The 57,671-nt window shown below is 73.1% G+C and carries 47 protein-coding genes, 1 tRNA gene and 2 pseudogenes (2 of these 50 running past the window's edge); 34 read left to right on the plus strand and 16 right to left on the minus strand.

From position 1 onward, the window contains the following. The 6 genes from ABZ956_RS02385 to fxsT all read left to right on the plus strand — a co-directional run. A protein-coding gene (locus tag ABZ956_RS02385; RefSeq protein ID WP_361885664.1) for a trypsin-like peptidase domain-containing protein crosses the window boundary here: on the plus strand, positions 1–691 show its 3' portion. 1,472 nt of this gene lie to the left of the window's left edge; 691 of the gene's 2,163 nt are visible here — the last part of the coding sequence; its start codon lies off the left edge, out of view; the stop codon is at positions 689–691. A gap of 164 nt (positions 692–855) precedes the next feature. After that, entirely contained in the window at positions 856–1,860 is a 1,005-nt protein-coding gene (locus ABZ956_RS02390) for a MoxR family ATPase (RefSeq protein WP_361885667.1), read from the plus strand. 6 nt (positions 1,861–1,866) lie between these two features. Further along, complete coding sequence (locus tag ABZ956_RS02395) at positions 1,867–4,998, plus strand: SAV_2336 N-terminal domain-related protein (RefSeq protein WP_361885670.1); 3,132 nt, start codon at positions 1,867–1,869, stop codon at positions 4,996–4,998. A 109-nt stretch (positions 4,999–5,107) separates the two neighbouring features. Next, the gene (locus ABZ956_RS02400) at positions 5,108–5,419 is read left to right on the plus strand and encodes a hypothetical protein (RefSeq protein ID WP_361885673.1); all 312 of its coding nucleotides are present in this window, start codon (positions 5,108–5,110) and stop codon (positions 5,417–5,419) included. 116 nt (positions 5,420–5,535) lie between these two features. Beyond that, complete coding sequence (locus ABZ956_RS02405; RefSeq protein WP_361885676.1) at positions 5,536–6,945, plus strand: HEXXH motif-containing putative peptide modification protein; 1,410 nt, start codon at positions 5,536–5,538, stop codon at positions 6,943–6,945. A 59-nt stretch (positions 6,946–7,004) separates the two neighbouring features. After that, entirely contained in the window at positions 7,005–10,022 is a 3,018-nt protein-coding gene (gene fxsT / locus ABZ956_RS02410; protein ID WP_361885678.1) for an FxSxx-COOH system tetratricopeptide repeat protein, read from the plus strand. Positions 10,023–10,102: 80 nt separating this feature from the next. Here fxsT and ABZ956_RS02415 read toward each other — a convergent pair whose 3' ends face one another. The 4 genes from ABZ956_RS02415 to ABZ956_RS02430 form a co-directional block, all read right to left on the minus strand. Beyond that, on the minus strand, positions 10,103–13,903 hold the full coding sequence (locus tag ABZ956_RS02415) for a multifunctional oxoglutarate decarboxylase/oxoglutarate dehydrogenase thiamine pyrophosphate-binding subunit/dihydrolipoyllysine-residue succinyltransferase subunit (protein WP_361885681.1): 3,801 nt from the start codon (positions 13,901–13,903) through the stop codon (positions 10,103–10,105). Between the two features lie 240 nt (positions 13,904–14,143). Continuing rightward, a complete protein-coding gene (locus ABZ956_RS02420) occupies positions 14,144–15,256 on the minus strand; it encodes a HAMP domain-containing sensor histidine kinase (protein ID WP_361885683.1) in 1,113 nt (370 codons plus the stop codon). Further along, the gene (locus ABZ956_RS02425; protein WP_361885686.1) at positions 15,253–15,990 is read right to left on the minus strand and encodes a response regulator transcription factor; all 738 of its coding nucleotides are present in this window, start codon (positions 15,988–15,990) and stop codon (positions 15,253–15,255) included. The genes ABZ956_RS02420 and ABZ956_RS02425 overlap by 4 nt, the downstream gene beginning before the upstream one ends. Before the next feature lie 89 nt (positions 15,991–16,079). Continuing rightward, positions 16,080–16,823, minus strand: a complete 744-nt coding sequence (locus ABZ956_RS02430; protein ID WP_361885689.1) for a spermidine synthase — start codon at positions 16,821–16,823, stop codon at positions 16,080–16,082. A gap of 211 nt (positions 16,824–17,034) precedes the next feature. On the opposite strand from ABZ956_RS02430, the pseudogene ABZ956_RS02435 reads away from it, so the two are divergent. After that, positions 17,035–17,688 (plus strand): annotated as a pseudogene (locus ABZ956_RS02435) (rhomboid-like protein); the annotation flags it as partial. 108 nt (positions 17,689–17,796) lie between these two features. Here the strand turns inward: ABZ956_RS02435 and ABZ956_RS02440 are convergent. Both ABZ956_RS02440 and ABZ956_RS02445 read right to left on the minus strand, forming a co-directional pair. After that, complete coding sequence (locus ABZ956_RS02440) at positions 17,797–18,423, minus strand: maleylpyruvate isomerase N-terminal domain-containing protein (RefSeq protein ID WP_361885692.1); 627 nt, start codon at positions 18,421–18,423, stop codon at positions 17,797–17,799. Further along, positions 18,420–19,289, minus strand: a complete 870-nt coding sequence (locus ABZ956_RS02445) for an NAD(P)-binding domain-containing protein (RefSeq protein ID WP_361885694.1) — start codon at positions 19,287–19,289, stop codon at positions 18,420–18,422. Before ABZ956_RS02445 ends, ABZ956_RS02440 begins: the two co-directional genes overlap by 4 nt. 107 nt (positions 19,290–19,396) lie before the next feature. Here ABZ956_RS02445 and ABZ956_RS02450 point away from each other — a divergent pair, with 107 nt between their 5' ends. Continuing rightward, positions 19,397–20,407: a helix-turn-helix domain-containing protein gene (locus tag ABZ956_RS02450; RefSeq protein ID WP_361885697.1), complete on the plus strand. Its 1,011-nt coding sequence runs from the start codon at positions 19,397–19,399 to the stop codon at positions 20,405–20,407. Positions 20,408–20,496: 89 nt separating this feature from the next. Further along, a complete protein-coding gene (lon, locus tag ABZ956_RS02455; protein WP_361885699.1) occupies positions 20,497–22,905 on the plus strand; it encodes an endopeptidase La in 2,409 nt (802 codons plus the stop codon). Between the two features lie 85 nt (positions 22,906–22,990). On the opposite strand, the pseudogene ABZ956_RS02460 reads toward lon, so the two are convergent. After that, positions 22,991–23,437 (minus strand): annotated as a pseudogene (locus ABZ956_RS02460) (hypothetical protein); the annotation flags it as partial. Here ABZ956_RS02460 and ABZ956_RS02465 point away from each other — a divergent pair. After that, positions 23,343–26,090, plus strand: a complete 2,748-nt coding sequence (locus ABZ956_RS02465; RefSeq protein WP_361885702.1) for a M4 family metallopeptidase — start codon at positions 23,343–23,345, stop codon at positions 26,088–26,090. The pseudogene ABZ956_RS02460 and the gene ABZ956_RS02465 overlap by 95 nt on opposite strands. Before the next feature lie 74 nt (positions 26,091–26,164). Here the strand turns inward: ABZ956_RS02465 and ABZ956_RS02470 are convergent, their stop codons facing one another. Continuing rightward, a complete protein-coding gene (locus ABZ956_RS02470) occupies positions 26,165–27,079 on the minus strand; it encodes a lysozyme (RefSeq protein WP_361885705.1) in 915 nt (304 codons plus the stop codon). 224 nt (positions 27,080–27,303) lie between these two features. On the opposite strand from ABZ956_RS02470, the gene ABZ956_RS02475 reads away from it, so the two are divergent. Next, entirely contained in the window at positions 27,304–27,798 is a 495-nt protein-coding gene (locus ABZ956_RS02475; RefSeq protein WP_361885708.1) for a MarR family transcriptional regulator, read from the plus strand. 79 nt (positions 27,799–27,877) lie between these two features. On the opposite strand, the gene ABZ956_RS02480 is transcribed toward ABZ956_RS02475, so the two are convergent. Beyond that, complete coding sequence (locus tag ABZ956_RS02480) at positions 27,878–28,651, minus strand: hypothetical protein (protein ID WP_361885710.1); 774 nt, start codon at positions 28,649–28,651, stop codon at positions 27,878–27,880. Between the two features lie 152 nt (positions 28,652–28,803). On the opposite strand from ABZ956_RS02480, the gene ABZ956_RS02485 reads away from it, so the two are divergent. From ABZ956_RS02485 to ABZ956_RS02505, 5 genes are all read left to right on the plus strand, one after another. Then, positions 28,804–31,437, plus strand: coding sequence for a nitrate- and nitrite sensing domain-containing protein (locus ABZ956_RS02485; protein WP_361885713.1), 2,634 nt, complete (start codon positions 28,804–28,806; stop codon positions 31,435–31,437). Between the two features lie 65 nt (positions 31,438–31,502). Then, a complete protein-coding gene (locus ABZ956_RS02490; protein ID WP_361885716.1) occupies positions 31,503–31,982 on the plus strand; it encodes a roadblock/LC7 domain-containing protein in 480 nt (159 codons plus the stop codon). Next, the gene (locus ABZ956_RS02495; protein WP_361885719.1) at positions 31,979–32,401 is read left to right on the plus strand and encodes a DUF742 domain-containing protein; all 423 of its coding nucleotides are present in this window, start codon (positions 31,979–31,981) and stop codon (positions 32,399–32,401) included. The genes ABZ956_RS02490 and ABZ956_RS02495 overlap by 4 nt, the downstream gene beginning before the upstream one ends. A gap of 7 nt (positions 32,402–32,408) precedes the next feature. Continuing rightward, the gene (locus ABZ956_RS02500; RefSeq protein ID WP_361886654.1) at positions 32,409–33,011 is read left to right on the plus strand and encodes an ATP/GTP-binding protein; all 603 of its coding nucleotides are present in this window, start codon (positions 32,409–32,411) and stop codon (positions 33,009–33,011) included. 25 nt (positions 33,012–33,036) lie between these two features. Continuing rightward, positions 33,037–34,293, plus strand: a complete 1,257-nt coding sequence (locus ABZ956_RS02505) for a styrene monooxygenase/indole monooxygenase family protein (RefSeq protein ID WP_361885722.1) — start codon at positions 33,037–33,039, stop codon at positions 34,291–34,293. A 25-nt stretch (positions 34,294–34,318) separates the two neighbouring features. Here the strand turns inward: ABZ956_RS02505 and ABZ956_RS02510 are convergent, their stop codons facing one another. The 4 genes from ABZ956_RS02510 to ABZ956_RS02525 all read right to left on the minus strand — a co-directional run bounded on the left by ABZ956_RS02510 (position 34,319) and on the right by ABZ956_RS02525 (position 37,652). Further along, on the minus strand, positions 34,319–35,464 hold the full coding sequence (locus ABZ956_RS02510) for an NlpC/P60 family protein (protein WP_361885725.1): 1,146 nt from the start codon (positions 35,462–35,464) through the stop codon (positions 34,319–34,321). Between the two features lie 138 nt (positions 35,465–35,602). Next, positions 35,603–35,893: a hypothetical protein gene (locus ABZ956_RS02515; protein WP_361885728.1), complete on the minus strand. Its 291-nt coding sequence runs from the start codon at positions 35,891–35,893 to the stop codon at positions 35,603–35,605. A gap of 38 nt (positions 35,894–35,931) precedes the next feature. Continuing rightward, positions 35,932–36,690 (minus strand): TetR/AcrR family transcriptional regulator, encoded by a 759-nt coding sequence (locus ABZ956_RS02520; RefSeq protein WP_361885730.1) that lies wholly within the window; start codon positions 36,688–36,690, stop codon positions 35,932–35,934. Between the two features lie 26 nt (positions 36,691–36,716). Further along, positions 36,717–37,652: a diiron oxygenase gene (locus ABZ956_RS02525; protein WP_361885732.1), complete on the minus strand. Its 936-nt coding sequence runs from the start codon at positions 37,650–37,652 to the stop codon at positions 36,717–36,719. A gap of 178 nt (positions 37,653–37,830) precedes the next feature. On the opposite strand from ABZ956_RS02525, the gene ABZ956_RS02530 reads away from it, so the two are divergent. Both ABZ956_RS02530 and ABZ956_RS02535 read left to right on the plus strand, forming a co-directional pair. Beyond that, positions 37,831–38,940 carry a ferritin-like domain-containing protein gene (locus tag ABZ956_RS02530; RefSeq protein ID WP_361885735.1) on the plus strand — a complete coding sequence of 370 codons (1,110 nt, stop codon included), beginning with the start codon at positions 37,831–37,833 and terminating at the stop codon, positions 38,938–38,940. A 151-nt stretch (positions 38,941–39,091) separates the two neighbouring features. After that, positions 39,092–39,922, plus strand: coding sequence for a polysaccharide deacetylase family protein (locus ABZ956_RS02535; RefSeq protein ID WP_361885738.1), 831 nt, complete (start codon positions 39,092–39,094; stop codon positions 39,920–39,922). Here ABZ956_RS02535 and ABZ956_RS02540 read toward each other — a convergent pair. Then, entirely contained in the window at positions 39,882–40,490 is a 609-nt protein-coding gene (locus tag ABZ956_RS02540; RefSeq protein WP_361885741.1) for a hypothetical protein, read from the minus strand. The genes ABZ956_RS02535 and ABZ956_RS02540 overlap by 41 nt on opposite strands. A gap of 93 nt (positions 40,491–40,583) precedes the next feature. Beyond that, the gene (locus ABZ956_RS02545; protein WP_361885744.1) at positions 40,584–41,708 is read right to left on the minus strand and encodes a helix-turn-helix transcriptional regulator; all 1,125 of its coding nucleotides are present in this window, start codon (positions 41,706–41,708) and stop codon (positions 40,584–40,586) included. Positions 41,709–41,916: 208 nt separating this feature from the next. On the opposite strand from ABZ956_RS02545, the gene ABZ956_RS02550 reads away from it, so the two are divergent. The 3 genes from ABZ956_RS02550 (at position 41,917) to ABZ956_RS02560 (ending at position 43,274) form a co-directional block, all read left to right on the plus strand. After that, positions 41,917–42,219 (plus strand): helix-turn-helix transcriptional regulator, encoded by a 303-nt coding sequence (locus ABZ956_RS02550; protein ID WP_361885747.1) that lies wholly within the window; start codon positions 41,917–41,919, stop codon positions 42,217–42,219. Between the two features lie 106 nt (positions 42,220–42,325). Next, complete coding sequence (locus ABZ956_RS02555; protein ID WP_361885750.1) at positions 42,326–42,910, plus strand: DUF6875 domain-containing protein; 585 nt, start codon at positions 42,326–42,328, stop codon at positions 42,908–42,910. Between the two features lie 169 nt (positions 42,911–43,079). Continuing rightward, entirely contained in the window at positions 43,080–43,274 is a 195-nt protein-coding gene (locus ABZ956_RS02560) for a hypothetical protein (protein WP_361885753.1), read from the plus strand. 193 nt (positions 43,275–43,467) lie between these two features. On the opposite strand, the gene ABZ956_RS02565 is transcribed toward ABZ956_RS02560, so the two are convergent. Then, a tRNA-Arg gene (locus ABZ956_RS02565) sits at positions 43,468–43,539 on the minus strand. Positions 43,540–43,712: 173 nt separating this feature from the next. Here ABZ956_RS02565 and ABZ956_RS02570 point away from each other — a divergent pair. The 13 genes from ABZ956_RS02570 to ABZ956_RS02630 all read left to right on the plus strand — a co-directional run. Beyond that, a complete protein-coding gene (locus ABZ956_RS02570; RefSeq protein ID WP_361886657.1) occupies positions 43,713–44,156 on the plus strand; it encodes a response regulator in 444 nt (147 codons plus the stop codon). Between the two features lie 44 nt (positions 44,157–44,200). Beyond that, positions 44,201–45,022: an ArgS-related anticodon-binding protein NrtL gene (gene nrtL / locus ABZ956_RS02575; protein WP_361885755.1), complete on the plus strand. Its 822-nt coding sequence runs from the start codon at positions 44,201–44,203 to the stop codon at positions 45,020–45,022. A gap of 15 nt (positions 45,023–45,037) precedes the next feature. Further along, positions 45,038–46,429 (plus strand): diaminopimelate decarboxylase, encoded by a 1,392-nt coding sequence (lysA, locus tag ABZ956_RS02580; RefSeq protein ID WP_361885757.1) that lies wholly within the window; start codon positions 45,038–45,040, stop codon positions 46,427–46,429. 104 nt (positions 46,430–46,533) lie between these two features. Continuing rightward, positions 46,534–47,826, plus strand: a complete 1,293-nt coding sequence (locus ABZ956_RS02585; protein ID WP_361885759.1) for a homoserine dehydrogenase — start codon at positions 46,534–46,536, stop codon at positions 47,824–47,826. A 44-nt stretch (positions 47,827–47,870) separates the two neighbouring features. After that, a complete protein-coding gene (gene thrC, locus ABZ956_RS02590; RefSeq protein ID WP_361885762.1) occupies positions 47,871–48,962 on the plus strand; it encodes a threonine synthase in 1,092 nt (363 codons plus the stop codon). Positions 48,963–49,236: 274 nt separating this feature from the next. Continuing rightward, the gene (gene thrB, locus ABZ956_RS02595; RefSeq protein WP_361885765.1) at positions 49,237–50,151 is read left to right on the plus strand and encodes a homoserine kinase; all 915 of its coding nucleotides are present in this window, start codon (positions 49,237–49,239) and stop codon (positions 50,149–50,151) included. Positions 50,152–50,565: 414 nt separating this feature from the next. Continuing rightward, positions 50,566–52,623, plus strand: a complete 2,058-nt coding sequence (gene rho / locus ABZ956_RS02600) for a transcription termination factor Rho (RefSeq protein WP_361885768.1) — start codon at positions 50,566–50,568, stop codon at positions 52,621–52,623. Positions 52,624–52,950: 327 nt separating this feature from the next. After that, on the plus strand, positions 52,951–54,069 hold the full coding sequence (locus tag ABZ956_RS02605; RefSeq protein ID WP_361885771.1) for an LCP family protein: 1,119 nt from the start codon (positions 52,951–52,953) through the stop codon (positions 54,067–54,069). Positions 54,070–54,204: 135 nt separating this feature from the next. Then, a complete protein-coding gene (rpmE, locus tag ABZ956_RS02610) occupies positions 54,205–54,429 on the plus strand; it encodes a 50S ribosomal protein L31 (protein WP_058046284.1) in 225 nt (74 codons plus the stop codon). Between the two features lie 111 nt (positions 54,430–54,540). After that, positions 54,541–55,620, plus strand: a complete 1,080-nt coding sequence (gene prfA, locus ABZ956_RS02615) for a peptide chain release factor 1 (protein WP_361885774.1) — start codon at positions 54,541–54,543, stop codon at positions 55,618–55,620. Positions 55,621–55,696: 76 nt separating this feature from the next. Continuing rightward, the gene (gene prmC / locus ABZ956_RS02620) at positions 55,697–56,542 is read left to right on the plus strand and encodes a peptide chain release factor N(5)-glutamine methyltransferase (protein ID WP_361885777.1); all 846 of its coding nucleotides are present in this window, start codon (positions 55,697–55,699) and stop codon (positions 56,540–56,542) included. 65 nt (positions 56,543–56,607) lie between these two features. Next, positions 56,608–57,255 carry an L-threonylcarbamoyladenylate synthase gene (locus ABZ956_RS02625; RefSeq protein ID WP_361885779.1) on the plus strand — a complete coding sequence of 216 codons (648 nt, stop codon included), beginning with the start codon at positions 56,608–56,610 and terminating at the stop codon, positions 57,253–57,255. After that, on the plus strand, positions 57,252–57,671 hold the 5' portion of the coding sequence (locus ABZ956_RS02630) for a protein-tyrosine-phosphatase (protein WP_361885782.1). Its footprint extends 234 nt past the window's final position; 420 of the gene's 654 nt are visible here — the first part of the coding sequence; the start codon lies at positions 57,252–57,254; its stop codon lies off the right edge, out of view. Before ABZ956_RS02625 ends, ABZ956_RS02630 begins: the two co-directional genes overlap by 4 nt.

A 57,671-nucleotide genomic window follows, 5' to 3' on the forward strand; every position in this document is an offset into this window, starting at 1 on the left:
CGACGTGGGCGAATACCTGGCCGCCGTGCACGTGATGCTGCCGCGCGAGCTGTTCGACGAGCCGCTGGACGGCTGGCAGTTGTCGCCGCCCGGCGCCGCCGCCGAGGGCTTCGACCCGCACACGATGCCGCTGGGGCAGCGCCGCGTGGTGGTCGTACGGGACCGCCGGCGCCGTGACCGCCCGGCGATCCCGGAGTGGCGCCGCCGCTGGAGCGGTACGAACCGGGGTCCGCTGACCGCCGTACCGCTGCGGCGCGAGGCACCGGTGAAGGGGCACGACGGGGCGGGCCGCGAGAGCGGGCACGCGGCGTACGGGCGGCTGTCCGACGCCCCCGATACGGCCGTGCCGGTGTACTGCGGCGAGGTGGCCGCGGGCGCCGGTGCCCTGGCCATGGACGCGGCGCTCGCCGCCGGGCACGCCGTCGTGATCTGGCGCAGTTGCGCCACGGGCCATGCGGATTGCGCCGAATTCCATCGGGAAGTTTCCCGACTTGTGTGCGAGGCCAGGACCGCAGAGGGACTTCACCGGCGCATACGCAACCTCCGTATCCGCTGTGCCGACCCCGACGCCCCCGACCCCGAGGCGCTGTGGGCGCGCTCGATTGCCCTGCTCTTCGACTCACCGGCCCATCCGCCGCTGCCCGACGCGCCGTTGTACGCCCCCGGAGCCCGCCCCGACGGCCCGCCATGACGGCCCGCCCGACGCGGACGAGGGCAGTGCGGCAGGGGTCGGCAGGCCACCGGCTGGGCCGGTACCTTCGACCGGGGACCCGCAGCGGGGGGCGGGGGCCGCGGTCGAAGGTACAGCACCGGCACGGCAGGCCCAGGGGCATCACCAGCTACAAGGAGCCCAGTGTGAACGATTGGCGCATCTATCGGGGAGCCGGCCTGCCGCACGACGGAGTACGCCGGCTGCCGCCGCCCCCGCCCTGGCGGGACTTCGCCTCCTCGGGCCCCGACGCCGGGGCGGGCACCGACCCCAGCGCCGCGCGCAGGCTCGGAGTGCTGCGCCGCCTGGTGGAGAACCACCATCCCCGCCCCGAGGAGGTGGAGGCGGTCAACGCCGCCCTCTACCTGCGCCGCCCCCTCCTGGTCACCGGAAACCCCGGAACCGGCAAGTCCACTCTGGCCCACGCCGTCGCCTACGAGCTGGGGCTGGGCCGGGTGCTGCGCTGGCCCATCGTCAGCCGCTCCACCCTCCACGACGGGCTCTACCACTACGACGCCATCGCCCGCCTCCAGGACGTCCAGCTCGAACGGGCGGGCGGCACCGCCGGACAGCGCCGCTCGATCGGCTCCTACGTACGGCTCGGCCCGCTCGGCACGGCCCTGCTGCCCGCCGCGCAGCCCCGGGTCCTGCTGGTCGACGAGCTGGACAAGGGCGACCTCGATCTGCCCAACGACCTCCTCAACGTCCTGGAGGAAGGGGAGTTCCGCCTCCCCGAGCTCGAGCGGATCGCCGACCTCGAACCGGAGGTCGACGTGCTCACCGACGACGGCGAGCGGGCCGCGATCCACGGCGGCCGGGTGCGCTGCACCACCTTCCCGCTGATCGTGCTCACCTCCAACGGCGAGCGCGACTTCCCCGCCGCCCTGCTGCGCCGCTGCATCCAGCTCGACCTCGAACCGCCCGGCGAGGAGCAGCTGACGGCCATGGTCAGAGCCCACCTCGGGGACGACGCGGTGACCGACGGGGACGCGCTCATCCAACGGTTCCTCGACCGGGAACCCGGCGAGGTGATCGCCGCGGACCAGTTGCTCAACGCCCTCTTCCTCACCCAGCACGCGCCCCGCACCGAGCGCGTCACACGCGACCGGCTCGCGGACATGCTCATGCAACCCCTGGACCGTCCGAGGTGATGAGAGATGACGGCGCCCCCGGACCAGCGGCTGGGACGACTGGTCGCCCGGCTGCGGGCCGCCGACTGGGAGGTGTCGGCCGAAGAACTGGCCGACGCCCTCTGGCTGGCGCAGTGGGTCGGCCCCGGCACGGCGGCGGATCCGCCCCGGGCCCAGGACACCGCCGCCGGTGAGAGCCCCGGGCCCGCCGACCGCACCACCGACCGCACCGGCCCCGCGTCCCCCGGGCCCCGCGAGCGGCCCGGCCGGCCCCCCGCGGCCGACGCCCGGCGCCAGGAGGCGGGCGGCGAGCCCACGGCGGTGCGGCGCGCGGAGCGCTCGGCACCGGTGTCCGTGTACGTTCCGCGCGGCGGACCCGCCGCGCCCGTGGACGCCTTCCCGATACGCGTCCCCATGGCCTCGTCCCTGCCCGGCCTGCTCGGCCTCCAGCGCGCCCTGCGCCCCCTGCGCGGCTACCGCTCGCCCGCCGCGCCCACCCCGGGCCCCCTCGACGAGGACGCCACCGCCGACTCCGCCGCCCGCACCGGCATCCTCGCCCCCGTTCACCGCCCGGACACCCGGCGGGCGGTCTCCATGCAGCTGCTGATGGACACGGCCCCCTCCATGGCCGTCTGGGAGCGCATGCTGGAGGAACTCCGCCAGACCTGTGCCCAGCTGGGCGTCTTCCGCGACGTCCAGGTGCGCTACCTGCACCGGGGCGACGACGGCACGCCACTGGTCGGCACCACCGCCTCGCCCGGCGCCCCCGGAGAGGCCCGCCACCTGCGGCCGCGCCCCGCCGACCAGTTCCGCGACCCCACCGGGCGCCGCCTCACCCTGGTGATCAGCGACTGCGTGGGCGCCCTCTGGCAGGAAGGCCGGGCCCAACGCCTCCTCCACCACTGGGCGCTGACCTCACCCCTGGCGGTCGTCCAGCCCCTGCCGCCGCGCCTGTGGCCGCGCACCGCCCTGCCCGCCGACGCCGGGTGGCTCACCCGCGACGCCGCCACCGGCGGCCGGCTGCGCTTCGACCCCGAGGGCTACGGACCACCGCCCGGCCCCGGCGCCCTGCCCGTACCCGTCCTGCTGCCCACCCGCGACGCGCTGGGCACCTGGGCCCGGCTGCTGTCCGGGCCCGGCCGCACCGGCGTGCACGGCGCCGCCGGATGGCTGCTGCCCCGGCACCCCGCCCGTGCCGTGCCCGCGCCCGGCGAACGCGCCGCGCGCGGCGCCGACGACCTCCTCAGGTCCTTCCGCGCGGCCGCCTCGCCGGGCGCGCTGCGCCTCGCCGTGCACCTGGCGGCCGTACCCCTGACCCTGCCGGTCATGCAGGTCGTCCAGCGGGCGATGCTGCCCGACACCGGGCCCATGGAACTGGCCGAGGTGCTGCTGAGCGGACTGCTGTGGCGGCTGCCCGGCACGGGCCCCGACCCCGGGGCCGGACAGGGGTACGAATTCGCCGACGGGGTACGGGAGATGCTGCTGCAGTCGCTCGACCAGAGCGCCGCCGCCCTCGTGCTCAAGCACTGCTCCGACTACGTCGAACGCCACTTCGGCAAGAGCGCCCGCAACTTCTCCGCCCTCGCCGCCGCCCAGCTCTCCGGCCGCCCCCCGCGGGACGCCGGCGCCGGGCCCGCCGCCCCCGAGCCGGCCGCGGACGTCCGTACAGAGCTCGCCGCACCGGCCGAGCCGGAGCTGTTCGCCGAGGTGCCCGCCCGCGTGGTCCGCTGGTACCAGCCCGTACCCGTCGAGAGCGGCCCCGTGGGCGAGGCGGAGCGGCTGCTGCGCCTGTGGCACGTCCAGGCCGACCCCACCCTGCTCCACGAGGCCCGCGCCCACGCCGCCCCGGCCGCCGCCGCCTTGCCGGAGGCGGGCGGGGCCGCCGAGGGCATACGGGCCCGCCTCGTCCTCGGCGAAGTACTGCGCGCCCTGGCCGGCACCGAGTCCGTACGCCACGACCCCGCCCAGCGGCACGCGATCCTGACGGAGGCAGTCGCCCTGCTCACCGAGGCCCACGACCACACCGAGCCCGGCACCGGCCGGCACACCGCGGCCGCCCTGGAACTGGCGGCCGCCCACCACGACCGCTGGCGCGCCGACGGCGACCGCGAACACCTGCTCGCCGCCGAACGGACCCTGCGCGCCCTACCTCCCGGCACCCCGGCGCGCCACCTGCGCCTGGGCCGGGTGCTGCTCGCGCTGGCCCGCTCCGGCCCCGACCCCGTGCCCCCGGCCACCGAGGCCGCCGCCGAACTGCGCGTCGCCTGCGAGCTGCTGGAGTCCGCCGAGGCACCGGACATCCAGCGCTGCGCCGCCCTCCTCGACCTCGCCCGGGCGCTGCGGCACTCCGGCGCGCCCGCCGCCGAGGCCCTCACCGCCCTGGCCCGCGCCCGGGAGACGGCCGCCGACGACGTCCAGGAGCTGTACTGCCGCATCGAACAGGCCCGCGCCCACGCGGCGGCCGGAAGCCGGCCGGAGGCCGACGACGCCTACACCGCGGCGGTCTCCCTCGCCGGCCGCGACAGCGTCCGGCGGGGCGAACTGCTCCTGGAGTGGGGCGAGTCGCTGCTGAGCCGCGCCCAGGAGGACGACGGACCACCGGACCCCGGCGGCCTCGCCCCCGACCCGGTCGCCCGCGCCGAGGCGGTGCTGCGCGAGGCGTTCGCGGTGAGCCCCGGCAGGTCGCCGCTGCGGCCGCGGACCCAGCTCCTGCTCGGCCGCGCCCTGGTCCTGCGGTTCGCACGGCACGGGTTCCCGCCCGACCTCTACGAAAGCTGTCACCTGCTGGAACAGGCGGCCCGCCGCGCCGAGGACGGCGCCGTGCGCGCCGAGGCGTGGCTGGAGCTGGGCATCGCCCGGCTGGCGCTGCGCGAGCGCCAGGGCACCGTACCCCTGGCCGACGCCGCCGCGGCCTTCGACGCGGCGGCCAAGGAAGCCGCCCGCCTGCCCACGCCCGACGGCCCGGGCTCGGTCACCGCGGCCCGCGCCCTGCACCGCTACGCCGACGCCCTGGAGCGCATGGGCCTGCGCCGGACCGCGCTGGCCGCCTACCGCGACGCCCAGCGCCACTGGCGCGACCTGACGGCCCGGCTGGCCCCCGTGCCGTGGGCGGAGGTAGCGGCGACCCGGGAGAGCGTGGCACGCCTCACCGACACCTGACCCGGATGTCCGGTCCCGATCCGAACGTGTTTCCGCCCTACGGGCCTTGGGAAGAACCGTGCAGCCGCGGGGGCCGCTCCCGGCGGATGGCGGCAGGGAGGAGCGAGAGGTGCCTGAGCACAAGTACGCCGCTACGGCCCAACGGAACGGCTGCACGGAGGTGCCGTCCCTGCCCGACCTCACGGGCGTGGGCCTACGGGCCCTGCGCACGGACAGAACCCCCGACCTGTCGGCCGCGGTGGAGCGCGCCCTGTCGTTCCCGGCCGAATTCGGCGAGACCTGGTACTCCGACAGCACCGAAGCCGGCCTGTGGCGCGCCACAACGGAAGCGACCGACCGGCCGGCCCCCGGCCCGGGAAGGCCCCCGCGCCGCCGCGCCGCACCACCGCCGCCGCGCGGCGGGGCGGATGCCGGGCTGTGACGGGCGGCGAGGGAAGCGGCCAAGCCGCCTGGGGCGCGGCGGGCGATGCCCGGAACGGGGAAGAGCCCGCGCCGCCGGGGCGCGCCGCCGTCCCGCCGCAGGGCGGATGCCCGCCCGTGACGGGCGACGACGGAAACCGCCGAGCGTCCCCGGGCGCTCCGGCCGGGGCCCGGGGCGACGGAGCGTCCGTACCGCCGGAGGGCACAGCGGTGCCGCCGCGGGGCCCGCGTGCCGCCGCTCTCGCGCTGCTGGCCCGGACGCGGTCCGCGTCCGGGGATCTCGGGCTGCTTCTCGACGGGGCCCACAGCCGGCGGCTGGTGCTGCTCAAGTCCCTGCTGACGCGGCTCGAACGGCGCCCCGGCGCCGTGCCGGGCCCCGTCCTCGAACGCTTCGAGGCGCACTGGCGGCTGCTGGAGCGCGCCGAGGCCCGTTATCCGCGCGCGGTGCGCGACACGCTCGGCTACCCCTCGGTGGGCACCTGGCTGACCCGTACGCTGACCGCCCCCGACGGGGACGTTCTCGCCGACTGCCTCGAGCACTTCGGCTCCGTCGCCGCGGCCGCCGCCCTGCGGGCGGGCGACCGCTTCACCCTGGAGCTGCCGGCCCCCGGCGGCCGCCTCGCCCTGCCGGGCACCGGGCTCCTGGAGGCCGGCGCCCCCACCGTGCGGCTGACCTGCCACGGCCGTACCGCCCACCTGACGCCCGGGGGCCGGCGCGGCGGGCCCGTGCTGCTGCGGCTCCCGGGCCGGACCGCCGGTACGGGCGCGGGCTGGCGGGGCCTCGCGCGGCTGCCCGGCAGCGGCGCGTTCCTCGACGACCTCGACCCCTACCGGGCCCCGGCCGAAGGCGTCGGCAGCGCCGCCCTGCTCGCCGCCGGCCCGGACCGGACCGCCGGCGAGCCCTGGGTCCGGCGCTGGAGAGCGGCGCTCGCCCTGCTGCGGGCCGTCGACCGGGCCCGGGCCGCGGAGGTCACGGCGCTGCTGCGCTGTGTGGTGCCGCTCGCCCGCCCGGCCTCCCACGGGCGCGGCGGCCCGAAGGTGAGCGCGACGTTCCGGGCGGCGCCCGGCGCCGTGTTCGCCACCCTCCCCGACTCCGCGGCCGACCTCGCCGAGGTCCTCGTCCACGAGACGCAGCACAGCAAACTGTCCGTCCTCCACGACCTCCTGCCGCTGCACGAGGCCGGCCCGCGCGAGGTCTACCGCGTGGCGTGGCGCGCCGACCCGCGCCCCTTCGCCGGCGTCCTCCAGGGCACGTACGCGCACTTGGCCCTGGCCGACTTCTGGACCCGCGCGGCGCTCCGCCACCCCCTCGCGCCCGGCGCCCCGCGTGGCGCGCACGCGCGCCGCGATTCCTACCTCCGGCAGGTCGCGGAAGCCCTCCCCATCCTGCTTGAATCGGCTGAACTGACAGAGGCCGGGCGGCAGTTCGCGACCGGCATGGACCGGCACCTCGCGGCCCTCGCGCGGGCGGCCGGCAAGCGCGCCACAGCTTTTGGCGCTATGTCACCATTTGGTGACGTACGGTAATCTTGCGTCCGTGTCGGCTCCGGGCCGGCACAGTGCGAAGGAACAAGGGAGACGTGCGGATGGCCACGCAGCGGCAAGCGGCCGGCACCGGCGCGCAAGGGCGAGTCGGCGAGCACTTCGTCGTCGTCTTCGCCGGGTTCCACCGGCCCTGGGCCACCTGGATCGCCCACCGGCTGGAGAGCCACGGCCACCGCGTGACCCTCCACCGCTGGGACCCGCCCCGCGAAGTGCCCCTGGAGAGCGCCCTCGGCGACCTGCTGCTGGCCTCCGGCCGCATACTGCTGGTCCTCAGCGACTGGTTCTTCCAGCTCGGCCCCCGCCCCGAGGCCGAGTGGAACGAGGCGCTGCGCGGCGTGGTCCACGCCCACTCCGAGCGGTTCGCCGCCGTCAACCTCACCAACCGCGCGCTGCTGCCCGCCACGGCCGTCCTCGAGCCCGTCGACCTGTGGAGCGTGGGCGCCCAGGAGGCCGAGCGCCGCCTGCTGGGCCGGCTGGGCCTGCCGCCCGCCCCCGCCCGCCGCCCGCTGCCCGCCGGCCCCGGCTCCCGCTACCCCAACGACCCCCCGGCCGTATGGGGCGAGGTGCCCCGCCGCAACGTCCGCTTCACCGGCCGCGACGACCTCCTCAACCGGCTCCAGCAGCGGCTGATGGACGCCGACCAGGGCACAGCCGTCGTCACCCTCGTGGGCATGGCCGGCATCGGCAAGACCCAGATGGCCGCCGAATACGCCCACCGCTTCAGCTCCGACTACGACGTCGTGTGGTGGGTCAACTCCGACACCCGCGGCACCCTGCGCGAACGCCTGGGCGAACTCGCCCCCGAACTGGGCCTGGCCGCCGGCTCCGAACCCGGCGAGCGCATCCGGGCCGTCCAGGAGGCGCTGCGCCGCGGCGACCCGTACGGCCGCTGGCTGCTGATCTTCGACGGCTGGGACGACATCGACACCGCCGGGGAGCTGCTCCCCGAGGGCCCCGGCCACGTCCTGATCACCTCCCGCAACCGCAGCTGGAGCGAGAGCCGGACGAACCTGGTCGAGATCCCCGGGTTCGAACGCCACGAGTCCACCGGCTACCTCATGCGCCGCGCGCCCCGCATCACCGCCGCCCAGGCCGACGAGGTCGCCGCCGAGCTCGGCGACATCCCGCTCGCCCTCGTCCAGGCCGCCGCCTGGCTCGGCGAGTCGGACATGGACGTCCCCGACTACCTGCGCATGGTCCGCGACGGCGAGCTGTCCGAACTGGCCGACCAGGGCGGCTTCGACGGCGTACCGCGCTCCTCCCTCACCTCCTGGTCGATACTGATCAACCGGCTCCGGGACTCCCAGCCGCACGCGGTCGAGCTGCTCTCGCTGTGCGCCGCCTTCGCCCCCGGCCGCATCCCCATCGGTCTCGTCCGCCACCTGCGGCCCGCCGAGCTGCCCGAGTCCCTCGCCTGGCTCACCAGCGACCTCACCGGCTGGACCCGGGCCCTGGACACCCTCGTCAACTACTCCGTCCTCACCCGGGACACCCGCAGCGCCCTCGCCGGCGAGGAACCGGGCCCGGAGCAGGAGTCGGTGCACATGCACCGCATCGTCCACGACATCGTCGCCCGCCTCACCTCGCCCGAGGACCGCAGGCTGTACCGCAAGGTCGTGTGCCGCACCCTCGCCGCGGCCGACCCCGGCAACGCCCAGGACTCCCGGCTGTGGCCCCGCTACGCCGAGCTGCTGCCCCACCTCGAGCCCTCCGGCGCCCTGAGCAGCCGCAACGAACGCGTCCAGGAGACGGTGCTGAACCTGCTGCGCTACTGCTACCGCAGCGGCGAGTTCCGCACCGGCGTCGAGCTGGCCGAGCAGGTGCGCGAGCACTGGTCGGAGCTCTGCCCGCCGGAGCACCCGCGCATGATCGAGCTCAGCACCCAGCAGGGCAACATCCTGCGTGCCAACGGCGCCTTCCGCGCCGCCTACGAACTCGACCGCGAGATGCTGGACCGGCTGCGCGCCACCCCCGGCCACGACGGCGCCGGCCTGATGACCGCCACCAGCTGCCTCGCCGCCGACCAGCGCTACCTCGGCCAGTACACCGAGGCCCTCCAGACCCAGCGCGAGGTCCTGGAGACCGCCCTCGAACTCTTCGGCCCCGACGACTACCTGACCCTCCTCGCCCAGCACAACCTCGGCGCCGGTCTGCGGCTGCTCGGCCGCTACAGCGAGGCCTACGACATCGACCTGGAGACGCTGCGCAAACGCGAGTCCCTGCTGCGCGCCCGGCACGCCGCCACCCTGGTCTCCGGCATCGCCTGCGCCCGCGACCTGCGGCTGATGGGCCGCTACCGCGACGCCCTGGCCCGCCAGGAGCTCGGCATGCGCCTGCACATCCAGACGCTGGGCCCCCAGCATCCGCAGACCCTGCGCGCCCGGCACAACCTGGTGCTGTGCGAGCGCCGCGCCGGCTCCCCGCAGGACGTCGGCGGCGCCATGGCCAGCCTGCTCGAACAGACCGAGCAGGTGCACGGCCGCGGTCACTACGCCACCCTCGGCCTCCTCGTCGACTACGGCAACTACGCCCGCGAACACGGCGACCTCCAGCAGGCCAGGGACCTCAACGCCGAGGGCGAGCACGGCTTCCGCGAACTCCTCGGCCCCGCCCACCCCATCAGCACCGGCATGCTCTCCAACACCGGCCTCATCCTGCAGGCGGCCGGCGACCGCGCCGAGGCCCTGACCATGTTCGAATCCGCTCTCGCCGGCCTGACCGCCACCCTCGGCCCCGACCACCCCTGGGTCCTGGGCTGCGCCCTCAACACCGCCGGCGGCCGCAACTTCACCGGCCGCCTCGACAGCGCCCAGGAACTCAGCCGCAGCACCCTCCGCCGAGCCCGCCACTCCCTGGGCGCGGACCACCCCCTCACCCTCTCCTGCGAGGTCGCCCTGGCCATGGACCTCCGCGGCCTGCGCGAACACGAGGAGGCCGGCAAGGTCGAGGAGGACGCCCTCCAACGCCTGACCCGGACCCTGGGCGCCCAGCACCCGCACACGCTGTCGGCGCGGCAACGGGTCCGGCCCTACTGGGACTTCGAGCCGTATCTGGGGTGAGCGCGAACGGCACCGGGCCCCCACCGCCGAAGCGGTGGGGGCCCGGTGCCGTACTACCGGCCGGTCGACGGTCGACGACGTCAGGCGTCGAAGACCTCGGCGACCAGAGCCTGCTGCTCCGCCTGGTGGCGCTTGGCCGAGCCGACCGCCGGGGAGGAGGAGTGCGGCCGGGAGATCCGGCGCAGTCGCTCGCGGGCCGGAACGTCGGCGCCCACGGCCAGGTCCAGGTGGTCGATCAGGTTCAGCGCGATGAACGGCCACGCACCCTGGTTCGCCGGCTCCTCCTGCGCCCAGATGTACTTCTCGGCGTTCGGGAACTTGGCGATCTCGGCCTGGAGCTCCGCACCCGGCAGCGGGTAGAGGCGCTCGAGCCGGATGAGGGCGGTGTCGGTCACGCCGCGCTTCTCCCGCTCGGCGACCAGGTCGTAGTAGACCTTGCCCGCGCAGAAGACGACCTTGCGGACGGCGTTCGCGTCGACGTTCTCGTCGCCGATCACCGGGCGGAAGCCGCCGGTGGTGAACTCCTCCGCCTTCGACGCCGCGGCCTTCAGACGCAGCATCGACTTCGGGGTGAAGACGATGAGCGGCTTGTGGTGCGGGTTGTGGACCTGCCAGCGCAGGAGGTGGAAGTAGTTCGACGGCAGCGTCGGCATGGCGACCGTCATGTTGTTCTGCGCGCACAGCTGCAGGAAGCGCTCGACGCGGGCCGAGGAGTGGTCCGGGCCCTGGCCCTCGTAGCCGTGCGGCAGGAGCAGCGTGACGCCGGAGGTCTGGCCCCACTTCTGCTCGGAGGAGGAGATGAACTCGTCGACGATGCTCTGGGCACCGTTGACGAAGTCACCGAACTGCGCCTCCCACATCACCAGCGCGTCCGGGCGGGCCAGCGAGTAGCCGTACTCGAAGCCCATCGCCGCGTACTCGCTCAGCAGCGAGTCGTAGACGTTGTAGCGGGCCTGGTCCTCGGACAGGTACAGCAGCGGCGTGAAGTCCTCGCCGGTCTCCCGGTCGACGAGCACCGCGTGGCGCTGGCCGAAGGTGCCGCGGCGGGAGTCCTGGCCGGCGAGCCGGACCGGGGTGCCCTCCATCAGCAGGGAGCCGAAGGCGAGGGTCTCGCCCATGCCCCAGTCGATGGTGCCGTCCTCGACGCTGGAGGCGCGGCGCTGCAGCTGCGGCAGCAGACGCGGGTGCACGGTGACCGACTCGGGCAGGTTGACCTGCGACTCGGCGATCCGCTTGACGACCTCCTGGGAGATCGCGGTGTCCACGTGCACCGGGAACTCGGGCTGCGGGGCCGGGACCTCGGTGGGGGCCGGGGCCGTGTCGGCCTCCCGGACCTCCATGAAGACCTTCTCCAGCTGGCCCTGGTAGTCCTGCAGCGCCTGCTCGGCCTCTTCCAGCGTGATGTCGCCGCGACCGATGAGGGACTCGGTGTACAGCTTGCGCACCGAGCGCTTCTTGTCGATCAGGTCGTACATCAGCGGCTGGGTGAAGCCCGGGTTGTCGGACTCGTTGTGGCCGCGGCGGCGGTAGCAGATCAGGTCGATGACGACGTCCTTGTTGAACGCCTGGCGGAACTCGAAGGCCAGCCGCGCGACGCGGACCACGGCCTCCGGGTCGTCACCGTTCACATGGAAGATCGGCGCCTCGATCATCCGGGCGACGTCGGTGCAGTACATCGACGAGCGCGAGGACTCCGGCGGCGCGGTGAAGCCGACCTGGTTGTTGATGACGATGTGCACGGTGCCGCCGGTGCGGTAGCCACGCAGCTGCGACATGTTCAGGGTCTCGGCCACGACGCCCTGGCCCGCGAAGGCCGCGTCGCCGTGCAGCTGGATCGGCAGGACGGTGAAGTCCGTGCCGGCCTTGCCGATGATGTCCTGCTTGGCGCGGGCGATGCCCTCGACGACCGGGTCGACCGTCTCCAGGTGGGAGGGGTTGGCGGCCAGCGAGACGTTGATCTGCTCGCCGTCCAGGCCGGTGAAGACGCCCTCGGCACCCAGGTGGTACTTCACGTCGCCGGAGCCGTGCATCGACTTCGGGTCGAGGTTGCCCTCGAACTCGCGGAAGATCTGCGCGTAGGACTTGCCGACGATGTTGGCGAGGACGTTGAGGCGGCCGCGGTGGGCCATGCCGATGACGGCCTCGTCCAGGCGGGCCTCGGCGGCCGCGTCCAGCACGGCGTCCAGCAGCGGGATGACGGACTCGCCGCCCTCCAGCGAGAAGCGCTTCTGGCCGACGTACTTCGTCTGCAGGAACGTCTCGAACGCCTCGGCCGCGTTCAGCCGGCGCAGGATGCGCAGCTGCTCCTCGCGCTCGGGCTTGGAGTGCCCGCGCTCGACGCGGTCCTGGATCCACTTGCGCTGCTTGGGGTCCTGGATGTGCATGAACTCGATGCCGGTGGTGCGGCAGTACGAGTCGCGCAGCACGCCCAGGATGTCGCGCAGCTTCATCATCGACTTGCCGGCGAAGCCGCCGACCGCGAACTCCCGCTCCAGGTCCCACAGGGTGAGGCCGTGCTCGGTGATGTCGAGGTCGGGGTGCTTGCGCTGGCGGTACTCCAGCGGGTCGGTGTCGGCCATGACGTGGCCGCGGACCCGGTAGGAGTGGATCAGCTCGAAGACGCGGGCGGCCTTGGTGACGTCGTCGTCGTGCGAGGCGTCGATGTCCTTGAGCCAGCGGATCGGCTCGTAGGGGATGCGCAGCGCTTCGAAGATCTCGTCGTAGAAGCCGTTCTCGCCCAGCAGCAGCTGGTGCATGATCCGCAGGAACTCGCCGGAGGCGGCGCCCTGGATCACCCGGTGGTCGTACGTCGAGGTCAGCGTCATGACCTTGGAGATGCCCAGCTTGTTCAGGGCGTCCTGCGAGGTGCCCTGGAACTCGGCCGGGTAGTCCATGGCGCCGACGCCGATGATCAGGCCCTGGCCGGGCATCAGGCGCGGCACGGAGTGCACGGTGCCGATGCCGCCGGGGTTGGTCAGCGACGCGGTGACCCCGGTGAAGTCGTCCATCGTCAGCTTGCCGACCCGGGCGCGGCGGACGATGTCCTCGTACGCCTGCCAGAACTCGAAGAAGTTGAGCGTCTCGGCCTTCTTGATGGCCGCGACCACGAGCTGACGGTCGCCGTTCGGCTTGACCAGGTCGATCGCCAGGCCGAGGTTGACGTGCTCGGGCTTGACGAGGGTCGGCTTGCCGTCCTTCTCCATGAAGGAGTGGTTCATCGACGGCATCAGCTTCAGCGCCTGCACCATGGCGAAGCCGATGAGGTGCGTGAAGGAGACCTTGCCACCGCGGGCACGCTGCAGGTGGTTGTTGATGACGATGCGGTTGTCGAACAGCAGCTTCACCGGGACGGCACGGACGGACGTGGCCGTCGGCAGCTCCAGGGAGGCGTTCATGTTCTTGGCGACCGCGGCGGACGGACCGCGCAGCGTCACCAGCTCCGGGCCGGCGGCCGGCTCGGCCGGCTTCGCGGCGGGGACCGGCTTGGCGGCGGGAGTCTTGGCGACGGGCTTCGCCGGTGCCTGCGGGGCGGCCGGGGCCGCCTTCGGGGCGGCGGCCGGAGCCGGGGCCGGGGCGGCGGGTGCCGCGCCCGGCTGTGCGGCGGCCGGGGCCGCCGCGACGGGCTGCGCGGTGGGCGCAGCGGGAGTGCCGGGGGTCTCGCCCCCGGTCAGCGGCTGCGGCGGCGTGGCCCCCGCAGTGCCCGGCTTGTAGTCGGCGAAGAAGTCCCACCAGGCTCGGTCGACCGAGTTCGGGTCCTGGAGGTACTGCTGGTAGATCTCGTCGACGAGCCACTCATTGGGACCGAACACGTCGGCAGGACTCTTGCCCTGCCCCTCTTGGTCGGTCGAGACGCTCGAGGTGTTGGGGGACTGTGGCGACACGGCGGCAACCGCCCTCTTCCGCTTCCTAAGGTGGTGGACAGCGGGAATAAAGGCTACGCCTGTCGGGACCTTAGATGCAGGCCACCCGGGCCAGTCGTCGCCTAAGTCACACTCTGCCCCGGGTTTCGGGGCATGACCAGGCGGGAAAACCCGGAGGTTCCGATTCTCCCCGGGCTTCCCGGGTGCGCCGAAGCCTGCCCCGCATCCGGTTGGATGTGTGCTCCCACTACCGACCCTACGTCAAGTCTGTTCCCGAGGTCCGCCCGGAAGAGTGACCCGGATGCGGCAGCCCCGGGGGGATTCGGCCACCCCTATGCTCCCGCCGTGCAGGTCGACCGCCCAGCGCGCGATGGCCAGGCCCAGGCCCGTACCCCCGTCGTGGCCCGGCCCCTGCTTGCCGTACGGGCCCCGGTTGAAGCGCTCGAAGACCCGGTGCCGCTCGGCCTCGGGGATGCCGGGCCCCTCGTCGAGGACCTCCAGGGCCAGCGACTGGGCCCCCTCGCCCCGGCGGGCCCGCACCGTCACCCGGCCGTGCGGGGGGCTGTGCTTGACGGCGTTGTCCACCAGGTTGGCCACCACCTGGTGCAGCCGCTCCGCGTCCGCGTGTGCCGTCAGCTCCGGCGGCGAGACGTCCAGGTGCAGATGGACGTCCTTGCGGGCGCGCGGCGACGCTCCGCTGCCGCAGGCCATGCTCGCCTCCTTCAGCACCCCGGCCAGGTACGGCCACACCTCGAAGCGCCGGGCGTGCAGTGGCACCACGCCGTTGTCCAGCCGCGAGAGGTCCAGCAGCTGCTCCACCAGCCGGCCCAGCCGTTCGGTCTGGCGCAGCGCGGTGCGCATGGTCTCCGGATCGGCGGCGGAGACCCCGTCCACCACGTTCTCCAGCACGGCCCGCAGCCCCGCGATGGGGGTGCGCAGCTCGTGCGACACATTGGCGACGAGCTCCTTGCGGTGGGTGTCCACCGCCTCCAGGTCCGCCGCCATCCGGTTGAAGGCGATGGCCAGGTCGCCGAACTCGTCCCGGCGGGCGGCCCGCACCCGCCGGGTGTAGTCGCCCTGGGCCATCGACCGGGTGACCTCGGTCATCTCGTCCAGCGGCGCGGTCAGGCCGTGCGCCACGAACTGGGTGATCAGCAGCGAGGCGATGATCGAGAAGATGGTGATCACCCGGATCTCGGTCGCCGAGTGGAGCGCGACGAAGACCAGGAGGGTCGTGATCACCACCGACCCGATGACGAGCGCGCCCAGGGCCGCCTTCACCGACCGGTACGGGTCCAGCGGCCGCAGCGCCTCCCATATGCGGCCCCACAGGCCCGGTGGCGGCTGCCTGTCGCCGGGCAGGGAAGCGCTCATGCCGCCGGGGTCTCCAGCGCGTAGCCGACCCCGTGGACCGTACGGATACGCTCCGCCCCGATCTTGCGGCGCAGCGCCTTGATGTGGCTGTCCACGGTCCGGGTGCCCGAGGCGTCCGCCCAGTCCCACACCTCGGCCAGCAGCTGCTCGCGGGAGAGGACCGCGCGCGGGGTGTTGGCCAGGCAGACCAGCAGGTCGAACTCGGTCGGCGTCAGGTGCACGTCCGAGCCGCGCACCCGCACTCTGCGCTGCGCGTGGTCGATCTCGAGCTCCCCCAGGCGCAGGATGCCGCTGCGCGGCGTGTGCGCGGCCAGCGTCGCCCGCTCCACCCGGCGCAGCAGGACGTGCACCCGGGCCGCCAGCTCGCGCATCGAGAACGGCTTGGTCATGTAGTCGTCCGCCCCGACGCCGAGGCCGACCAGCATGTCGGTCTCGTCGTCGCGCGCGGTGAGCATCAGGACCGGCACGGGCCGCTGCGCCTGCACCCTGCGGCATACCTCCAGGCCGTCGAAGCCGGGCAGCATGACGTCCAGGACCAGCAGGTCCGGCTGCCACGCCTCCGCGGTGTCCACGGCCGCGGGCCCGTCCGCGGCGGTACGTACTTGAAATCCCTCGGCCCGCAACCGGGCCGCGATGGCGTCGGTGATCGTCCTGTCGTCCTCGACGATCAGTACCCGGCGCTGTGCCCCGGCAGAGGCTGCGGCGCCGCTCGGGCCGATGTGTGTCTGCTCCATGCGCCCCGCCCCTAGCGTCTTCCCGTAGCGTTTTCGCTACCAGTCCTGCAGGTGTGGAAGGCAGGGTACGGGGAGGCGGCGGGCCTCGGCTACGCGGCACAGATGCCGAGGTGGACGACGTCCGGGACGCCTCGGGCAACGGTGATCTCTTCAGTAATTACCCCGGCGAATCCGGCATTCCGGAGGGCTTGTTCGAATGCCGGGGAGGGCTGTGCGGACCATACGGCGAGCACGCCGCCGGGGTTCAGGCGGGCGCGGCAGGCGGCCAGGCCCGCGGGCGAGTAGAGGCCGGCGTTGCCGTCGGTGACGGTCCAGTCGGGGCCGTTGTCGATGTCCAGGCAGAGGGCGTCGTGGCGGGGGCCGGGTCCGTGCAGGTGGTCCAGGAGGTCGGCGTGGACGATGTCCGTGCGCGGGTCGGCGAGCGCCTCCCCGGAGATCGCGGCGAGCGGGCCGGTGCGGTGCCAGTCGATGACCGCGCCCTCGCGTTCGACGACCGTGATCCGGCCCCACCGGGGTTCGGCGGCCGCTCTCGCCAGGGAGAAACCCACCCCGAGCCCGCCGATCAGGACGGCCGGGCGCTCGCGCCCGGGCGGCAGGGCCGCCAGCGCCGCGTCCACGAGCCGGCGCTCGGAGCGGCCGTCGGCGGTGTCCATCAGGAAACAGCCGTTGGCGATGATCTCGTGGTGCGCTCCCCGCCGCCGCAGCACGACCTCGCCGTACGGGCCGTCGCGCCGCTCGAGGACGACGGGCGCCCCGCCGCCGGCGCGGTGGCCCTCCCCGTGGCGGCCGTCGCCGTGGCGATCGTCCGCGTGCCGGACATTCGGGACAGTCATGCGAGCCTCCTGAAGTCGTCGGTCACCCGGCCGACGCGCCGGGGCGTCAAGAGGTTGACAAGGGTGACCGGAGTCACGGCCAGAGGTTGATTCGGCGGTCGGCTGTGCACCTTAATGTTCTAGAGCGGACGGGCGGAGAGGACTGCCCGAAGAGCCCGGCGAAGCCTTGGTGCGCACGTCGGGCGGGCTGCGCGGAAAGGGGCTTGGCCGAGTGACTCCGGTTGACGCCGATGCGAAAGCCGATGCGAAAGCCGATGCGGACGCCGATACGGATGCCGATGCGGACGCCGATCGGGACGCCGCCCCCGCGAGCCGTGGCAGACGCGCGCCGCGTGGCCTGCGCCGGCTCCTGCCCACCCCCACCGGCACCCCCTTCACGTTCGTCTACACCCTGATCCTGCTGGCCACCGCCGTCTACGCCGACGTCGGCGACGAGGCCACCGTCGATCAGCTGCTCCGCGACTCCAGCACCGACGCGGCACACCTCGCCGACCGTCCCCTGTTCGTGCTCATAGCCAGCGCCCTGTGGGTCGCCGGCGGCCTGTACTCCGCGTACGGGGTGGCCTTCGTCCTCGTCCTGACCGCCCTGGAGCGCCGCGTCGGCGGGGCCCGCACGGCCGGGGTCTTCCTCCTGGGACACGTCCTGGCCACGCTGGCCACGGAGCTGCCCGTGGCGGGCGCGGTCGCGGCCGGGCGGCTGCCGGAGAGCGCGCTGCACCGCCTCGACTACGGCATCAGCTTCGGGCTGATGGCCTGCGTCGGCGCCCTGTCCGGACTGCTGCCGCCCCGCGGCAGGTGGGCCCTGCTGGGCATAGCGGGCGCGATGTGCGCCCAGGACCTCGTCGAACTCGTCGACCCGCTCGCCAGCTGGGGCCACCCCATAGCCCTCCTGACCGGTCTCGCCTGTGTGCCGCTCGTGCGCGAGGGCGCCCGGCGGACCGCCCGGGCGCAGGGCACGGGCGGCGCGCACGCCTCAGCGGACGCTGCCGTCCCACTGCCATTCCTGCCGCCGTGGCTGCCCGGGCAGTACGTCCCGCCCGGTGCACCACAGGAGGGTGCGGCCGGCGGGGTGGCCGGCCGGGGCGTCGGGGAAGAGCCGGCGCAGGGCGGGCGCGCAGAGCCCGTCCGGCGGGGTCCAGTCCAGGCCCAGGCCGCGGGCGATGTCGTAGGTGTGGACGACGGTCTCCACCACGCCCATGGCGGCGAAGCCCGGCCCGTCGGAGTGGCCCCACGGGTGCCAGGCCCGGTCCCCGGGCCCCGCGCCGCGGACGGTCGCGGCCAGGAGCGCCGCCGCGATGCGGATGCCCTCCAGGCGCGCTGAGACCGGGGCCGCCGGGTCCAGCGAGGCGAACAGCGCGACGTAGCGGTCGGTGGGCCTGGCGGTCAGCAGCCCCGCGTAGCCGACGAGGCCGAGCGCCAGGTGGTCGAGGGTGGCGTGACAGGACCAGTCCAGGTCCCCGGCCGGGCGCGACCAGTCCCCGTCGGCCCCCGCCTCCAGGACGTCCGTGCACTCCTCGGCGGCCTCGACCACGAGCGCGGCCCACGAGGCCGCGCTCAGCGGGGCGTCCGCCGTGCCCCGCGTCGGTGCCGGGGCGCTCACGCGCGGCCCCCGTCGCGGACGACCTCGATCAGACGCGCGTAGCTGTCGCCGCCGTGGCCCGCGGCGACGGCCCGGGCGGTGAACGCCTTGAGCAGCTCCGGGAGCTCGACGTCCAGGCCGCGGGCCGCGCTGGCGTGCACGAGGTGGTCCATCGTCGCCAGGTGGATGTCGAGGGTGGCGTCGTCGCCCGGGTAGTGGCCCGCGTCGATCTGGGGCGCGTAGGTGTTCATGAAGCCGGTGACGGCCGTCAGCCAGCGGATCGCCACCGGCGTGAAGGCCGCCGCGCTCACCTTCTCGGAGCCGGTCAGCGCGGCGCCGTGCAGCCAGCCGCTGAGCGCCGACCACATCAGGCCGAGCAGCGCCGTGTCGTACAGCGAGGCCAGCGCCGGGTCGGTGCCGAGGTCCACCGGGTCGGCCAGGCTCGCCAGCGCCTCGCGGTGCGCGGCGAACGCCGTTGGCGAGCCGCTGCACAGCAGCATGAACTCCGTGCTCCCGATGCCCGGCGGGGTCGTCATGATCGCGCCGTCGAGGTAGTCGGCGCCGTGCTCCGCCGCCCAGGCGGCGCTCTCGCGGGCCTGCTCCGGCGATCCGGAGGTGAGGTTGACGAGTGTGCGCCCGGCCAGGGCGTCGGCGACGGGGCCGAGGACGGCGCGGGCGTCGTCGTAGGTCGTCACGCAGACCACGACGAGCTCGCTCGCGGCGACGGCGGCGCGCGGCGACTCCGCGCGGACGGCGCCCCGCTCCACGAGGGCGTCGGCCTTGGCGGCCGAGCGGTTCCAGACGGTGGTGGTGTGGCCGGCGGCCAGGAACGCGCCGGCGAGCGCGGAGCCCATCTGGCCCAGGCCGAGAACGGTGACAGCGGTCATGGTTCCTCCCCTTGTTGATCAAGTAGGACCACGCTCGCACCGCCCGCCGGCCGCCGAAAGTGGCAGAAGTGACGGGCATCGAAAAATTCCTGCCATAGGCTGCGGCCATGAGCGCCGGAACCGTTGCCGTGGTCGTGATCGATGACGACGTCCCCTTCTGGGACCTGTACGAGCTGGGGGTCGTCTGCACGGTCTTCGGCATCCCGCACCACGACCTGGCCGACCCCTGGTACGACCTGCGGCTGTGCTCGGCGCGGGGCACCGGTGCACAGGCACCGGCCGGATCGGGCGGCTTCGCGCTGCGCACGCCGCACGGGCTGGAGGGCCTGGCCGGCGCGGACACGGTGATCGTCCCCTCGGTCCCCGAGGCATGCGTCGACGGCGACCGCGAGCTGCCCCCGGACCTCCTGACCGCGCTGCGCCGGGCCGCCGACGACGGGGCCCGCATGGTGTCCCTGTGCGCCGGCGCCTTCGCGCTCGCCGCCGCCGGCATCCTCGACGGCCGCCGCGCCACCGCCCACTGGATGCACTGCGAACAGCTCGCGCGGCGCCACCCCGGCGTCGACATCGACGACTCGGTCCTCTACGTCGACGACGGCGACGTGCTCACCAGCGCCGGGGTCACCGCGGGGCTCGATCTGTGCCTGCACCTGGTCCGCCGTGACCTCGGCGCGCACGTCGCCAACCAGCTGGCCCGCCGCCTCGTCGTGCCCGCGCACCGGCCCGGAGGCCAGGCCCAGTTCGTCGACCTGTCCGTGCCCGCCACCGACGACGAGGGCCTGGCGCCCGTACTGGAGTGGGCCGTCGCGCACCTGGACCGGCCGCTGACCGTCGACGACCTGGCCCGGCGGGCCGGGACGAGCCCGCGGACGTTCTTCCGGAGACTGCAGGCGGCCACCGGTGCGACGCCGCTGCAGTGGCTGCTCACCCAGCGCCTGGCGCGGGCCCAGTCGTTGCTGGAGTCGACGCCGCTGTCCGTGGAGCGGATCGGCGAGCTGAGCGGGCTGGGTACGGGGGCGAACCTGCGCCGGCACTTCCAACTGCACTTCGGGGTGACGCCGACGGACTACCGGCGGGCGTTCCCGGGCGGCGGTGGCGCGCTGGAGCGGCCGGCCTGATCGCTCAGAGCGAACGGAGGGCCGGGAACATCCCGGCGACCCCGGGCATTGAGTCCATGTAGCTCAACTTGCCTGCCGAAGGGGAGATCATGGCTTCGATGTCGACACCGCTCACCCTGCCCGTGCTGCCGCTCGATGACGAGGTGGTCCTGCCCGGCATGGTCGTACCGCTGGACCTCTCGGACTCCGAGGTGAGGGCGGCGGTGGAGGCCGCGCAGGCCGCGGCATCCTCCGGCGGCAAGCCGAAGGTGCTGCTCGTGCCCCGCGTCGACGGCACGTACGCGGCGGTGGGCACGCTCGGCACCGTCGAGCAGGTGGGGCGCCTGTCCGACGGCGACCCCGGCGCGCTCATCCGCGGCGTGCGCCGGGTGCGGATCGGGGCCGGGACGACGGGCCCGGGGGCCGCGCTGTGGGTGGAGGGCACCCCGATGGAGGAGGCCGCCCCCACCCCGCTCCCCGGCGCGGTGACCGAGCTGATGAAGGAGTACAAGGCGCTGGCCACCAGCTGGCTGCGCAAGCGCGGCGCCTGGCAGGTCGTCGACCGCGTCCAGCAGATCGACGACGTCGGCCAGCTCGCCGACAACTCCGGCTACTCCCCCTTCCTCACGGTCGCCCAGCGCGTCGAACTGCTGGAGACCGCCGACCCGGTCGCCCGCCTCAAGCTCGCCGTGAAGTGGCTCGGCGAGCACCTCGCCGAGCAGGACGTCGCCGAGTCCATCGCCAAGGACGTCCAGGAGGGCGTCGACAAGCAGCAGCGCGAGTTCCTCCTGCGCCGCCAGCTGGAGGCCGTGCGCAAGGAGCTCGCCGAGCTGGCCGGCGACCCGGAGAGCGAGTCCGACGACTACCGCGCCCGCGTCGAGGCCGCCGACCTGCCGGAGAAGGTCCGTGAGGCCGCGCTCAAGGAGGTCGGCAAGCTCGAGCGCGCCTCCGACCAGAGCCCGGAGAGCGGCTGGATCCGCACCTGGCTCGACACGGTCCTGGAGATGCCGTGGAACGAGCGCACCGAGGACGCGTACGACATCCCCGGCGCCAAGGCCGTGCTCGACGCGGACCACGCGGGGCTGGAGGACGTCAAGGAACGGATCACCGAGTACCTGGCGGTGCGCAAACGGCGCGCCGACCGGGGGCTGGGCGTGGTCGGCGGGCGGCGCGGGGGCGCGGTGCTCGCGCTCGTCGGCCCGCCCGGCGTGGGAAAGACGTCGCTGGGCGAGTCCGTCGCCCGGGCGATGGGCCGTAAGTTCGTCCGTGTGGCGCTCGGCGGCGTCCGCGACGAGGCGGAGATCCGCGGCCACCGGCGCACGTACGTGGGCGCGCTGCCGGGCCGGATCGTGCGGGCGGTCAAGGAGGCCGGCTCGATGAACCCGGTCGTCCTGCTCGACGAGATCGACAAGGTCGGCTCGGACTTCCGCGGCGACCCGGCGGCGGCCCTGCTGGAGGTCCTCGACCCGGCCCAGAACCACACCTTCCGCGACCACTACCTGGAGGTCGAGCTCGACCTGTCGGACGTCGTCTTCCTGGCGACGGCCAACGTCCTGGAGGCCATCCCGGAGCCCCTCCTGGACCGCATGGAGCTCGTCCGCCTCGACGGCTACACCGAGGACGAGAAGGTCGTCATCGCCCGCGACCACCTGCTGCCCCGGCAGCTGGAGCGCGCGGGCCTGGGAAGCGGCGAGGTCGTGCTGGAGGACGAGGCCCTGCGCATGCTCGCCGGCGAGTACACGCGCGAGGCGGGCGTGCGCACCCTGGAGCGCGCGGTGGCCCGCCTGCTGCGCAAGATCGCCGCGAAGCACGAACTGGGCGAGCAGGAGCTGCCCTTCACGGTGGGCGTGGAACAGCTGCGCCCGCTGATCGGGCGGCCGCACCACACCCCGGAGTCGGCCCAGGACCCGGCCGAGCGCCGCACGTCGGTGCCGGGCGTGGCCACGGGGCTCGCGGTCACGGGCGCGGGCGGCGACGTCCTGTTCGTCGAGGCGTCGCTGGCCGACCCGGAGACCGGCGGCGCGGGCCTGACCCTCACCGGTCAGCTCGGCGACGTCATGAAGGAGTCCGCCCAGATCGCCCTGTCCTTCCTGCGCTCCCACGGCGCCGAACTGGAACTGCCGGTGGGCGACTTCAAGGAGCGCGGCGTCCACCTGCACGTCCCGGCGGGCGCGGTCCCCAAGGACGGCCCGAGCGCGGGCATCACCATGACGACGGCCCTGGCCTCGCTGCTCTCCGGCCGCCAGGTCCGCCCGGACGTGGCGATGACGGGCGAGGTCTCCCTGACGGGCCGCGTCCTGCCCATCGGCGGCGTCAAGCAGAAGCTGCTGGCCGCCCACCGGGCCGGGATCACCACCGTCGTGATCCCCAAGCGCAACGAACCCGACCTCGACGACGTCCCGGCGGAGGTCCTGGACACGCTCGACGTCCACCCGGTCTCGGACGTCCGCCAGGTCCTGGAGCTGGCCCTGACGCCGGCCACGACCGCCGCGGACCAGGAGGTCCCGGTCGCGGCGTGACGGACGCGACCGGGACACGGGCCCGGCCCCCCCGCCCATACGGGGGGGGCCGGGCCCCGGGCGTGTCCCCCTCGCCGCCGGCCCCCCGCCGCAGGGGCTGTAACAAGCCCTGTTCCTCGTAGTAGCGCAGGTCCCGTTCGCTGACGCCCGTGCGCGCGCCGGGACGGCTGTCCGATGCGCAATGGGCCCTTCCGGTTCCTTCGCAAGGCCGCCCATCGCCTTTCGGCCGAAAGGCGCCCCCCGGAACGCACACCCCATTGATCGGTTCGGGCCTCGGCTGTTGCATGTCCTCCGACCAAAGATGTTCCGGCGTTCCGGCACGTACGGAGGGGGAATCCTTGCGTAAGCCCAGAGCACGTTCAGGAAGATCGGCCGCGAAGAGCGGGATAGCGGGGGCGGCAGCGCTGGTGGGCGCTGCCGCCCTTGTCGTATCCGCGGTGCCCGCACAGGCGTTCGCGGCGCAGCACGGCGGGGACCCCGTCGAGGTGATCCCGGGGAAGGGAACCTCCACCCCTTCCCTGGTCGACGGCATCCGGGAGGGCGTGAAGGCCGGGGCGAGCCCGGCCGACGCGGCGCGTGGGCACCTCGCGGAGAAGCAGGGCCGGTACCGCATCGCGGACCCCGGACGGGACCTGAAGCCCGTGCAGACGCTCACCAGTGGGGCGGCCGAGACGGTGCGGCTCCAGCAGAAGCACCGCGGGATCGACGTCCTGGGCGGCCAGTACGTCGTCCGGATGGAGAAGAAGGACGGCAAGCGCGTCGTCACCGGCACCTCCGGAAAGTACTTCACCGGTCTGAAGGCCGACACGAAGGCGGAGGTCGGCGAGGAGCTGGCGGTGCGGCGGGCCGTCGGGGCGACGCTGGAGCGGCTCGGCGGCAAGAAGCTGGGCAAGGCCGACGTGGCCGCCGCCAAGGGCGGGCGCACCAAGGCCGCCGCCTCGCTCAGCGGCACGGCACGCGGCCTGGTCGTGCTGCCCAAGGGCGCCGGGGTGCTGGCGCACCACGTCACCGTGCGCGGCGCGGACCCGGCCACGGGGCAGCCCGTGCTGCAGGAGGTCTACATCGACGCCAAGGCCGGCTTCCCGGTCCTGCAGTACAGCGGCATCAAGACCTTCGGCACCGCCACCCCGCCCGCCGCGTCCGCCACGGCCGTCAAGCCGGCCGGGGACGGCAAGGCCCCCGCGGCCGGGGACCGCCACCCGGGCGTCGCCGGGTCCGGAGTGAAGTACGACGGCACCACCGTGGAGCTGGGGCTGTACTTCGACACCGCCCGCGGCGAATACCTCATGCGCGACCACTCCCGGATGTGGGACACCAGCAAGAACGTCCTGTCCACCTGGGACGCGCGCGGCAAGGACGTCACGGAGACGAGCGGCCGCTGGCCCGAGGGCATCAAGGAATTCGGCTCCAAGGGGCCGCAGTTCGACAAGGAGGCCACCGAGGCGGGCGCGGTCGACGCGCACTGGGCCGCGGGCAAGGTCTACGACTACTACAAGAAGGCGCACGGCCGCGACAGCCTCGACGGCCGCGGCATGACCGTCAATTCCCTGGTGGGCGTGACCTACTTCGACATGGCGTTCGTCAACGCCTTCTGGGACGGCACCAAGATGGTGTACGGCTCCGGCGACGAGGAGCACAAGACGCTCTCCGCCGACCTGGACGTCGTCGGCCACGAGATGACGCACGGCGTCGTCGAGAACTCCGCGAACCTCGTCTACGCCGGCCAGTCGGGCGCCCTCAACGAGGCGATCGCCGACTACTTCGGCAACGCCATCGCCGTGGACGCGGCCGGCATGTCCATGGACCACCCGGAGGCGGGCCTGCTCGGCGGCGACCTGTGCCGGACGAAGTCCCCGCGCGAGTGCGCGCTGCGCGACCTCAACGACGGCGCCACGACGTCCAGGAACTTCCTGGGCGTCGCCTTCGGCAACGACAGCGGCGGCGTGCACCTCAACTCGACGATCTTCTCGGGCGCCCTGTGGGACATCCGCGAGGACCTCGGCCGTACCGTCGCCGACAAGATCGCCTACAAGGCGCTGACGGAGTACATGACGCCGCTCGACGGCTTCACCGAGGGCCGCGCCGCGGTCATCGCCGCGGCGAAGGCCCTCAAGGTCTCCGCCAAGGACCTGAACGTCGTCAAGCGCTCGTTCAACGCCCATGGCATCGTGCCCAACTGGGAGCAGGCCCTCGGCGTCGACACCGACCTGCTCCTGGGCAAGCTCAACACCGCCGGCACCGGCGTGGGCGCGGGCGGCGGCTGGTGGGCCACGTCCAAGTCCAACGACGACGGCACCGAGGCGTACTCGCTCTACGCCGGCCGTGCGGACGGCAAGGGCACCCCGAAGCTGATGAGCCCGAACGACGGCCGCTACCACGTCGAGCCCGCCACCGACGGCAAGAGCGTGGTGTGGCTGGCGTACGGGCCGGCGGGCACGGACGTGCTGTCCAGGCCGCTGGCCGGCGGCCCGGTCAGGAAGCTCTACAGCACCACCGACGGCATCCGCGGCCTGCGGGTCGAGGGAGCGGTGGTGACGTTCGAGACGATGGACGGCGACGGCGGCCGGCACGTGGGCTACCTGCGCACCGGCGACAAGCAGCCGACCTGGGTCGACGAGCGCCGGGCGGAGCTGGGCTCGGCCCTGCCCTCCCTCAGTGGTGAGCGGCTGGCCTACGCCAAGATCTACCCCGACGGCGACACCTACCGGATGGGTGTCGAGGTGCTGGACCTCAAGAGCGGTCAGAAGAAGCTCATGAACCAGCTCGGCACGCCCGAGGGCATCGGCCAGACGGCCGTCACCGGCAAGCACGTCGTGTGGATCGCGGACGAGGTCGTCGACGAGGGCCAGGTGGCGGTGCGGCGCGCCAACCTCGACGGCACGGGCACGGTCGACATCAGCAAGGAGAAGGGCGCCGACGCGCTGAACGCCCTGGACCTGACGGCCTCCGACGACGCGGTGACCGTCACCGCGGAGGTGCCGGACGACCGGTACCGCAACGAGACGATGGCCAAGCTCTGGCAGTTCACCGCCGACGCCACCCCGGCGCGGGCGCGCGTCTCCTGCAACCGCGGCGAGCAGATCGGCGCGGCGGCGGCCGGCGGCAGGCAGGTGGTGTGGATCGACGGCACCACCGGCTCCACCGACCTGGTGACCCGCACCCGCCCCGCGGGCCGCTGCGGCTAGCCCCTGACGGATGAACGAACCGGGCCCCCGGCGCCGATGTGCCGGGGGCCCGCTGTCGTTGGTCCGTGGCCCGGTCAGCCGTAGGCGAGCGCCTTGAGCCGGTTGTACGAGCCGTTGAAGCGGTCGTGGTCGCCCACGGTCGGGCCGGTGTCGGTGTACTGCCAGAAGGTGTAGAAGCCCCAGCCGTTGGGGAGCTCACCGGAGGAGGAGCCGTAGCGCGGCACCCACAGCGGGTTGTACTTGCCGAATCCGCCGTAGTTCCCGGTGCACTTCTTCCACCACGCGGTCGAGGTGTAGATCACCGCGTCGCGCCCGGTGTGGGCCCGGTAGGCGTCGAGGAAGTCCTCGATCCAGTCGATCATCCGGCCCGTGCCCATCCCGTAGCAGGTGTCGCCGTAGGGGTTGTACTCCATGTCGAGGACGCCGGGCAGCGTCCAGCCGTCGTCCGTCCAGCCGCCGCCGTGGTCGACGAAGTAGTCGGCCTGCGCGGCTCCGCTGGAGTTCCCCGGCAGCGCGAAGTGGTACGCGCCCCGGATCATGCCCGCGTTGTACGGGCCGTTGTACTGCTGGGCGAAGTAGGGGTTGGTGTAGCTGGTGCCCTCGGTGGCCTTGGCGTAGGCGAATCTGACGCCGCTGTTCCAGAGCTTGGACCAGGAGACGTTGCCGTTGTGGCTGCTGACGTCCACGCCCTCGACGGAGGCGCTCACCGAGGGGCCCGCCAGGGAGAGGTCGGGCAGCGAGAGGTTGGGCAGCGAGAGGTCGGGCAGGGAGGAACCCTTGGCGGCCAGGCCGCGGTCGCCCTCGTGGGCACGGACGGTCGAGCCCATCCAGTCCCGCTCGGGGTGGGTCGGGCGGCCGTTGTTTCCGGCCACCGCGGTGGCGGTTCCGGGGAGAGTGACGAGCAGGGTGAGTGCGGTCAGCAGGGAGAGGAGGATGGCCGCCGCTGTGGGGGGTTGCGGGCGGCCCGGGCCGGAGTGGTGCTCGGGCATGAAGTGCCTCCGAGGCCATGGTGGGGGGAGTGTGCCGGGGAGTTCAATGGTCACCGCATTGGTATGACCATGTCATTTATCAAGCTACGGGCGTAGACGCGGCCCGCGATAGGGACCCGGGGTGCTGCCGTTGGTCTAATCCTGCGAAATACTGACGGAGCTGCGGCAACCCGCCGTCGCAGGACGAATTTTTCAGCGGCTGAAAAAGCAGGAGAGGGTCCGACGTGCACGAGAGAGGTACCCCGCCTCCCGAGGAGGGCGGTCCGAGCGCCGGCGACGGCAGTGGTGTGGACCACGCCTTCCTCGCCCTGGAGCGCGAGCTGGCCGTCTTCCTGCGCCGCGCCCGTGCCTCCTCCGGCGAGCTGGCCCGTGAGGTCCACCCCGATCTGGAGCCCGCCGCCTACGGGTTGCTCGTCCGCCTCGAGGAGGCCGGCCAGCAGCGGGCCACCGACCTCGCCGCCTACTTCGGCGTCGGCAAGGCCACCATGAGCCGCCAGCTGCGCGCCCTGTGCGAACTCGGCCTCATCGTCCGCGACCCGGACCCCGCCGACGGCCGCGCCTCGCTGGTGCAGATCACCGACGAGGGCCGCGCCCGCTTCACCCGCGTACGCGACGCCCGCCGCGCCCAGTACATGAGCAAGCTCGCCGGCTGGGACCGCGACGAGGTCGCCGAGCTCGCCCGGCTGCTCCACCAGCTGAACGAGCGCGCGGAATCCTGACCGGGGCCCCGGGCGTCCCCCGGGGCGCCGGCCGTGGCCCGGCGCCCCGTCAGGAACGTGGCCCGCGGCGGGGCGGGGTCTACAGCTCGGCATAGACGGCCGCCGCGTCGTCGTGCGGTTTGCCCCGCCGGAACGCCAGCCCCTGTGGGTCCGCCCGCTCCGCCTCCCGCACCCGGTCGATCAGCGCCCGGGGGCCCTCCTTCGCCAGGAGCGCGAAGCACTCCGGCCATCCGCCCCCGCCGAACACCTCGACCCAGCGGGACGCGCCGTCGCTGAGCGCCGCCAGCGCACGCACCTCGGCGCGCGCCGTACTGCCCGTGACCGCGCGGGCGGCCACGGCCGGATCGGCCGCGGCCGTGAAGAAGCCCCCCTCGGCGTTGCGCTGGTCGTCCGTCACCCTGCCCCGCGCCGCCAGACGGGCGATCCGGTCGTCCAGCACGGCCGACACCGCGCCGTCCACGCCCTCGATCAGCAGCGCCGAGTCGGAGAGCACCAAGTGCTCCACCCGCTCCCCGTCCCAGCGCGCCACCACGACGGTCGCCTGCGGGGTGCGCCGATGCGTCAGGTCGCAGGTGTCCCGGTGGGCATCCGCCGTCCGGGCGACGGCACCGGAAAGACACCGGGCCAGCGTCAGCTCCCGCCGTGCGGTCGCCAGTTCGAGCAGCGCCCCGCCGAGCCGCGCCGTGAACCACGGGACGCCGTGCGAACAGCCCGTCGCGCCGTCCGGCGGCGGGGTCACCCCGTCCAGCAGGACGAGGACGCCCCCCTCACCCGAGGCGGGCAGGGCGACGGACGCGAAGTCCTCGTTCGGGCGCCCCGGATCCCCGGGCTGAGCGGCGAGTTCGATGCGCATGCGGCCAGTGTGCCGGATGCCCGAATTTCCGCGTCGGTTGACGCGCATCCTTCCGGCGCGCCGGGCGGTTTACCTGATGGAGCACTTGCCGGGGGAATGCGGTGGGTGCCACCAGCAAGGGGCCACCAGGGTGGGGCACGGACGACAGCAGATTGCGAGCCACGGTGCGGAAGAAGCGGCTTCGCGGCGGCCAGCGCGAACAGCAGACCACAGGAGTGCCGGAGCGCACCGCCCGCGTACGCAACCGGCTCATCGCCTCCGTCGCCGTCGTCTCCCTCACGGCCCTCGGCACGAGCGCCTTCGGCATCGCCGACGCCATACGCGACCTCGGTGACTCCCGGCGCCTGGCCGCCCTCGCCAAGACCGGCAGCGGCGCCGTCGCGCTCGCCCACTCCCTGGCCGACGAGCGCGACGCCATGACCGAGTACGTGGCCGGCGGCCGCGGCGGCGCGCCCTCCTTCGCCGGCGGCGTGCCGGAGGACCAGCGCGCCCGGGTGGACCGGCAGATCGCGGAGTTCCGCCCCGGCGCGCCCGCGTCCCTGCAACGGCGCCTGGACCACCTGCCCGAGGTCCGCCGCCAAGCCCTGGCCGGGCCCGGCGACGCCCTCGCCGCCTTCACCGCGTACACCGCCACCATCCAGGCGCTGCACGGGCTCGCCGCCGGCCTCACCCACCGGCTGCCCGGACGCGCCCAGTCGGGTGAAGCCGTGGCGCTGCCCGCGCTCGGGCGCGCCGTCGAGGAAGCCTCCGCCACCCGCGGCCTGCTCCTCGCCGCCCTCGCCGCCCGCGGCACCCAGGCACAGCTCGCCCTGACGGCCCAGCAGAGCGGCCTGCGGGAGAAGGCCGCCCTCGCCGACTTCCGCCAGCTCGCCCCCGCCGCGCTGCGCACGGAGTACGCCCGTACGGTCAGCGGCCCCCAGGTCACCGCCGCCGAGGCCCGGCTGGCCCGGCTGGCCGTCCGGCCGCAGCCGACGGCGGCGGAAGTGGAGCGGCCCGGGCCCGTACGGGCGGAGCTGACCGCCCGCCTCGACCAGCTGCGCGGCCTGGAATCCGGGCTGGCCACGGAGGAGATGGCCCGGCTGGCGGGGCTGCGCGCCCACGACGTCACCGCCCTGGAGGTCCGCGGCGCCCTCGCCGTGCTGGCCTTCCTCCTCGTGCTCGGCACCGGCATCCAGTCGGCCCGCTCCGTGACCCGCCCGCTCGCCGCCCTCCGGCTCGGGGTCCGCCGGGTGTGCGCCGACCCGGTGGCCCGGGAGCCGGTCTCCTTCCAGGGCCGCGACGACGAGTTCGCCGAGGTCGCCCGGTCCGTCAACGTGCTGCACGGCACGGTCGTCCGGCTGCGGGAGCGCGTCGCCCTCCTCGAGGGCGAGCGCAACCGCCTGGACGTCGCCCGGCAGGACCTCGCCGACGAGCGGGACGTGCTGCGCGGCAAGTTCCAGGAGCTCACCGAGCGGATGGCCGGGCTCTCCGGCCGGGTCCACGCCACGTTCGTCAGCCTCTCGCGGCGCACGCTCGGCCTCGTCGAGCAGCAGCTGACCGTCATCGAGTCCATGGAGGCCCACGAGGCGGACCCCGACCGCCTGGAAGTGCTCTTCAAGCTCGACCACCTCGCCACCCGCATGCGCCGCCACAACGAGAACCTGCTGGTCCTCGCCGGCTCCGAGCCCCGCAGCGGACACGCCGGCGCCGTACCGCTGCTGGACGTCCTGCGGGCAGCCGTCAGCGAGATCGACCGGTACGAGCGGGTGCGCATCCACTCCCTGCCCGCCCGCGCCCAGCTCGTGGGCTTCGCCGCCGACGGCGTGAGCCACCTGGTGGCCGAGCTGCTGGAGAACGCGACGGCGTTCTCCCCGCCCGACGTCCAGGTCCAGGTCTCCGGCTGGCTGCTGGAGAACGGCGAGGTCATGCTCTCCATCCAGGACGAGGGCATCGGCATGGCCCCCGAGCGGCTCGACGAGCTCAACGCCCTGCTGGCGGAGGCCGACCCCGACCCGCTGCGCACCGAGAGCGGCGAGCGGGGCGAGCCCGTCATGGGCCTCGGCCTGTACGTCGTCGCCCGGCTCGCCGCCCGGCACGGCGTCCGGGTGCAGCTGCGCGAGCAGCGGCCGGGCGGCATCACCGCCGTCGTCGTGCTGCCCGGAGCGCTGCTGTCCGCCGAGCACCCCGCCGTCACCGACCCCGCCACCGCGCCCCCCGTCCCGGGATCGGCGCGCACGGCCCCGCACGGCGACCTGCCCGGCGCGGTCGCGGAGGCCAACTCGCACCACCTGCCCGGCCGGGCCCCCCACCCCACGCCGCCGGCGCCCGTACCGGGCCAGCGACGGCACGCGCCCTGGGTCGGCCAGGACGAACAGACCATCCAGCTCACCACCGTACGCAGGCCCGCCCCGGACCGGGTCGAGCCGCCCCCGAACCTCGGCCGCCACGCCCGGCAGGCCGCCCCGCCCCGCGCCCCCCGTCCCGAGCCGCCGCGCCCGGAGGCCGTGCGCCCCGAGCCACTGCGCCCCCAGACGCGGCCGGAGCCCGCCCCGGGCCCGGGCACCGTCACCGGCAACGGCCTGCCCAAGCGGACCCCCAGGGTCGTGGCGCAGAAGCCCGTACCGCTGAGCGTGCGCCAGGGCGTGGACGCGGAGGCGCTGCGCCGCAAGCTCGCGGGCTTCCAGCAGGGGGCGCGGGAGGGACGCCGCGAGGTCGAGGCGGAGCTGACGGGGCTGGACCGAGGTACTGATCGGAATCGAGCGGGGGCGCCGGACGAGGGCGGCTCTGTCGAGGAGGCACGCGGTTGACTGCATTTTCCCAGGGGGCGGCGCCTGTGACCCCCGCCCGCACCACTGGCGTCACTGCCTATGGGTTGAGCGACGAGGCCCGCAATCTGCACTGGCTGTTGACCGATCTGGTCGAGGAGGTGCCGGGCGTACTGTCCGTCGCCGTCGTCTCCTCCGACGGACTGCTGCTGCTCTCGTCGTCGCCGGAGCACGCGAGACCCCCGGGCGTCCCCGGCGCCCCCGGCGCCGTCGGGCCGGGCTCGGAGGGGCCACGCGGCTCCACTGCCGACCTCGCCACGATCGTCGCCGGGCTCGGCAGCCTGACCACGGGCGCGGCGACGCTGATGGACGGCGGCGCGGTCAAGCAGACGATGGTCACCATGGACGGCGGCGGCCTGTTCGTCATGACCATCAGCGACGGCTCGCTGCTGGGCGTCCACACCGCGCCCGACTGCGACATGGGCGTCGTCGCCTACCACATGGCACTGTTCGTGGGCCGGGCCGGACATGTCCTGACCCCCGAACTCCGCCGCGAGCTCCGTCAGTCGGTGGAGGCCGTCAGATGAGCGCCGCAGCTCCCCGGCTGTGTCCGCCCGTAGGCCCCGCGCCCGCGCTCAGGACCGCGCGCGTCCGCCCGTACTCGCTCACCGGCGGGCGCACTCGCCTGGGACATCTCCTGCTCGTGGAGACCTTCGTGGCGGCCCCGCCCGACGCGGGACGCGACGCGCCGCCGGAGCCGCCCTCCGGCGGCGGGCTGGCCGCGCGGGTCCTGCCCGAGGTGCGCGCCATCGTCGGACTGTGCCGCCGGCTGCGTTCGGTCGCCGAGGTCGCCGCCCTGCTGAAGATGCCGCTGGGCGTCGTGCGGGTCCTCCTCGGCGACCTGGCCGACCAGGGAAGGATCCGCGTCTACGGCACCGGGCACGCCACCGGCCGGCCCGACCGCGCGCTGCTCGAAAGGGTGCTGAGTGGACTACGCAGGCTCTGACGCGACGGTGGCCCGCCAGGCCGCCGAGGACCGGGCGGCCTGCTGGCAGACCGACCTGACCCGGGCCCCCGCCGCCACGAAGATCGTCATCGCCGGGGGTTTCGGCGTCGGCAAGACCACCTTCGTCGGCTCCGTCTCCGAGATCACCCCGCTGCGCACCGAAGCGATCATGACGACCGCCGGTGAGGACGTGGACGACCCCGCGGCCGTCCCGGGGAAGTCGACGACCACGGTCGCCATGGACTTCGGGCGCATCACCCTCGAAGCCGACTTGGTGCTGTACCTGTTCGGCACCCCCGGCCAGAAGCGGTTCTGGTTCATGTGGGACGACGTGGTGCGCGGCGCCATCGGCGCGGTCGTGCTCGTCGACACCCGGCGGCTGGCGGACTGCTTCCCGGCCCTGGACTACTTCGAGAGCGGCGGCCTGCCCTACGTCGTGGCCGTCAACCACTTCGAGGGCACGCCCCGCCACACCCCCGAGGCGGTGCGCGAGGCGCTGGCCCTCGCTCCGGACGTGCCGGTCGTCACCATGGACGCCCGGCAGCGGATCACGGTCGTCGAGACGTTGCTGACCCTCGTCGGCAGGGCTCTTGAGGTCAACCCCGCGTGAACACCGAACGGAGGCGAGCACACCCGTGCGACGGATTCTCATAGTCGGAGCCGGCCAGTCCGGACTCCAGCTGGCCCTCGGCCTGCAGGCCAAGGGCTACGACGTGACGGTCATGTCCAACCGGACCGCCGAGGAGATCCGCTCCGGGCGGGTCATGTCCACCCAGATCATGTTCCGCACGGCCCTGCGCTACGAGCGCGAACTGGGCCTGAACTTCTGGGAGGGCCTCGCGCCCCGCGTCGAGGGCCTCGGCATCTCGGTGGCCGGCACCGTGGCCGGGGTGGCCGGCGTCCAGCGGCCGGTGGACTGGGTCGGGCGGCTCGACGGCTACGCCCAGTCCGTCGACCAGCGGGTGAAGATGGCCGGCTGGCTGGACACCTTCGCCGAGCGCGGCGGCCGGCTCGTCGTGCACGGCGCGGCCGTCTCCGACCTGGACTTCCTCGCCCCCCGCTACGACCTGGTGCTCGTCGCGGCGGGCAAGGGCGAACTGGTCTCGCTCTTCGCCCGCGACCCGGCCCGTTCCCCCTACGCCGCCCCGCAGCGCTCCCTCGCCCTGGCCTACGTCCACGGCCTGGGCCCGCGCGCCGAGCACCCGGAGTACGAGGCCGCCCGCTGCAACCTCGTGCCGGGCGTCGGCGAGCTGTGGGTCATCCCCACCCTCACCACGTCCGGCCGCGCGGACATCCTCTTCTGGGAGGGCGTGCCCGGCGGTCCCCTCGATGTCTTCCACGACCTCGACGGTCCCGGCGAGCACCTCGCCCGCACGCTCGAGCTGCTGGAACGGTTCGTGCCGTGGGAGTACGGGCGGGCCACCGCCGTCGAACTCACCGACGCCCACGCCACCCTGGCCGGGCGTTACGCGCCGACCGTCCGGGACCCCGTCGGCCGGCTGCCCTCGGGCGGGCTGGTCCTCGGCGTCGCGGACGCCGTCGTCGTCAACGACCCGCTGACCGGCCAGGGGTCCAACTCGGCCGCCAAGTGCGCCGCCTCCTACCTCGCCTCCATCCTGGAGCGGGGCGAGGAGCCGTTCGACGAGGACTGGATGCGGACGGCCTTCGAGCGGTACTGGGCGTCCGCCCGGCACGTCACCCGGTGGACCAACGCCATGCTGGCGCCGCAGTCCGGGCACGTGCGCAGCCTGCTGGGCGCGGCGAGCGGCCTGCAGCACGTGGCCGACCGCTTCGCCAACGGCTTCGACGACCCCTCGGACTTCGAGGACTACTTCTTCGAGGCGGCCAAGACGGAGGCGTACGTCGCGGAGGCCGCGCTGGCCGCCGGCTGAGGCCCGCGGGCGGGCCGGCCGGCGCCTACCACTGCGGTGCGTCCGCCGGCCCGTACCCCTCGTCCGGCCCGGCGGTCGCGTCGTCGGGCAGCTGTGGGGGCACGTACGAGCGCATCGGGGCCTGGTCCGCGTCCGGCCGCACCGCGCCGAGGAGCGGGTTGGCGGCGATGGGGGAGACCTTGACGCGGGCGCCGGGCCTGGGCGCCTGTATCACCAGGCCGTCGCCGATGTAGAGGGCCACGTGGGTGGCCCCCTCGAAGTACAGGACGAGGTCGCCGGGGCGCAGCTCGTTCAGCGCCACCCTGGGCAGGGACTTCCACTGCTCCTGGCTGGTGCGCGGGATCGCGTCGCCCGCGTGGGCCCAGGCCTGGGAGGTGAGACCTGAGCAGTCGAAGGAGTCCGGTCCCTCCGCGCCCCACACATAGGGCTTGCCGACCTGCCGGAAGGCGTACTCCAGCGCCTTGCCGCCGGCTCTGGAGGGTGCCTGGGCGCCGCCGAGCGCGCCCGAGGCGAGCAGTCTGCGCTGGGCGGCGCGGGTGCCGCGCTGTTCCAGCCGGTGCAGCTCGGCGAGCTGGGCGGGGGTCAGCGAGGCCAGCACCCCCTCGACCTCGGCCAGCTTCCGCCGGACGCTGTCGCGCTGTTTCTTGCGGGTCGCGGCGAGGGTCTGCTGGGTGTTGAGCGCGTCCCGGGCCCGGGCGGCGAGGGCGGCCGCCCGTCGCTCGCCGTCGGAGAGCCTCTCGACGGTGCTCGCCCGGCGCCCCGCGGCCCGGGTGATCTCGTGGCCGCGGTCCAGCGCCCGGCGCGGATCGGCGCTGAGCAGGAACTGCACATAGGGGGAGAGGGGGCTGCCCCCGGCCCCGCGGTACTGCTCGCGGGCGAGGCGGCCGGCGTCGTCGCGGCTGCCGGTGAGGGCGAGGCGGGCCTCGGCCAGGTCCTCGTTGAGCCGGTCGACCTCGGCGCGCTTCTTCTTGAGCTTCTCCTCGGTGGCGTTGTAGGACTCGGTGGCCTCCTCGGCCTTCCGGTAGAGCATCCGGAGCCGGTCCAGCAGGGCGCTGACCGAGCGGTCGGGCGGGCCGGCGGGCGCGGCGCCCGCCGGCGGCGCGGGCACGGCGAGGGTGGTGCCCGCCAGCAGCGCCGCCGTGCAGACCGTGCGCACGAACCGTCCTGACACAGGTTCACCTCCGGTAGCGGCGTGGTCGTGCCCTTGGGGAGGATCGTGCCACGCGCAGTATGACTAACGGGGGCGCTGTGGGTGAAACCGCCCAATGTGCTGGACTCTTCGGTCGACCGGCCGTCACCCGTGTGGCGGCTAGTGCTCCTGAGGGCCGCGCGGCGGTCGTGACCAGGGCCACCGGAGCCGGCCGGCCCCGGACCGGCCCTCCGGGTCGTAGGCGTACTTCCAGCCCCGGGGAAGCCCGAGCCGGCGCGTCGTGGCCGCCGGGACCCGCCGGTAGACGTGCACGGTCGGCGCCCCGCCGTCCTCCAGGGGCGGCACCGGGACCTCGTACACCTTGGGCGGCAGGCCGTTCAGGCCCACGAGCACGGGCAGCACGCGCCCGTCCAGGGGCCCGCCCTCGAAGGGCGTCTCTTCGCTTCTCACGGTGCCCAGTGTCCGTCAGCGGCGCCCGTCCCGCGGCATCAGGTGCCGTGGGTGCGTCCCCCGCCCGCCCGTGGCGCGAGCAGGTGGCCCGCGTCCGCGACGACCGGTGCCATGCGGCGGACCAGGTCGGCCACCCGCCCGTCGGCCGGCTCCAGGGCGAGCGCCGCGCGGGCCGCGCGGGCGGTCTGCGGGTCGCCGGCCGCCGTGGCCGTCAGCAGCGCCACGAAGTGGTCGACCAGCCAGTCCCGCAGCTCCTCCAGCGGCGGCTGCTTCCCCTCGGCCAGCCAGATCAGCGAGGCCGCCTCCACGGCCGCCAGCCACGTCCGCACCATCATGCGCAACCGCACCCCCGGATCGGGCACCGAGAGGTGCTTGAGGATCTGCGCGGCGGCGGCCCTGCGCACCTCGTCGACGATGGCGCCCGTACGGGGGGTCTCCGCGACGCTGCCGCCGCGCAGCAGCGCGCTGAAGCCCGCGTCGTGCCCGTCGACGAAGGCCAGGTAGCGGTCGAGCGCCGCGGTGAGCCGGCCCGTGAGGGGGCCGGTCTGCGGCTCGGCGAAGCACAGTTCGAGGTCGTCGGCGGCGCTGCGCAGGGCGGCCTCGTATAACTGCGGCTTGCCGCCGGGGAAGTAGCGGTAGACCAGGGGCCGGGAGACCCGGGCGGCGGCCGCGACGTCGTCGAGGGAGACGTCCCCGGGCGCCCGGTGGGCGAAGAGCCCGAGCGCCGTGGTGATCAGCTGGGCACGGCGCTCGGGGACACTGAGCCTGCGGTAGGAGGCGGTTCCGCTGCCGGTCATGCAGGGCAGGGTAACCGTCCCCCCGCTCAGGCCAGCAGGCCCGAGCTCCTCCACAGTCGTCGGCCTACGCCGCGCAGCACGCCGATCTCGTCCAGGAAGTCCGTCAGGCGGCGGGCGCCGGTCTGCATCACCTCGCGGCGGTGGGCGCTGGCCCTGACCTGGGCCACGGCCTCGCGGCGGTCGAGGCCGACGGCGGTGTAGACCTGGGGGTTGACGAAGGCGATCGAGAAGACGCGGGCCGCCTCGCCCGCGCTGACGCGCGTGAGCTCCCGCTCCCAGCGCGGGCAGGTGGCCATCTGGCGCCGTAACTCCTCGCGCGCGTAGCGCACATGGCGGGCCTCCTCCACCACGTGGATGCGGGTGACGCCGCGTACCAGGGGCTGGACGCGGTCGTCGGGGAAGGTCAGGCGCTGCATGTGGTCGAGCATCTCCTCGCCCAGGAGGGTGCAGGCGAAGGAGCCCGGCGTGGTGGAGACGGTCTTCAGGACGCGGGCCAGGTTGTGGTGCAGCCGGCCCACGGGGTAGGCGGGGGCGCCGCCGTGCCGGATCATGCGGGCGAACATCTTCGAGTGCCGGCACTCGTCGGCTATCTCGGTCAGCGCGTAGCGGACGTGCGCGCTGGTGACGGGCTTGTCGTAGATGTGCCGGACCAGCAGCTGCATCAGGATGATCTCGAACCAGATGCCCAGCGAGGCGAGCGCGGCCGCCTCGTGCCGGGCGAGTTCCATGCGCTGCTCCTGCGGCATCCGCCGCCACAGCGGGGTGTCGTAGAGGGAGACGAGCTCCGGCGGCCAGTACCACTTGCCGGGCTCGGGGGGCGCGTCCCAGTCGAGTTCGGCGTCGGGGTCGAAGGAGTGCTTCGCGGAGGAGTCGAGCAGCCGCTCGGCGACGCGCTCACGGTCCTTGAGCGGGCCGAGGGCGTCCTGGAGCCGGAGCGGGTGCCCATCAGGCGCGGTCGTCATGGCCGATTCCACCTCATGTTCGGGTTACCCGGGGTAAGTTCTTATGAGACCGCTTGTCAGCAAGGCCCGTCAAGGGCTGCGACATCCGGCCCCGTACGGGTGATTGACCCCCGGTAAACGTCCGTGTGAGCCTGCCAATCACCCGCGCATGCACGTCGGCAAGGGACAGGAGAGGTCCATGACGACCCGTGAGCTCTACACGACGGATCCCGGCGGCCCCGTCTGGGAGGTGCCCGCCGGCGGCGCCGCCCGCTTCGGCTGGGACTACGACGACGGCCGGGAACGCCTCCTCGCCCTCTACCAGAAGGGCAAGGACAAGCAGTGGGACGCCGCCAAGCGCATCGACTGGGACCAGGAGGTCGACCCCTACGACCCGCTCGGTGTGCCCGACGAGAACCTCGTCATCTACGACACCCCCTACTGGACGAAGATGAGCGACGCCGACAAGCGCGAGCTGCGCCGGCACTTCGCCTCCTGGCAGTTCAGCCAGTTCCTGCACGGCGAGCAGGGCGCCCTGGTCTGCGCGAGCCGCATCGTGGAGTCCGTACCCGACCTGGACGCCAAGTTCTACTCCGCCACCCAGGCCATGGACGAGGCCCGGCACGTGGAAATCTACAGCCGGTTCCTGCACGAGAAGATCGGAATGCTCTATCCGGTCAACACCAGTCTCCAGTCACTGCTGGACGACACCCTGCGCGACGCCCGCTGGGACATGCCGTACCTCGGCATGCAGGTGTTGATCGAGGGGCTCGCCCTGGCGGCCTTCGGAATGCTGCGTGATTCGACTCATAAACCCCTTCCGAAACAGATCCTCGCCTATGTGATGCAGGACGAGGCGCGCCATGTCGCTTTCGGCCGGATGGCGTTGCGGGACTACTACAAGCAACTTTCGGACGCCGAACTGCGCGAGCGCGAGGAGTTCGTGATCGAGGGCTGCTATCTGATGCGCGACCGGCTGCGCGGCGAGGAGGTGCTGGCCGGATTCGGTATCCCCGCCGCCGAGGCCGGGCAGCTCAGCGAGCGGTCCGCCTACCTTCAGATTTTCCGGAAGTTGCTCTTCAGCCGCATTGTGCCGTGCGTGAAGGACATCGGCCTGTGGGGCGAAAGGCTCCAACGGGCCTACGCCGACATGGGGGTTTTCGAGATGGGGGACGCGAATCTCGATCAACTCATGTCCCAGGACGAGGAGATCGCCGAGGAGATGGACGCCCGTCGATTCGCCGAGGAGGAAGCCGTCCGCAAGGCCGAGATCGCCGAGGTGATCGGGGAAACGGTCCCGGAAGCGTAACAGTAGTGCGCTAATCGGGGACTTTACATGGACCCGGTGCCTGTCCTGTCTCAATTCTGTGAGCAATGCCGCGTTGCGGAACGCCGTGCGATAGGCGGCCGTCTACGCGGACAGGGAGAAACACCGGTGCGCGAGGGGGTGTGGGAAGTCCATGGCTCGACTGACTGCCCAGAGGCGGCACATCGCGATCGCAGCAGGAGGGGTACTGGCTCTGGCCGGAGTGATATCGGGGACCGTGGCGGTGGCCACGGAGGACTCCGGCGACAAGGATCCGTTCACCCAGGGGCCGGTGCTGCCGGGCCCCGACGGCAAAGGGCGGACCGGCACGCCGCCGTCGGGCCCGGGGCCGGACCCCGACCCCGGCCCGTCCGGCCCCGTGTCGGCGGAGCTCGCGCACGAGACCGAGCGCGGCGGCAAGAGCGTGGCCCTCACCATCGACGACGGCCCCGACCCGAAATGGACGCCCCAGACGCTGGCCGTGCTCAAGCAGCACGGGATCAAGGCCACGTTCTGCATGATCGGACCGCCCGCCAAGACCTATCCCGGCCTCGTCAAACAGGTCGTCGCCGAGGGCCACCGCCTCTGCGACCACTCCGTCGACCACAACACCGCCATGGACAAGCGGTCCGAGGAGTACCAGAAGCAACAGATCCTGGACGCCAAGAAGATGATCGAGGATGTGGCGGGCGGCGGTGTGAAGGTGCGCTACTACCGCGCGCCCGGCGGCGCGTTCACCCCGTACAGCCGGCAGGTCGCCGCCGCCAACGGCATGCGGCCGCTGGGCTGGAGCATCGACACCCACGACTGGCAGCGGCCCGGCGTGGAGCGCATCGTCGAAACGGTCAAGCGCGAGATCGGCAACGGCCCCATCATCCTGCTGCATGACGGGGGAGGGGAGCGCAGCCAGAGCGTCGAGGCCCTGGCGCGCTGCATCACCTGGCTCAAGGAGCAGGGGTACGGATTCGACTTCCCGAAGATCTGAGCCCCGCGGGCCGGGCGCCCGGCGACCCGGCCCCCTCGGCGAGAGGAGGAAGCACGAGGGCCAGCAGCGGCGCGGCACACTGCCGGCCCGACACGGTGAGGGCGAAGCCCTGGGGTACGTAGAGGACTTCGCCCTTGTGCAGCCGCATGCGCAAGGGGTCCGGGCGGCCCGGTGGGTGGACGCCGCAGTCGCAGCCGCGGTCGAGCGGGACGATCAGCAGATCGCCGTCGGCCGCGATCCTCCGGCCCGGCGGCCCAGGCGGGGCGCAGGCGTAGCAGGCGGTCACGGCGCGCTCGAGCGCACCGCCCAGAAAGCCGGCCAGCGGCTCCGCCTCCGGACCGGCGGGGACCAGCTCTTCCCAGGCCGGTCCGGGCTCGCCCCGGTCCGGTACGGGCGGCGTCGCGGCCATCCGGACCGCGGCCAGGGTGGCGAGGCCGTCGAGGAGGCCGGCCGGCTCGTTCTCCGGCCACACCAGGGCGGCGCTGTGCCCCCGGTGCACCGACAGGGCCAGCGCGATGTCCCCGGCGTACGTGCGGATGTCCCCGCCCGTGACGTCGGCGTTGAGCATGGGCCCCCTCCGGCCGGTCGGCACCTGGGGGGCATCTTCCCCGGCCCGGGCGAGGCGTGCCAGTCACGAATTCACGGTCCCGTGACGGGGACTTCACGCACCGTCCGTCCCGCCCGTCCCCTCCGGATTGCGCTGCTCCGCCTCATCCGTCCCGGTCAGGCCGGCGCGGGCGGCCAGGATGCCGGCCTGGAAGCGGCTCTCCGCGCCCAGGGTCTCCATGATGTCCGCGATGTGGCGGCGCGTCGTCCGCAGCGACATCCCCAGCCTGCGGGCGATCGACTCGTCCTTCAGACCGGCCGCGAGCAGCCGCACGATCGTCAGGTCGACTTCCTTGGCGACGCGTTCGAGCCCGTCCTGGCCGGCCTCCGAGAACGGCGTGGCGTGGGTCCACGTCTGCTCGAAGATCTCGCAGAGGTACGCCACGACGGACGGCTCCCGGATGGCCACGGCGCCCCACGTGCCGAGGCGGTCGGGGATGAACGCCAGCTCGCGGTCGAAGACGATGATCCGCCCGAACAGCTCGTGCGCGGTGCGGTACTCCGCCCCGAGCGCCGAGGCCGCGGCGACGTACGCCTGGCTGGGGCCGTTGAACCGGGCGGTGTGGTGGTAGAGCGTGCGGATGCGGATGCCACGCTCCAGCAGCGCGGTGTCCCGGGCGAGCGCCTCGGTCATGGCCTCCGGGTCGCGGGTGCCGCCCGGCTGGACGGTCGTCATCTCCGTACGGCACTCGGCGGAGGCCCGGTTGAGGGCCGCGCGGACCTCCTCCAGGCTGGGGATGACCTCCAGGGCGCCGTGGGACGCCTCGGCGCGGCCGCGCAGGAACCGCTCGCGCAGCCGCTCGAAGTCGTCGCGGACGCGCTGCAGACGCAACTGGTCCTGGTGGATCGACTCCTGCAGCGGAGCGGTCAGCGCGGTGACGACGGCATCGGGGTCGACGGCGCGCGCCCGGGCCGGCTGCCCGGCCCCGGACCCGGCCGACCCGGCCGCCCGGCCGGGCGGTGCCTCGGGGATCACCAGCCGAAGAGCCGTCAGTTTCTCCAGCGCCGCCCGGGTATCGTCGGGGCTGAGCCCCAGGTCGGCGGCGGCACGCAGCGGGTCGGCGCTGTGGTGGTCGAGCACCCAGCCGTAGACGGCGGTCTCGTTCTCGCCGAGAGGGGCCGGTCCGTGGGCTGTCGATGAGGTGTCAGAGGCGCGATCGTCGCATATGTTCATACTCATTCCCTGCTCGCCTTGCTGCCAGACAGCTTGGTGATCCGTTCCATGCGTGGTGGTACGGCCGGGAATCCGGCAAGCTGTCCCCTGCCGGCCAGGCCCCCCACCACGGGACGCCCCGCACCCGGACCACTGTGCGGATCTTAACGACGAATGCCCGTAATAGCGGTCAACCGAAGGCGCCCGTGCCCCTCGAGGAAGGCAGGAAGACAGGATGAGTCAAGGGATACCGCAGGCTCTGGCGGTGCTCTCCGAGCGGGAACTGGAGGTGCTGGGCCACCTCGCGGACGGCCACACCTACGCCGCGATCGCCCGCCGCATGGGCGTCAGCGCCCACACCGTCGACACCTACCTGCGTCGTATCCGCGGCAAGACGGGCATCCGCAACCGCACCCAGCTCGCCGTGCTCGCCGCCTCCTTCGGCCGCCCCCACCCCACCGCGCCGGCGGCGTCGCCGCTGGCCTCGATGCCACGCATGGGCGCCTGGGCACCGCGGACGGGTCCCGACATCACGTGACTTGAGGGGCGCTCGCAGGGGAAGAAAACTCTCTCGTACCCCCCCCGTAACGAGAGAGGGAGCGCATGCTCTGTGGTCCGTGCCGTCCGTTCACCGAGGCCGCTCGGTGACCGCCCCCGCCCTGAACGCCTCCCGGGTCCTTCGCGACCCGGCGGCCCCCGCCTGGGCGGCGGACGTCGCCCGCTGGGCGCGTGACAAGCTGGGCAGCCCCGTACCCGCCCTCGGCCGCCCCGGCACGCTGTGCCCGTACATGCCCAAGGCGCTGCGTGAGGAGCGGGTCGAACTCCTCGAGTGCCCCCTGCCCGGAATCTGCGCCGCCGACCTGGCGACGCATCTGAGGCGCGCCGCCCGCCGGTTCGCCGAGGAGGCCGGCCGCCTCGAGCCGGCGGAGGCACTGCTCAGCTGCCGCATCGTGGTCTACACCGCCCTGGCCGTGCCGGACCGGGTACTGACCGAGGTGCGCCGCCGGGTGAAGCCGCACCTGCTGGCGCAGGGCCTGACGACGGGCGAGTTCTTCCCGGAGAACGACGACAGGAGCGTACGCAACGCCACCGTGCCGATCGCCCGCTCCCCCTGGCCGGCCCTCGTCCTGCGCCACTCCACCCCGCACGACCGGATCTTCCTCGCCGATCAGCCGGAGCTCTACCGGCTCTTCCGCGAAGCCGGCCCGGGAATCCCCGCCGCGGCTTGACCAAACGCACCCGATGCCATAGTTGGGGGTGTTTCGTCCCCCATTCCCTTTCGTGCACGGCAGTTTGGTGACATACGTGATCACTGGCCGCCGGGCCGCACATCCCCGCATAGTGGTCCTGCCGGCCGCGACCGGCGCACCTCCACACCCCGCGATACAAGAGGACCCCATGAAGCGCATCGCCGCCCTGGTCACCGCCCCCGTCGCCGCGGCCCTCCTCGCCGTGGCCGTCACCCCCGGCCACGCGGCGGCGACCCCCGGGACCACCCAGGCGAGCGCACACTCCCAGCACGCCGTCGCCCCCGTCCAGGCGCCCCACCGCCCGATCACGACGGGAACCCTCGACAGCAGCTGGGGCGGCTGACCTCCCCCCACAGCCGCCCACCCGAGGCCCCGGTCGCCGAGCCCCCCAAGCGGCGACCGGGGCCCCACCATGCCCTCGTAAGATCCGCGCACGACATCCGCACACGACAACCGTGCACGGCATCCGCATACGCAAAAGACCCCGCCCTCAGCATCTCTGCTGGCGGCGGGGTCTTCCGGCACTTCGAACGAAGTGCCCCCGGCAGGATTCGAACCTGCGCACACGGCTCCGGAGGCCGTTGCTCTATCCCCTGAGCTACGGGGGCGTGTCATCCGCTCGTTCGCGGCGACGGGAAGAACATTACCAGCTCCTGGTGGGTGCGAGGCAACGGTGATCGAAAACCGGCGGTGGGACGGGGCAGGTCGCCCGGGCGGGGTGGAAGTGGGGAAAAGCCGGACGCGGGAAGGGGGGCGCGCCTACTCTCGGGTTGTGCCTGGCTTGTCCGGCCGGGTCCTTGTTGTGGACGACAACAAGGTCATCCGGCAGTTGATCAGGGTCAACCTCGAGCTCGAAGGCTTCGAGGTCGTGACCGCGGCCGATGGTGCCGAGTGCCTGGAGATCGTGCACCGGGTACGACCCGACGTGGTGACCCTCGACGTCGTCATGCCCCGGCTCGACGGACTGCGCACAGCAGCCCGGCTGCGGGCCGACGCGCGGACGCGGGGCATACCGATCGCGATCATCAGCGCCTGCACCCAGCCGGAAGTGGACAGCGGGTGGTCCGCCGGAGTGGACGCGTTCCTGGCGAAGCCCTTCGAGCCCACGGAGATGGTCCGGCTCGTCCGGCGGCTCATGCGCTGCCACGGGGGAGAGGGGGAGGAAGGGGTGCCGGAAGCGGTGGTGCCGGGGGAGGCGGGGCCGGTCGTCCGTCCCGCTGGGTGAAACCTGTTCGCGGAGCGGGCCCCCTTCTCCCCTAGGCTTGCCCTGTGACCCCCGCCGATCTCTCCCGAACCGTGTTGCACACCGTGCGCCGCGCCGTCGAGGCCGACGAGCTGCGCGCCACCGTGCCGGCGCGGGCCGGCGTGCGGGTACCGCCCCGGCCGGGATGCGGGGACTACGCCACCAACATCGCGCTCCGGCTCGCCAAGGAGAGCGGACGCCCCGCCCGGGAGATCGCCGAGGTGCTGCGCCGCCGGCTGGCCGTCGAGCCGGGCATCGCCCGCGTCGACATCGCCGAACCCGGCTTCCTCAACATCACGGTCGAGGGCGCCGTCGGCGGCCGGATCGTGGCCGAGGTGCTGCGCGCCGCGCCGCGGGGCGAGCCCTACGACCTGCGGCCCGACCCCGCGCTCGTGGAGCGGCTCGGTTCCGACGCCGCGCGCTGGAGCCTGCTCTGCCCGCCCGGCCTCGAGAGGGACCTGCTGCTCGTCCAGCGCGAGAGCAACCCCCTCTTCCGTGTCCGCTACGCCCACGCCCGGACCCACGCACTCGTCCGCAACGCCCGTGACCTGGGCTTCACGGCCGACGCCGCCGGTGAGCAGGCCGACGACAGCGCCGGCCCCCTCCTCGCCGCGCTCGCCGACCACGCCCGCATCAGCGCCACGCGCGCCCCCGACCGGCTCGCCCGGCACCTCGAGCGGACCGCCGACGCGTATCTGCGGTGGCAGGCCGACTGTCCCACGCTGCCCCGCGGGGACGAGAAACCCTCGGTCGTCCACCGCGCCCGCCTGGCCCTCGCCGAGGCCACGGGCACGGTGCTCGCCGACGGCCTGAACCAGCTCGGCATCACCGCACCCGTACATCTGTAAAAGGGGATCGCCACCATGAGCCGCTCCGCCCACCCCGCCGGGCCCCGCCACGCCGACGTGCTGCCGGAAGGTCACTACACCGCTCCGCCCGCCGATCTCAACGCGCTCGACGCGCACGTGTGGGCCCGTACTGTCACCCGCGACGCGGACGGCGTCGTCACCGTCGGCGGGATCAGCGTCAAGCAGCTCGCCGAGGAGTTCGGGACGCCCGGCTACTTCCTCGACGAGGCCGACTTCCGCGCGCGCTGCCGCGCCTGGCGCGACGCCTTCGGGCCCGACGCCGACGTCTTCTACGCGGGCAAGGCATTCCTCTCCCGGGCCGTCGTGCGCTGGCTCCATGAAGAGGACCTCAACCTCGACGTCTGCTCCGCGGGCGAGCTGGCCACCGCCCTCGACGCCGGCATGCCCGCCGAGCGCATCGCCCTGCACGGCAACAACAAGTCCACCGAGGAGATCACCCGCGCCGTCGAGGCCGGCGTCGGGCGGATCGTCCTCGACTCCTTCCAGGAGATCGTGCGCGTCGCGCACATCGCCGAGCGGCTGGGCAAGCGCCAGCGCGTGCAGATCCGGGTGACCGTCGGTGTCGAGGCGCACACCCACGAGTTCATCGCCACCGCCCACGAGGACCAGAAGTTCGGCCTCGCGCTGGCCGGGGGACAGGCCGCCGAGGCCGTGCGGCGGGCGCTGAAGCTCGACGGGCTGGAGCTCGTCGGCATCCACTCCCACATCGGTTCGCAGATCTTCGACATGGCCGGATTCGAGGTCTCCGCCCGCCGCGTCGTCCAGCTGCTCGCCGCGATCCGCGACGAACACGGCATCGAGCTCCCCGAGATCGACCTGGGCGGCGGCCTCGGCATCGCGTACACCCCCGAGGACGACCCGTGCGAGCCGCACGAGATCGCCGCCTCCCTGCGCGACATCGTCACCCGCGAGTGCGCGGCCGCCGGACTCGCCGTGCCGCGGATCTCCGTCGAGCCCGGCCGCGCGATCGTCGGCCCGACCGCCTTCACGCTCTACGAGGTCGGCACCGTCAAGGAGCTCCCCGGCCTGCGGACGTACGTCAGCGTCGACGGCGGTATGTCCGACAACATCCGTACCGCGCTGTACGACGCCGAGTACTCCGTCGCGCTGGCCTCCCGCACCTCCACCGCCGAGCCGATGCTCACGCGTGTCGTCGGCAAGCACTGCGAGTCCGGTGACATCGTCGTACGCGACGCCTTCCTGCCCGCCGACCTCGCGCCCGGCGACCTGCTCGCGGTCCCCGCGACCGGCGCCTACTGCCGCTCCATGGCGAGCAACTACAACCACGCACTGCGGCCCCCGGTCGTCGCGGTGCGGGACGGCGCGGCACGCGTGATCGTCCGGCGGGAGACGGAAGAAGACCTTCTCCGTCTCGACGTCGGCTGACCGGGACGACGAGATCACGATCTCGGATACTGGACCGGGGGCGGAAACCCCCGTCCGGTGAGTGAGACTGGTACCTACCGCAGATGTATGAGAAACGAGGTCGGATGATGCGTACGCGTCCGCTGAAGGTGGCGCTGCTGGGCTGTGGAGTGGTCGGCTCTGAGGTGGCGCGCATCATGACGACGCACGCGGACGACCTCGCGCAGCGCGTCGGGGCGCCCGTGGAGCTCGCCGGTATCGCCGTGCGCCGCACCGGCCGGGTACGGGCCGGGGTGCCGGAGGAGCTGATCACCACGGATGCCACCGCGCTGGTCAAACGGGGCGACATCGACGTGGTCATCGAGGTCATCGGCGGCATCGAGCCCGCCCGCGCCCTGATCACCACGGCCTTCGAGCACGGTGCCAGTGTCGTCTCGGCCAACAAGGCGCTGCTCGCCCAGGACGGCGCCGCCCTGCACGCCGCCGCCGAGAAGCACGGCGCCGACCTCTACTACGAGGCCGCCGTCGCCGGCGCCATCCCGCTGGTCCGGCCGCTGCGCGAGTCGATGGCCGGCGACAAGGTCAACCGGGTGCTGGGCATCGTCAACGGCACGACCAACTTCATCCTCGACAAGATGGACTCCAGCGGTGCCGGCTACTCCGAGGCGCTCGACGAGGCCACCGCGCTCGGTTACGCCGAGGCCGACCCGACCGCCGACGTCGAGGGCTTCGACGCCGCCGCGAAGGCCGCCATCCTGGCCGGCATCGCCTTCCACACCCGGGTGCGGCTCGACGACGTCTATCGCGAGGGCATGACCGAGGTCACCGCGGCGGACTTCGCTTCCGCGAAGCAGATGGGCTGCACCATCAAGCTCCTCGCCATCTGCGAGCGGGCCGCCGACGGCCGGTCCGTCACCGCCCGGGTGCACCCGGCGATGATCCCGCTGAGCCACCCGCTGGCCTCCGTGCGCGAGGCGTACAACGCGGTGTTCATCGAGGCCGAGGCGGCGGGCCAGCTGATGTTCTACGGGCCCGGCGCGGGCGGCTCGCCGACCGCCTCCGCGGTCCTCGGCGACCTCGTCGCCGTCTGCCGCAACAAGCTCGCCGAGTCCACCGGCCCCGGCGAATCCGCTTACACGCGGCTGCCGGTGAGCCCGATGGGCGAGGTGGTGACGCGCTATCACATCAGCCTCGACGTGGCCGACAAGCCGGGCGTCCTGGCCCAGGTCGCCACGGTCTTCGCCGAGCACGGGGTCTCCATCGACACGGTCCGCCAGCAGGGCAAGGACGGCGAGGCGTCCCTGGTCGTGGTCACGCACCGGGCCACCGACGCCGCCCTGTCGGCGACGGTCGAGGCGCTGCGGGCGCTGGAGACGGTCCGCGGTGTCGCGAGCATCATGCGGGTCGAGGGCGAGTAAGGCGAATACAGGATCCAAGGGGATCTGAGGGGATTACGAAAGCAATGTCTGCCAACAACAGCCGCCCCGGCACCCAGGGCACCCACCAGTGGCGCGGCATCATCGAGGAATACCGCGACCGCCTTCCGGTCACCGCCGACACGCCCGTCGTCACCCTGGGTGAGGGCGGCACGCCCCTCGTCCGGGCGCAGGTGCTCTCCAAGCGCACGGGCTGCGAGGTGTACCTCAAGGTCGAGGGCGCCAACCCCACCGGGTCCTTCAAGGACCGCGGCATGACCATGGCCATCACGCGGGCCAAGGAGGAGGGGGCGCGGGCGGTCATCTGCGCCTCCACGGGCAACACCTCCGCCTCGGCGGCGGCCTACGCCGTACGCGCCGGCATGGTCTGCGCCGTCCTGGTCCCGCAGGGCAAGATCGCGCTCGGCAAGATGGGCCAGGCGCTCGTCCACGGCGCGCGCATCCTGCAGGTCGACGGCAACTTCGACGACTGCCTGGACCTGGCCCGCGCGCTGTCCGACAACTACCCGGTGGCTCTGGTCAATTCGGTCAATCCGGTCCGTATCGAAGGCCAGAAGACCGCGGCGTTCGAGATCGTGGACGCCCTCGGCGACGCGCCCGACATCCACGTCCTGCCGGTGGGCAACGCGGGCAACATCACCGCCTACTGGAAGGGCTACCGGGAGTACGCCGCCGACGCCCTCGCCACGCACTCCCCCCGGATGTGGGGGTTCCAGGCCTCCGGTTCCGCGCCGATCGTGCGCGGGACGCCGGTGAAGGACCCGCACACCATCGCCACCGCGATCCGCATCGGCAACCCCGCCTCCTGGCAGTTCGCCGAGCAGGCGCGGGACGAGTCGGGCGGCCTCATCGACGAGGTGACCGACCGACAGATCCTCGCCGCGTACCGGCTGTTGGCCGCTCAGGAGGGCGTCTTCGTCGAGCCCGCCTCGGCCGCCAGCGTCGCCGGACTGCTCAAGGCCGCCGAGCAGGGGCTGGTCGATCCGGGGCAGCGGATCGTCTGCACGGTCACGGGCAATGGGCTCAAGGACCCGGACTGGGCGGTGGCGGGGGCGCCGCAGCCGATTACCGTGCCGGTGGACGCGGGTGCGGCTGCGCAGCAGCTCGGGCTCGTCTGAGGCCGTTGCGCGGGTGCGGGCGGGTGGGCAGGTTGTGCCCACCCGTTCCGCCCTTGCGGAACGACTGCCCACAACCTGGACAGATGCACAGGTAGCCGGGCGACACGCATCGTGCGCCTCCTGTGCGCCCTATGTCGCCACTGAACCTTCCTTCGATAGGCTGTGCTCACTCCGCCCCGTCGCAGACCGTGCCGCCCCCACGCGGCATTGCCGTCGCGGCCCTTGTGGATGTCGCACGCCCTACCAAGGCCACACCAAGGAGAGTCATCGAGCGATGGCCGGTCCCGCGTTCCGCGCCGCCGCCGTCCGAGTGCGCACCCCCGCCACCAGCGCAAATCTCGGTCCCGGCTTCGACGCCCTCGGCCTGTCCCTGGGGCTCTACGACGATGTCGTGGTCCGGGTGGCGGAATCCGGGCTGCACATCGACATCGCCGGGGAGGGCGCCGACAACCTCCCCCGCGACGAGAGTCACCTCCTCGTACGGTCCCTGCGCACCACCTTCGACCTGCTCGGCGGCCAGCCGCGCGGCCTGGAGGTCGTCTGCGCCAACCGCATTCCGCACGGCCGGGGCCTGGGCTCCTCCTCGGCCGCGATCTGCGCGGGCATCGTCGCCGCCCGCGCGGTGACCATAGGCGGGGCCGACAGACTCGACGAGGCGGCCATGCTCGAGCTGGCCACCGAGATCGAGGGCCACCCCGACAACGTCGCCGCCTGTCTGCTCGGCGGTTTCACCCTCGCCTGGATGGAGTCGGGCGTCGCCCGGGCCATTCGGATGGACCCGGCGGATTCCATCGTTCCGGTGGTCTTCGTGCCGTCCAGACCCGTACTGACCGAGACCGCGCGCGGGCTGTTGCCGCGCAGCGTCCCCCATGTGGACGCGGCCGCCAACGCCGGGCGCGCGGCGCTGCTCGTCGAGGCCCTGACCAGGCGCCCCGAGCTGCTGCTGCCGGCCACCGAGGACCGGCTCCACCAGGACTATCGCGCCCCGGCGATGCCGGAGAGCGTGGCCCTGGTCAACCGACTGCGGGCGGACGGCGTCCCTGCGGTCATCTCCGGCGCGGGCCCCACGGTGCTCGCGCTGGTCGAAAGCGGTGCGGCCGAGAAGGTCGCACGACTGGCGGGCGAGGGGTGGGCGGCCAACCGGCTGGCCCTCGACGCCGGGGGGACGAGCGTGCTGCCGCTCGCCTGACCAGTGGCGCCCGGGGGAGCCCGGGCCCACGAAAAACGCGGTTGCCGGTCTTGGAGAGGGGGAATGTTTGTGGGATCCGGTAGTGTTAACCTCAAGTCTGCACTCGAAGCCACATCGGCTCGGTGCGCTGTGTCCCGATCAGGGACCGCTTTTCTTCCGGGAGCCTCCCAAACTGCCTGAGCAGCCTGCCTGAGCAGATTCGAGCACGCTCCGGAATCGGCGTGGGCGACATGAGTGAAGCGTTATGTCGTGCCCTTCCCTCATTCTTCACGCCGGCACCAATGCACTGATTCTTCCGCCGTAACGCGGCGGACCACCGCCCCGGCCCGGTCCGTACACCAGGACCGCAGCCGGACAGCACAACCGGTCGCCGAGCCAGACAGGCCGACGCCCGCTCCAGGGAAGGACCCCTTCGTGAGCGACACCACCGATCTGATGGGCGTGAACGCCGGAGCCGCCGGCAATGCCTCCGCGCCCGCCACGGACGCTCCCGCCGCGCCTGCCACCGGTGCTGCCACCGCCCCCAAGCGGCGCCGCTCGGGCACGGGCCTCGACGCCATGGTCCTGGCCGAGCTCCAGCAGCTCGCTTCCGGCCTCGGCATCAAGGGCACCGCGCGGATGCGCAAAGGCCAGCTGATCGAGGTCATCAAGGAGAGGCAGGCCGGCTCCGCCGCGCCCGCCAAGGCCGAGCAGGCCCCGGCGGCCTCGGAGACCGCCGAGACCAAGCCCAAGCGCCGTACGACCTCCAGGGCCCGTACGGGTGAGACCGCCGCCGAGAAGCCCGCCGAGAAGGCTGCCCAGCAGCAGATCGAGATCCCGGGCCAGCCGAGCAGCGACGAGGCCCCGGCCGGTGAGCGCCGTCGTCGGCGCGCCACCGCCGCCGCGGGCAGCCCCGAGCCGGCCGCCGAGGCCGCTCGTACCGAGACCCGCACCGAGGAGCGGGCCGAGGCGAAGGCCGAGGCCGCGGCGGACACCGCCGAGGGCAAGGCCGCCAAGGGCGCCGAGCGCCAGGACCGCGCCGAGCGCGGCCAGAAGGGCGAGCGCCGTGAGCGCGGGGACCGCGGTGAGCGCGGCGACCGTGCCGAGCGGGGCGAGCGCGGCGAGCGGGGTGAGCGCGGTCAGCGTGAGCGCGACCGCCGTGGCCGCGACGGCGACGCCGGCCAGCAGCAGCGCGGTGACCGCCAGCAGCGCGGCGACCGCGGTCCGCAGGGCGGCCCGCAGGACGAGGACGATTTCGAGGGTGGCCGTCGTGGCCGCCGCGGCCGCTACCGCGACCGTCGTGGCCGTCGTGGCCGTGACGAGTTCGGCGCGAACGAGCCGCAGCTCGCCGAGGACGACGTCCTGATCCCCGTCGCGGGCATCCTGGACATCCTCGACAACTACGCCTTCATCCGGACCTCGGGCTACCTCCCGGGCCCGAACGACGTCTACGTCTCCCTCGCCCAGGTCCGCAAGAACGGCCTGCGCAAGGGTGACCACGTCACCGGTGCGGTCCGCCAGCCGAAGGACGGCGAGCGGCGCGAGAAGTTCAACGCCCTCGTCCGCCTCGACTCGGTGAACGGCATGGCCCCCGAAACCGGGCGCGGCCGCCCCGAGTTCGGCAAGCTCACCCCGCTCTACCCGCAGGACCGCCTGCGGTTGGAGACGGACCCGGGCGTGCTGACGACCCGCATCATCGACCTGGTCGCCCCCATCGGCAAGGGCCAGCGTGGTCTGATCGTGGCCCCGCCGAAGACCGGTAAGACCATGATCATGCAGGCGATCGCCAACGCGATCACCACCAACAACCCCGAGTGCCACCTGATGGTCGTCCTGGTCGACGAGCGTCCGGAAGAGGTCACCGACATGCAGCGGTCGGTCAAGGGCGAGGTCATCTCCTCGACCTTCGACCGCCCGGCCGAGGACCACACCACCGTCGCCGAGCTGGCCATCGAGCGCGCCAAGCGCCTGGTGGAGCTGGGCCACGACGTGGTCGTCCTGCTGGACTCGATCACCCGTCTGGGCCGCGCCTACAACCTGGCCGCCCCGGCCTCGGGCCGCATCCTGTCCGGTGGTGTCGACTCGACCGCGCTGTACCCGCCGAAGAAGTTCTTCGGTGCCGCGCGCAACATCGAGGACGGCGGCTCGCTGACCATCCTGGCCACCGCGCTGGTCGAGACCGGCTCGCGCATGGACGAGGTGATCTTCGAGGAGTTCAAGGGCACCGGCAACATGGAGCTCAAGCTCGACCGGAAGCTCGCCGACAAGCGCATCTTCCCGGCCGTGGACGTCGACCCGTCCGGCACCCGCAAGGAGGAGATCCTCCTGGGTGGCGAGGAGCTGGCGATCGTCTGGAAGCTGCGCCGGGTGCTGCACGCGCTCGACTCGCAGCAGGCCATCGAGCTGCTTCTGGACAAGATGAAGCAGACGAAGTCCAACGCCGAGTTCCTGATGCAGATCGCCAAGACCACGCCGTCCAACGGCAACGACTGATCCGCATCCGCCGCGCGAACCTCCCCGTCACGTCCGTGGCGGGGAGGTTTCGTCTTTCCGCCCCCTGCCCGCCACCACATCGTGATCTTCCTGTGACCTTTTGAGAGATGCGCCACAGCGGCCGGGCCCGCGGCCGGGCGGAATCAAAGACGGCCATTTGGCCGAAATCGCAGGTGGCGCGGGGCGCGACGGCCCTGCGGGCACCCTCGCTGCCAGGCACTTTCTAAGACGGTCCTCAGAATCCGCTGTGCAACCCTGTCGCAAGCTCACCCGTCTGGCAGGCAGCAGGGGGTAGCCGGAAAGACACAGCGGAGGACTGAGGAGCGCATGGCTGACGACAGCAGGAGTACGGCGGCGGGTTCGCACCGCCGTCGTGCCGGCGGTAAGCGCGGTCGCCGTCGTAAGCCCCCGGTCCGCCGCAAGGGCCGGCGAATAGCCGCCTGGAGCGCCGCGGCCCTGGTCGTGCTCGGCGGCACGGGCGCCGGGTTCCTGTACTTCAAGTTCAACGGCAACCTGCACAGCGTCGACATCAACGCCGCCCTGGGCAAGAACCGCCCCGACGACGTCGACAACGGCTCCCAGGACATCCTCGTCCTCGGCTCCGACTCGCGCGCCGGCGACAACGGCAAGTACGGCAGGGACGAGGGCAGCTCCCGCTCCGACACGGCGATGATCGTCCACGTCTACGCGGGCCACAAGAAGGCCAGCGTCGTCTCGATCCCGCGCGACACCATCGTCGCCCGGCCCGAGTGCACCACCCCGAGCGGCAAGAAGACCCCGGCGGTCAAGCGCGGGCAGTTCAACGAGGCGTACTCCCTCGGCGGCGCGGCCTGCGCGGTCAAGACCGTCGAGACGATGACCAACATCCGGATGGACCACTATCTGGAGGTCGACTTCGCCGGCTTCCAGAAGCTGATCGACAAGCTGGGCGGGGTGGAGGTCACCACCACCAAGGCCATCCGCGACAAGGACAGCCACCTCAATCTCGCCGCGGGCACCCACAAGCTCGACGGCGAGCAGTCCCTCGGCCTGGTCCGCACCCGCAAGGGCGTCGGCGACGGCAGCGACCTGGGCCGGATCAAGCTCCAGCAGGCGTTCATCAAGGCCCTGCTCGACCAGGTCAAGTCCGTCGGGCTCTTCACCAGCCCCACCAAGCTCTACGGCATCGCCGACACCGCCACCAAGGCGCTCACCACCGACCGCCAGCTGGCCTCCGTCGACAAGCTCTACAGCTTCGCCAACGGCCTCAAGGGCATCGGCTCCGAGGACATGCAGATGGTGACGCTGCCCGTGACCGACGACCCCAGGGACCCCAACCGGGTCGTGCCGCTGGTCACCCAGTCCCAGGAGATCTGGACGGCCCTCCGCGCCGACCGGCCCATCCCGGAATCCGCCCTCAAGGACGGCGCCGGCACCAAGACCGACGCCGACGGGGTCGTGCGGTAGAGCCCGGGAATAACCGGCCGCGACCCCCCGTTTTGGGGGATGCGGCCAGGACTGGCAGACTGGTACGTCGGCCCCGGTTCACGTAAGGCAATCCCGCCCTGCGACCCGGAGCCCTCCCGAACCTAGGAGAACCCCTTGAAGCGCGACATCCACCCGGAGTACGTCGAGACGCAGGTCAGCTGCACCTGTGGCGCCTCGTTCACCACGCGTAGCACCGTCGCCGACGGCACCATCCGTGCCGACGTGTGCTCCGAGTGCCACCCGTTCTACACGGGCAAGCAGAAGATCCTCGACACCGGTGGCCGTGTGGCGCGGTTCGAGGCCCGCTTCGGCAAGGCCGCCGGGTCGGCCAAGAAGTAGCGACCCGCAGGCGCCGGTCTTCGGTCGCCCAGTCTCGGCTGGGCGACCGGACCGGCGCTTTGTCGTCCAGCAGGCCCGCGGGCCGTCACTTCCAGCAGCTAGGGAAAATCGATGTTCGAGGCAGTCGAGGAACTGATCGGTGAGCACGCCGACCTCGAGAAGCGGCTCGCCGACCCCGCCGTGCACGCGGACCAGGCCAACGCCCGCAAGCTCAACAAGCGCTACGCCGAGCTGACCCCGATCGTCGGCACCTACCGCTCCTGGAAGCAGACCGCGGACGACATCGAGACCGCGCGCGAGTTCGCCGCCGACGACCCCGACTTCGCGGCCGAGGTCAAGGAGCTGGAGAAGCAGCGCGAGGAGCTCACCGAGAAGCTGCGCCTGCTGCTGGTGCCCCGCGACCCCAGCGACGACAAGGACGTCATCCTGGAGATCAAGGCGGGCGCGGGTGGCGACGAGTCGGCGCTGTTCGCCGGCGACCTGCTGCGCATGTACCTGCGCTACGCCGAGCGGGTGGGCTGGAAGACCGAGATCATCGACTCCACGGAGTCCGAGCTCGGCGGCTACAAGGACGTCCAGGTCGCTGTAAAGACCAAGGGCGGCAACGGCGCCACCGAGCCCGGCCAGGGCGTGTGGGCCCGGCTGAAGTACGAGGGCGGCGTCCACCGCGTCCAGCGCGTGCCCGCCACCGAGTCCCAGGGCCGCATCCACACCTCCGCCGCCGGCGTGCTCGTCACGCCCGAGGCCGAGGAGATCGACGTCGAGATCAACATGAACGACCTGCGGATCGACGTCTACCGCTCCTCCGGGCCCGGCGGCCAGTCCGTCAACACCACCGACTCGGCGGTGCGCATCACCCACCTGCCCACCGGCGTCGTCGCCTCCTGCCAGAACGAGAAGAGCCAGCTCCAGAACAAGGAGCAGGCCCTGCGCATCCTGCGCTCGCGGCTGCTCGCCGCGGCCCAGGAGGAGGCGGAGCGCGAGGCGTCCGACGCCCGCCGCAGCCAGGTCCGTACCGTGGACCGTTCCGAGAAGATCCGGACCTACAACTTCCCGGAGAACCGCATTTCGGACCACCGCGTCGGCTTCAAGGCGTACAACTTGGACCAGGTGCTCGACGGCGAGCTGGATCCCGTGATCCAGGCGTGCGTCGACGCCGACTCGGCGGCGAAGCTCGCTGCCGCGAGCTGACGGTACCGGCGGTGTTGAAGAATCGAGCCCGTCCGGCCACAGAGGACGACCGGGGCGCCGACGCGAGAGGAACAACGTGAACCTGCTGCTAGCAGAGGTGGCGCAAGCCACTCAGCGGCTGGCCGACGCCGGCGTACCGTCCCCGCGCTTCGACGCGGAGGAGCTGGCCGCCTTCGTGCACGGCGTCAAGCGCGGTGAGCTGCACAACGTCGCGGACGCCGACTTCGACGCCCGCTACTGGGAGGCCGTCGCGCGCCGCGAGGCCCGCGAGCCGCTGCAGCACATCACCGGCCGCGCCTTCTTCCGCTACCTGGAGCTCCAGGTCGGGCCCGGCGTCTTCGTGCCCCGCCCCGAGACCGAGTCGGTCGTCGGCTGGGCCATAGACGCCGTGCGGGCCATGGACGTCGTCGAGCCGCTCATCGTCGACCTGTGCACCGGCTCCGGGGCCATCGCCCTGGCCCTGGCCCAGGAGGTGCCGCGCTCGCGCGTGCACGCCGTCGAGCTCGACGAGGGCGCCCTGGGCTGGGCCCGCAAGAACGTGGCGGGCTCCCGGGTCCAGCTCCACCACGGCAACGCCCTGACCGCCCTGCCCGAGCTGGACGGCCAGGTCGACCTGGTGATCTCCAACCCGCCGTACATCCCGCTCACCGAGTGGGAGTACGTCGCCCCCGAGGCCCGCGACCACGACCCCCAGCTCGCGCTGTTCTCCGGCGAGGACGGCCTCGACACCATCCGCGGCATCGAGCGCACCGCGCACCGGCTGCTGCGGCCCGGCGGCGTCGTCGTCATCGAGCACGCCGACACCCAGGGCGGCCAGGTCCCGTGGATCTTCACCGAGGAGCGGGGCTGGGCCGACGCGGCCGACCACCCCGACCTGAACAACCGGCCCCGCTTCGCGACGGCCCGCAAGGCGACCCCGTGACGGCCCCGACCGCCCCGGCAGCCGACCGGCACCAGACCAAGACCCAGTACGAGGAGGTCCGTTAGATGGCACGGCGATACGACTGCAGCGACGCGACCGACCGCAAGACCGGTCTGCGCGAAGCCGCCGCCGCGGTCCGCCGCGGCGAGCTGGTCGTGATGCCCACCGACACCGTCTACGGCATCGGTGCGGACGCCTTCAGCCGCGAGGCCGTCGGCGACCTCCTCCAGGCCAAGGGCCGCGGCCGGGGCATGCCCTCGCCCGTCCTGGTCGGCTCCCCGAACACCCTGCACGGCCTCGTCACGGACTTCTCCGAGCAGGCATGGGAGCTCGTCGACGCCTTCTGGCCCGGCGCCCTGACCCTGGTCGCCAAGCACCAGCCGTCGCTGACCTGGGACCTGGGCGAGACCCGGGGCACCGTGGCCGTCCGGATGCCGCTGCACCCGGTGGCCCTGGAGCTGCTCACCGAGTTCGGCCCCATGGCCGTCTCCAGCGCCAACCTCACCGGTCACCCCGCGCCGCAGAACTGCGACGCCGCGCAGGAGATGCTCGGCGACTCCGTCTCCGTCTACCTCGACGGCGGCTCCACGCCCGCCGACGTGCCGTCCTCCATCGTGGACGTCACCGGCAAGGTGCCCGTCCTGCTGCGCGCCGGCGCCATCAGCGCCGAGCAGCTGCGCGAGGTGGTACCCGAACTCGAGGTGGCGAATTGATCGCCGCGCAGGGGCGTGGCATAGCGGGACCGGACACCACCACCGACACCTTCCGCATCCTCCACGTCAGCACCGGCAACGTCTGCCGCTCGCCCATCACCGAGCGGCTGACCCGCCATGCCCTCACCCACCGCCTCGGCGACCCCTCGGCGGGCGGCCTGGTGGTGGAGAGCGCCGGCACCTGGGGCCACGAGGGCGCGCCCATGGAGGCGCACGCCGCCACCGTCCTGGCCGACTTCGGGGCCGACGCGCAGGGCTTCACCGGCCGTGAGCTCCTCGACGAGCACGTCATCCGCGCCGACCTCGTCCTGACCGCCACCCGCGACCACCGCGCCCAGGTCATCTCCATGGGGCACTCCGCGGGCCTGCGCACCTTCACCCTGAAGGAGTTCACCCGGCTGGTGCGGGCCATAGAC

This window comes from Streptomyces sp. NPDC046261 (assembly GCF_040646235.1).
In the GTDB taxonomy this organism is placed as follows: Bacteria; Actinomycetota; Actinomycetes; order Streptomycetales; family Streptomycetaceae; genus Streptomyces.

Bases quoted from the DNA above. Each gene is read 5' to 3' on its own strand.
- ABZ956_RS02395 (WP_361885670.1), top strand. From the start codon at position 1,867: ATGACGGCGCCCCCGGACCAGCGGCTGGGACGACTGGTCGCCCGGCTG.
- fxsT (WP_361885678.1), top strand. From the start codon at position 7,005: ATGGCCACGCAGCGGCAAGCGGCCGGCACCGGCGCGCAAGGGCGAGTC.
- ABZ956_RS02420 (WP_361885683.1), bottom strand. From the start codon at position 15,256: ATGAGCGCTTCCCTGCCCGGCGACAGGCAGCCGCCACCGGGCCTGTGG.
- ABZ956_RS02425 (WP_361885686.1), bottom strand. From the start codon at position 15,990: ATGGAGCAGACACACATCGGCCCGAGCGGCGCCGCAGCCTCTGCCGGG.
- ABZ956_RS02430 (WP_361885689.1), bottom strand. From the start codon at position 16,823: ATGACTGTCCCGAATGTCCGGCACGCGGACGATCGCCACGGCGACGGC.
- ABZ956_RS02445 (WP_361885694.1), bottom strand. From the start codon at position 19,289: ATGACCGCTGTCACCGTTCTCGGCCTGGGCCAGATGGGCTCCGCGCTC.
- ABZ956_RS02450 (WP_361885697.1), top strand. From the start codon at position 19,397: ATGAGCGCCGGAACCGTTGCCGTGGTCGTGATCGATGACGACGTCCCC.
- lon (WP_361885699.1), top strand. From the start codon at position 20,497: ATGGCTTCGATGTCGACACCGCTCACCCTGCCCGTGCTGCCGCTCGAT.
- ABZ956_RS02470 (WP_361885705.1), bottom strand. From the start codon at position 27,079: ATGCCCGAGCACCACTCCGGCCCGGGCCGCCCGCAACCCCCCACAGCG.
- ABZ956_RS02480 (WP_361885710.1), bottom strand. From the start codon at position 28,651: ATGCGCATCGAACTCGCCGCTCAGCCCGGGGATCCGGGGCGCCCGAAC.
- ABZ956_RS02495 (WP_361885719.1), top strand. From the start codon at position 31,979: ATGAGCGCCGCAGCTCCCCGGCTGTGTCCGCCCGTAGGCCCCGCGCCC.
- ABZ956_RS02520 (WP_361885730.1), bottom strand. From the start codon at position 36,690: ATGACCGGCAGCGGAACCGCCTCCTACCGCAGGCTCAGTGTCCCCGAG.
- ABZ956_RS02525 (WP_361885732.1), bottom strand. From the start codon at position 37,652: ATGACGACCGCGCCTGATGGGCACCCGCTCCGGCTCCAGGACGCCCTC.
- ABZ956_RS02530 (WP_361885735.1), top strand. From the start codon at position 37,831: ATGACGACCCGTGAGCTCTACACGACGGATCCCGGCGGCCCCGTCTGG.
- ABZ956_RS02535 (WP_361885738.1), top strand. From the start codon at position 39,092: ATGGCTCGACTGACTGCCCAGAGGCGGCACATCGCGATCGCAGCAGGA.
- ABZ956_RS02540 (WP_361885741.1), bottom strand. From the start codon at position 40,490: ATGCTCAACGCCGACGTCACGGGCGGGGACATCCGCACGTACGCCGGG.
- ABZ956_RS02545 (WP_361885744.1), bottom strand. From the start codon at position 41,708: ATGAGTATGAACATATGCGACGATCGCGCCTCTGACACCTCATCGACA.
- ABZ956_RS02550 (WP_361885747.1), top strand. From the start codon at position 41,917: ATGAGTCAAGGGATACCGCAGGCTCTGGCGGTGCTCTCCGAGCGGGAA.
- ABZ956_RS02560 (WP_361885753.1), top strand. From the start codon at position 43,080: ATGAAGCGCATCGCCGCCCTGGTCACCGCCCCCGTCGCCGCGGCCCTC.
- lysA (WP_361885757.1), top strand. From the start codon at position 45,038: ATGAGCCGCTCCGCCCACCCCGCCGGGCCCCGCCACGCCGACGTGCTG.
- ABZ956_RS02585 (WP_361885759.1), top strand. From the start codon at position 46,534: ATGATGCGTACGCGTCCGCTGAAGGTGGCGCTGCTGGGCTGTGGAGTG.
- thrC (WP_361885762.1), top strand. From the start codon at position 47,871: ATGTCTGCCAACAACAGCCGCCCCGGCACCCAGGGCACCCACCAGTGG.
- thrB (WP_361885765.1), top strand. From the start codon at position 49,237: ATGGCCGGTCCCGCGTTCCGCGCCGCCGCCGTCCGAGTGCGCACCCCC.
- ABZ956_RS02605 (WP_361885771.1), top strand. From the start codon at position 52,951: ATGGCTGACGACAGCAGGAGTACGGCGGCGGGTTCGCACCGCCGTCGT.
- prfA (WP_361885774.1), top strand. From the start codon at position 54,541: ATGTTCGAGGCAGTCGAGGAACTGATCGGTGAGCACGCCGACCTCGAG.
- ABZ956_RS02625 (WP_361885779.1), top strand. From the start codon at position 56,608: ATGGCACGGCGATACGACTGCAGCGACGCGACCGACCGCAAGACCGGT.